Source organism: Streptomyces alanosinicus, assembly GCF_014650595.1.
In the GTDB taxonomy this organism is placed as follows: Bacteria; Actinomycetota; Actinomycetes; order Streptomycetales; family Streptomycetaceae; genus Streptomyces; species Streptomyces alanosinicus.
This window is the reverse complement of record NZ_BMVG01000015.1, coordinates 1-56901: the sequence shown is the minus strand read 5'-3', so window position 1 is coordinate 56901 and position 56901 is coordinate 1. Positions and strand designations below refer to the sequence as shown.

Annotated in this window: 51 protein-coding genes and 1 pseudogene (1 of these 52 only partly in view); 18 read left to right on the top strand and 34 right to left on the bottom strand. The window is 72.5% G+C overall.

What is annotated here, in order from left to right; all coding sequences use genetic code 11:
• On the top strand, positions 1–407 hold the 3' portion of the coding sequence (locus IE277_RS26865) for an ATP-binding protein (protein ID WP_189956278.1). 46 nt of this gene lie to the left of the window's left edge; 407 of the gene's 453 nt are visible here — the last part of the coding sequence; its start codon lies beyond the left edge, outside the window; its stop codon occupies positions 405–407.
• A 24-nt stretch (positions 408–431) separates the two neighbouring features.
• Here IE277_RS26865 and IE277_RS26860 read toward each other — a convergent pair whose 3' ends face one another.
• A complete protein-coding gene (locus IE277_RS26860; RefSeq protein WP_189956277.1) occupies positions 432–1277 on the bottom strand; it encodes an RNA polymerase sigma factor SigF in 846 nt (281 codons plus the stop codon).
• A gap of 210 nt (positions 1278–1487) precedes the next feature.
• Between IE277_RS26860 and IE277_RS26855 the strand changes: the two genes are divergently transcribed.
• Positions 1488–1970, top strand: a complete 483-nt coding sequence (locus IE277_RS26855) for a VOC family protein (protein WP_189956276.1) — start codon at positions 1488–1490, stop codon at positions 1968–1970.
• 13 nt (positions 1971–1983) lie between these two features.
• On the opposite strand, the gene IE277_RS49625 is transcribed toward IE277_RS26855, so the two are convergent.
• The 4 genes from IE277_RS49625 to IE277_RS26835 are packed head-to-tail and all read right to left on the bottom strand — an operon-like array spanning position 1984 to position 5715.
• Complete coding sequence (locus IE277_RS49625) at positions 1984–2208, bottom strand: hypothetical protein (protein WP_373310882.1); 225 nt, start codon at positions 2206–2208, stop codon at positions 1984–1986.
• A 55-nt stretch (positions 2209–2263) separates the two neighbouring features.
• The gene (locus tag IE277_RS26845; protein WP_189956275.1) at positions 2264–3154 is read right to left on the bottom strand and encodes a geranyl diphosphate 2-C-methyltransferase; all 891 of its coding nucleotides are present in this window, start codon (positions 3152–3154) and stop codon (positions 2264–2266) included.
• A 54-nt stretch (positions 3155–3208) separates the two neighbouring features.
• Complete coding sequence (locus IE277_RS26840; RefSeq protein WP_189956274.1) at positions 3209–4255, bottom strand: family 2 encapsulin nanocompartment cargo protein terpene cyclase; 1047 nt, start codon at positions 4253–4255, stop codon at positions 3209–3211.
• Between the two features lie 17 nt (positions 4256–4272).
• On the bottom strand, positions 4273–5715 hold the full coding sequence (locus tag IE277_RS26835; RefSeq protein ID WP_189956273.1) for a family 2B encapsulin nanocompartment shell protein: 1443 nt from the start codon (positions 5713–5715) through the stop codon (positions 4273–4275).
• Positions 5716–6017: 302 nt separating this feature from the next.
• Here IE277_RS26835 and IE277_RS26830 point away from each other — a divergent pair, with 302 nt between their 5' ends.
• Together IE277_RS26830 and IE277_RS26825 are read left to right on the top strand one after the other, a co-directional pair.
• On the top strand, positions 6018–6812 hold the full coding sequence (locus tag IE277_RS26830; RefSeq protein WP_189956272.1) for a VOC family protein: 795 nt from the start codon (positions 6018–6020) through the stop codon (positions 6810–6812).
• Between the two features lie 45 nt (positions 6813–6857).
• Complete coding sequence (locus IE277_RS26825) at positions 6858–7553, top strand: ribonuclease H family protein (RefSeq protein ID WP_189956271.1); 696 nt, start codon at positions 6858–6860, stop codon at positions 7551–7553.
• Positions 7554–7573: 20 nt separating this feature from the next.
• Here IE277_RS26825 and melC2 read toward each other — a convergent pair whose 3' ends face one another.
• Positions 7574–8395 (bottom strand): tyrosinase MelC2, encoded by an 822-nt coding sequence (gene melC2, locus IE277_RS26820; protein ID WP_189956270.1) that lies wholly within the window; start codon positions 8393–8395, stop codon positions 7574–7576.
• Positions 8396–8431: 36 nt separating this feature from the next.
• Positions 8432–8818: an apotyrosinase chaperone MelC1 gene (melC1, locus tag IE277_RS26815; RefSeq protein ID WP_189956269.1), complete on the bottom strand. Its 387-nt coding sequence runs from the start codon at positions 8816–8818 to the stop codon at positions 8432–8434.
• A 447-nt stretch (positions 8819–9265) separates the two neighbouring features.
• On the opposite strand from melC1, the gene IE277_RS26810 reads away from it, so the two are divergent.
• Positions 9266–10750 (top strand): MFS transporter, encoded by a 1485-nt coding sequence (locus tag IE277_RS26810; RefSeq protein ID WP_189956268.1) that lies wholly within the window; start codon positions 9266–9268, stop codon positions 10748–10750.
• Complete coding sequence (locus tag IE277_RS26805; RefSeq protein WP_189956267.1) at positions 10747–11334, top strand: TetR/AcrR family transcriptional regulator; 588 nt, start codon at positions 10747–10749, stop codon at positions 11332–11334. The genes IE277_RS26810 and IE277_RS26805 overlap by 4 nt, the downstream gene beginning before the upstream one ends.
• Positions 11335–11359: 25 nt before the next feature.
• Here the strand turns inward: IE277_RS26805 and IE277_RS26800 are convergent, their stop codons facing one another.
• A complete protein-coding gene (locus tag IE277_RS26800; protein ID WP_229881979.1) occupies positions 11360–13093 on the bottom strand; it encodes a cholesterol oxidase substrate-binding domain-containing protein in 1734 nt (577 codons plus the stop codon).
• 135 nt (positions 13094–13228) lie between these two features.
• Between IE277_RS26800 and IE277_RS26795 the strand changes: the two genes are divergently transcribed.
• Both IE277_RS26795 and IE277_RS26790 read left to right on the top strand, forming a co-directional pair.
• Positions 13229–14212, top strand: a complete 984-nt coding sequence (locus IE277_RS26795; protein WP_189956266.1) for an aldo/keto reductase — start codon at positions 13229–13231, stop codon at positions 14210–14212.
• Between the two features lie 46 nt (positions 14213–14258).
• On the top strand, positions 14259–14753 hold the full coding sequence (locus tag IE277_RS26790; protein WP_189956265.1) for a DUF6328 family protein: 495 nt from the start codon (positions 14259–14261) through the stop codon (positions 14751–14753).
• Positions 14754–14784: 31 nt separating this feature from the next.
• On the opposite strand, the gene IE277_RS26785 is transcribed toward IE277_RS26790, so the two are convergent.
• From IE277_RS26785 to IE277_RS26750, 8 genes are all read right to left on the bottom strand, one after another.
• On the bottom strand, positions 14785–15210 hold the full coding sequence (locus IE277_RS26785; RefSeq protein WP_189956264.1) for an SsgA family sporulation/cell division regulator: 426 nt from the start codon (positions 15208–15210) through the stop codon (positions 14785–14787).
• A gap of 60 nt (positions 15211–15270) precedes the next feature.
• Complete coding sequence (locus IE277_RS26780) at positions 15271–16311, bottom strand: hypothetical protein (RefSeq protein ID WP_189956263.1); 1041 nt, start codon at positions 16309–16311, stop codon at positions 15271–15273.
• Positions 16312–16411: 100 nt separating this feature from the next.
• A complete protein-coding gene (locus IE277_RS26775; RefSeq protein WP_189956262.1) occupies positions 16412–17989 on the bottom strand; it encodes a serine/threonine protein kinase in 1578 nt (525 codons plus the stop codon).
• Positions 17990–18188: 199 nt separating this feature from the next.
• Positions 18189–19154, bottom strand: a complete 966-nt coding sequence (locus IE277_RS26770) for a pyridoxal-phosphate dependent enzyme (RefSeq protein ID WP_189956261.1) — start codon at positions 19152–19154, stop codon at positions 18189–18191.
• 123 nt (positions 19155–19277) lie between these two features.
• Positions 19278–20297 (bottom strand): polyprenyl synthetase family protein, encoded by a 1020-nt coding sequence (locus IE277_RS26765; protein ID WP_189956260.1) that lies wholly within the window; start codon positions 20295–20297, stop codon positions 19278–19280.
• Positions 20294–21334 (bottom strand): tetratricopeptide repeat protein, encoded by a 1041-nt coding sequence (locus tag IE277_RS26760; protein WP_189956259.1) that lies wholly within the window; start codon positions 21332–21334, stop codon positions 20294–20296. Before IE277_RS26760 ends, IE277_RS26765 begins: the two co-directional genes overlap by 4 nt.
• Positions 21335–21516: 182 nt before the next feature.
• A complete protein-coding gene (locus IE277_RS26755) occupies positions 21517–22194 on the bottom strand; it encodes an AIM24 family protein (RefSeq protein WP_189956258.1) in 678 nt (225 codons plus the stop codon).
• Positions 22195–22250: 56 nt separating this feature from the next.
• Complete coding sequence (locus IE277_RS26750) at positions 22251–23648, bottom strand: CAP domain-containing protein (RefSeq protein ID WP_229881978.1); 1398 nt, start codon at positions 23646–23648, stop codon at positions 22251–22253.
• Positions 23649–23976: 328 nt separating this feature from the next.
• Here IE277_RS26750 and IE277_RS26745 point away from each other — a divergent pair, with 328 nt between their 5' ends.
• Complete coding sequence (locus IE277_RS26745; protein WP_189956256.1) at positions 23977–25761, top strand: M4 family metallopeptidase; 1785 nt, start codon at positions 23977–23979, stop codon at positions 25759–25761.
• Positions 25762–25916: 155 nt separating this feature from the next.
• Entirely contained in the window at positions 25917–27179 is a 1263-nt protein-coding gene (locus IE277_RS26740) for an SGNH/GDSL hydrolase family protein (RefSeq protein ID WP_229881977.1), read from the top strand.
• A gap of 34 nt (positions 27180–27213) precedes the next feature.
• Here IE277_RS26740 and IE277_RS26735 read toward each other — a convergent pair whose 3' ends face one another.
• From IE277_RS26735 to IE277_RS26725, 3 genes are read right to left on the bottom strand one after another with little or no spacing between them, the layout of a single operon-like run.
• A complete protein-coding gene (locus IE277_RS26735) occupies positions 27214–27573 on the bottom strand; it encodes a UBP-type zinc finger domain-containing protein (protein WP_189956255.1) in 360 nt (119 codons plus the stop codon).
• Entirely contained in the window at positions 27570–29030 is a 1461-nt protein-coding gene (locus IE277_RS26730) for an ATP-binding protein (RefSeq protein WP_189956254.1), read from the bottom strand. The genes IE277_RS26735 and IE277_RS26730 overlap by 4 nt, the downstream gene beginning before the upstream one ends.
• Positions 29031–29046: 16 nt before the next feature.
• The gene (locus IE277_RS26725; RefSeq protein WP_189956253.1) at positions 29047–30723 is read right to left on the bottom strand and encodes an NAD(P)/FAD-dependent oxidoreductase; all 1677 of its coding nucleotides are present in this window, start codon (positions 30721–30723) and stop codon (positions 29047–29049) included.
• A gap of 215 nt (positions 30724–30938) precedes the next feature.
• On the opposite strand from IE277_RS26725, the gene IE277_RS26720 reads away from it, so the two are divergent.
• Positions 30939–31805 (top strand): universal stress protein, encoded by an 867-nt coding sequence (locus IE277_RS26720; RefSeq protein ID WP_189956252.1) that lies wholly within the window; start codon positions 30939–30941, stop codon positions 31803–31805.
• Between the two features lies 1 nt (position 31806).
• On the opposite strand, the gene IE277_RS26715 is transcribed toward IE277_RS26720, so the two are convergent.
• The 3 genes from IE277_RS26715 to IE277_RS26705 all read right to left on the bottom strand — a co-directional run bounded on the left by IE277_RS26715 (position 31807) and on the right by IE277_RS26705 (position 34545).
• Positions 31807–33042 (bottom strand): DUF4032 domain-containing protein, encoded by a 1236-nt coding sequence (locus tag IE277_RS26715; protein ID WP_189956251.1) that lies wholly within the window; start codon positions 33040–33042, stop codon positions 31807–31809.
• Between the two features lie 43 nt (positions 33043–33085).
• Positions 33086–33832, bottom strand: coding sequence for an MBL fold metallo-hydrolase (locus IE277_RS26710; protein ID WP_189956250.1), 747 nt, complete (start codon positions 33830–33832; stop codon positions 33086–33088).
• An 83-nt stretch (positions 33833–33915) separates the two neighbouring features.
• A complete protein-coding gene (locus tag IE277_RS26705) occupies positions 33916–34545 on the bottom strand; it encodes an alpha-ketoglutarate-dependent dioxygenase AlkB (protein WP_189956249.1) in 630 nt (209 codons plus the stop codon).
• A 121-nt stretch (positions 34546–34666) separates the two neighbouring features.
• Here IE277_RS26705 and IE277_RS26700 point away from each other — a divergent pair, with 121 nt between their 5' ends.
• A complete protein-coding gene (locus IE277_RS26700) occupies positions 34667–35290 on the top strand; it encodes a TetR/AcrR family transcriptional regulator (RefSeq protein ID WP_229881976.1) in 624 nt (207 codons plus the stop codon).
• A 93-nt stretch (positions 35291–35383) separates the two neighbouring features.
• Positions 35384–37057 (top strand): FAD-binding dehydrogenase, encoded by a 1674-nt coding sequence (locus IE277_RS26695; RefSeq protein WP_189956247.1) that lies wholly within the window; start codon positions 35384–35386, stop codon positions 37055–37057.
• Positions 37058–37060: 3 nt separating this feature from the next.
• Here IE277_RS26695 and IE277_RS26690 read toward each other — a convergent pair whose 3' ends face one another.
• Positions 37061–37408, bottom strand: coding sequence for a DUF488 domain-containing protein (locus IE277_RS26690; RefSeq protein WP_189956246.1), 348 nt, complete (start codon positions 37406–37408; stop codon positions 37061–37063).
• Between the two features lie 171 nt (positions 37409–37579).
• On the opposite strand from IE277_RS26690, the gene IE277_RS26685 reads away from it, so the two are divergent.
• Together IE277_RS26685 and IE277_RS26680 are read left to right on the top strand one after the other, a co-directional pair.
• The gene (locus tag IE277_RS26685) at positions 37580–39016 is read left to right on the top strand and encodes a M1 family metallopeptidase (RefSeq protein WP_189956245.1); all 1437 of its coding nucleotides are present in this window, start codon (positions 37580–37582) and stop codon (positions 39014–39016) included.
• A gap of 394 nt (positions 39017–39410) precedes the next feature.
• Positions 39411–39638: pseudogene (locus IE277_RS26680) on the top strand (ATP-binding protein); the annotation flags it as partial.
• A gap of 32 nt (positions 39639–39670) precedes the next feature.
• Here IE277_RS26680 and IE277_RS26675 read toward each other — a convergent pair.
• The gene (locus IE277_RS26675; protein ID WP_189956244.1) at positions 39671–39922 is read right to left on the bottom strand and encodes a WhiB family transcriptional regulator; all 252 of its coding nucleotides are present in this window, start codon (positions 39920–39922) and stop codon (positions 39671–39673) included.
• Between the two features lie 371 nt (positions 39923–40293).
• The gene (locus tag IE277_RS26670) at positions 40294–41181 is read right to left on the bottom strand and encodes a LysR family transcriptional regulator ArgP (RefSeq protein ID WP_189956243.1); all 888 of its coding nucleotides are present in this window, start codon (positions 41179–41181) and stop codon (positions 40294–40296) included.
• A 66-nt stretch (positions 41182–41247) separates the two neighbouring features.
• Between IE277_RS26670 and IE277_RS26665 the strand changes: the two genes are divergently transcribed.
• Both IE277_RS26665 and IE277_RS26660 read left to right on the top strand, forming a co-directional pair.
• Positions 41248–41865: a LysE/ArgO family amino acid transporter gene (locus tag IE277_RS26665; RefSeq protein WP_189956242.1), complete on the top strand. Its 618-nt coding sequence runs from the start codon at positions 41248–41250 to the stop codon at positions 41863–41865.
• A gap of 82 nt (positions 41866–41947) precedes the next feature.
• Positions 41948–43243, top strand: coding sequence for an MFS transporter (locus tag IE277_RS26660; protein ID WP_189956241.1), 1296 nt, complete (start codon positions 41948–41950; stop codon positions 43241–43243).
• Between the two features lies 1 nt (position 43244).
• Here IE277_RS26660 and IE277_RS26655 read toward each other — a convergent pair whose 3' ends face one another.
• Positions 43245–43703: a cyclic nucleotide-binding domain-containing protein gene (locus IE277_RS26655; protein ID WP_189956240.1), complete on the bottom strand. Its 459-nt coding sequence runs from the start codon at positions 43701–43703 to the stop codon at positions 43245–43247.
• 571 nt (positions 43704–44274) lie between these two features.
• Here IE277_RS26655 and IE277_RS26650 point away from each other — a divergent pair.
• Complete coding sequence (locus IE277_RS26650; protein WP_189956239.1) at positions 44275–45123, top strand: SigB/SigF/SigG family RNA polymerase sigma factor; 849 nt, start codon at positions 44275–44277, stop codon at positions 45121–45123.
• A gap of 19 nt (positions 45124–45142) precedes the next feature.
• Here IE277_RS26650 and IE277_RS26645 read toward each other — a convergent pair whose 3' ends face one another.
• The 8 genes from IE277_RS26645 to IE277_RS26610 form a co-directional block, all read right to left on the bottom strand.
• Positions 45143–47365, bottom strand: a complete 2223-nt coding sequence (locus IE277_RS26645; protein ID WP_189956368.1) for an FUSC family protein — start codon at positions 47363–47365, stop codon at positions 45143–45145.
• A 119-nt stretch (positions 47366–47484) separates the two neighbouring features.
• Positions 47485–48861 (bottom strand): NAD(P)/FAD-dependent oxidoreductase, encoded by a 1377-nt coding sequence (locus IE277_RS26640; RefSeq protein ID WP_189956238.1) that lies wholly within the window; start codon positions 48859–48861, stop codon positions 47485–47487.
• Positions 48862–49115: 254 nt separating this feature from the next.
• Complete coding sequence (locus tag IE277_RS26635; protein WP_189956237.1) at positions 49116–49550, bottom strand: ATP-binding protein; 435 nt, start codon at positions 49548–49550, stop codon at positions 49116–49118.
• A gap of 189 nt (positions 49551–49739) precedes the next feature.
• Positions 49740–51638, bottom strand: coding sequence for an AMP-dependent synthetase/ligase (locus tag IE277_RS26630; protein ID WP_189956236.1), 1899 nt, complete (start codon positions 51636–51638; stop codon positions 49740–49742).
• A gap of 135 nt (positions 51639–51773) precedes the next feature.
• Positions 51774–52862, bottom strand: a complete 1089-nt coding sequence (locus tag IE277_RS26625) for a glutamate--cysteine ligase 2 (protein ID WP_189956367.1) — start codon at positions 52860–52862, stop codon at positions 51774–51776.
• 91 nt (positions 52863–52953) lie between these two features.
• Complete coding sequence (gene glgB / locus IE277_RS26620) at positions 52954–55170, bottom strand: 1,4-alpha-glucan branching enzyme (RefSeq protein ID WP_189956235.1); 2217 nt, start codon at positions 55168–55170, stop codon at positions 52954–52956.
• A gap of 4 nt (positions 55171–55174) precedes the next feature.
• Entirely contained in the window at positions 55175–56539 is a 1365-nt protein-coding gene (locus IE277_RS26615; RefSeq protein WP_189956234.1) for a maltokinase N-terminal cap-like domain-containing protein, read from the bottom strand.
• Between the two features lie 28 nt (positions 56540–56567).
• Positions 56568–56901 (bottom strand): alpha-glucosidase C-terminal domain-containing protein (locus tag IE277_RS26610; protein ID WP_189956233.1); only part of this gene is annotated, 334 nt, incomplete at its 5' end.

Here is a 56901-nt window from a genome sequence, read left to right as displayed (position 1 = left end):
TACCCGTGGAACCGCTGCGACGCGCGGCGCACTACACCGGCGAACCCGGATGCATCGCCGAGGCGCGCGACTTCGCCTCCCGTTTCCTCCAGCAGTTGCGTACCGAGTGGTGCGCCGCCGTCGACCGGCGCGCCGACGGCGAGCTGCTCCTGGTCGTGAGCGAACTCGTCACCAACGCCGAACAGCACAGCGACGGCCCGTACATCCTGGAACTGGAAGGGACGGACAGCGCCGTCACGGTGTGCGTCTACGACAGCAGCTCCGCACTGCCCCGGCGCTACCCCAAGGACCCCGTCCGCGTCGGACGCCACGGTCTGGAGATCGTGCACGCCCTGGCCTCGGAGGTCATCGTCGAGCGGGTGCCCGTGGGCAAGCGGGTGCGCGTCCGCCTGGCACTGGACGGCTGAGCCAGGGGCCGGGGCGGGGCCGCCTCAGCCGCAGCCCAGTTCGCCGAGCATGCCCCGGCGCAGCCGGGAGATGATCCGCTTGATCAGCCGGGACACATGCATCTGGGAGCAGCCGAGCTGTTCCCCGATCTCGGCCTGGGTGGCCTCCTCGACGAACCGCAGATGGATGATCCGCCGGTCCCGCTCGCTCAGTTCCGCCATCAGCGGGGCGAGCGCGTGGACATCCTCGACGAGCCGCAGCCCCTCCTCCTCCACGCCGATGAAGTCCGCGAGCACGGACTCACCGTCCCCCGGCCCGTCCCCGCTGAGCGCGGCGTCCAGGGAGGCGGAGTGGTACCCGTTGGAGGCGAGCTGGCCGTCGACCACCTCGTGCTCGGAGATGTTCATCAGCGTCGCCAGCTCGGCCACCGTCGGGTCCCGGTCCAGCCGGCTGGACAGCTCCTCGCGCGCCTTGGCCAGCTCCACCCGCAGCTCCTGGAGCCGGCGCGGCACATGCACCGCCCATGTGCTGTCCCGGAAGAACCTCTTGATCTCACCGACGATGTAGGGCAGTGCGAAGGTGGTGAACTCCACCTCGCGGGCCGGCTCGAACCGGTCGATGGCCTTGATCAGGCCGATCATGCCGGTCTGGACGATGTCCTCCATGTCGTCCCCGCGGCCCCGGAACCGCCCGGCGGCGAACCGCACCAGCGACATGTTCATCTCGATGAGGGTGTTGCGCGCGTACTGGTACGCGTGAGTGCCCTCCTCCAGCTCGGTCAGCCGGCGGAAGAACTGACGGGACAGCTCCCGTGCGTCACGGGGGGCGACAGACGCCGGGTCCGTGATCTCCGCGACCTCTGCCTGCGACCGGATCCCGGCGGTTTTCATTGCCTCTCCCACGAACGTCACGGTCGTACGTCTGCTTCGGTGGCGACTACCCCAGGTCGGGCCGGGCATGCACACGCCGCCGAGGCCTGTCCGGAAACGAACCGTGTCCCGCACCTTCATCCGTACGGATGATCCGGCGGCCCGGCCGATGAGTTCCGGCGCCGGGACCGGTCGACACTGACGACCGCGTTCCCCGCCCAGGAGGTACTCATGACCACCGACGGATTCCTCACGTGTCTGTGGTTCGACGGCCAGGCCGAGGAGGCCGCCGCGTTCTACGTCTCGGTCTTCCAGAACTCCGGCATCGGCCGTGTCAGCCGCTACACCGACGCCGGACCCGGTGAGACCGGCTCCGTGCTGACCGTCGAGTTCACCGCCAACGGGCAGAAGTTCATCGCGCTCAACGGCGGCCCCCAGTTCACGTTCAACGAGGCCATCTCCTTCCAGATCCTCTGCGCGGACCAGCAGGAGATCGACCACTACTGGACCAAGCTCACCGAGAACGGCGGCGAGGGCGGCCCCTGCGGCTGGCTCAAGGACCGGTACGGCGTCTCCTGGCAGGTCGTCTACGACCGGCTGCCCGAGATGATCCACGACCCCGACCAGGAGCGGACCGCCCGCGCCTTCAAGGCCATGATGGGCATGGGCAAGCTGGACGTGGCCGCCCTGGAGAAGGCGTACGCGGGGGAGTAGTACGGCAGCTGGATCAGCGCCATCGACAGCGCCCAGCCCCACCCCCGTGCCCACTGCGCGTCATCCGCGCCGACGGCCGCGTGGTGGCGTTCTCGGTCCCGGAGGACGCGAGCCGCCGTACCGGCAGGGCGGCCCACCGGGGGAACCGGCGGGCGATCAGGCGCTGGACCAGCGGGGCGTCGAGGTCGACATCGTCCGCGTGCATCTTCTGCGGCTTGCGGCCGTCATGGGCACTCATCGCGGCCCATCCCAGCTCCTCGGCACCCTCGCTGTCGAGCGGGTTCTCCCCGGACTCAGATCCGGTCGGCCGCGATCAGCAGATACTGGAAGCTGCCGTTGCGGTAGGCGTCGAGAAACGCGTCTTCGATGCCCGTGACCAGGTGGTCGGCCTGCTTGCGCAGCTCCCAGTACGGGATCGTCGCCTCGGTCAGGTCCTCCACATGGACCGGCACCAGCCGGTTCTTGGCCATCGCCCGGAAGTACTCCGACCTCGGGTGGATATCGCAGATGTAGTGCGCGTTGATCAGGGACACCTCACGCGAGGCCCGGCCGTAGGTGTCGTTGTAGCAGCCGGTGATCGTCACATAGCGGCCGCCCCGGCGCAGCAGCCGGGCGTGCTCGGCGAAGAGCAGCTCCAGCTCGACGTACATCGTCGACTCGTTGTTCCACGAGGCCGCGTACGCACCCGACTCGAAACCGGTGTCCAGCATGTTCCGGTGGTGGTAGCGGACCTTGTCGTCGACTTCGCGCTTGCGGGCCATGTCGTTGGCGAAGTCGGCCTGCTTGGCGGAGATGGTGACCCCGTCGGCGTGGCAGCCGTAGCGCAGATTCGCCACGACGCTGCCGCCGCCCCGGCCGCAGCCTGCGTCGAAGACCCGGTCGGTGGGCGTGAGCGCGCCGAGGCGGCCGGCGAGCAGCTCGGCCTGGGCGTGCTCCAGCCGGTGCAGTTCGGTGGTGATCCGCGCCTTGCGCAGATCGGGGTCGGGCTCGTCGAGCACCGTCCAGTCGGGGTCGCCGATGCCGTAGTGGTGGTGGTACAGATCGTCGAGCTTTCCGAGTTCGAGGTTGACCGGGTTCTCCTCGGCGTTCCAGTAGTCCGCGACGCGGTTCTGGTACGTGGACTGGGTCGGCACCGGAGCTGACGTGGTGGTCTTGGTCTTCCGGGCGACAGGGGCGGTGGTCAACAGTTGCTCCTCGAAGTGTTGCTGATGGTGTTTCAGTTGAGCTGTGGGTCTCCGCTACCAGTAGTCGGGCAGGTGGTAGCGGTGGCTGTTGGTGGCGTGCCACTCGTGGTTGCCCGCGACCCAGGCGGCGAGCCCCTCGGCGTAGCGCGCGATCACCGGCGAGGTGGCCGCCAGAGCGGCGGACTCCTCCTCGAAGGCCTCCATGATCCGGTTGTGGATCTCCACGGACTTCAGATAGGCGGCCTTCAGCCCGCGCCGCTCGTTGGCCGCGATCACCTGGGGCAGATTGAGATGGTCCGGGTCGCTCGCCAGCTCCTTGGTGAACGAGTACAGGTCGTTCACGAGCGTGGTCGCGTTGGAGGCGAGGGCGGTGATCCGCTGGATCTCCGGGCGGGCGTAGACCGGCTCGGGCAGTTCATAGCCGTCCACCGCGTCGACGAGCGACAGACAGGGGCGGAAGTTGTTGAACTGCCGCATCACCAGGTACTCCCAGATCCGCGGCGTGTACTTGGTCTCCATCCAGGCGGCCTCGCCGAGGTAGCCCATGTGCAGCCGGGCCATGTCGTGCACGAACCGGGCGGTCTGGCTGGGCGTGGCGAAGCTCGCGTAGTCCGCGAGGGCGAAGTGGTACGAGCGCAGCGGACCGTCGGCCTGGATGCCCTCGCGCCACTCGGCCTCCAGCTCCGGGATGCCGTGGTAGGGATCGAGCGCCGACTGCGCGATGATCAGCGGGCCGCCGAGGCCGCGGCGCGATCCGCCCCGCCCTTCGTCCTCCTCGCAGTAGCAGGAGTCCACGATGTTCTCGGCGAGCAGGAACTTACCGGCGGCGGTGAGCCGGTCCAGGTCGAGGCCGCCCGGATGCTGGAGTACGACGGCCCGGCCGAACTGGAAGCCGGAGAAGTCCCCGTTCCATGCCTCGGGGAACAGGTCCAGCTCGCGGGCCCAGGCCTCCAGGCGGCGGTCGATCTCGGCCGCCTTCTCCGGGTCGGCCGGAACGGCCGGCCGATGGTGGATTCCGGGGATGACACCGGTGCGCCGCGCCGGGCGCAGGCTCTGGGCGATGTTCGGCGGGCCGGGCAGGGTGTACGTGGATGTGCTCATCGGTGTGCTCCAGACCGTCAGTCGGCGGTCCGGCCGAGCTGGACGTTCTCCAGGACCCCCGCCGCGTCGGGGACCAGGATGGCCATCGAGTAGTAGGCGGTGACCAGGTAGTTGATGACGGCCTGCTCGTTGATGCCCATGAAGCGGACGTTCAGACCCGGCTGGAACTCCTCCGGGATACCGGTCTGATAGAGGCCGATGACCCCCTGGTCCGCCTCACCGGTGCGCAGCGCGATGATGCTGCTGGTGTGGTCGTCATTGATCGGGATCTTGCTGCACGGATAGATCGGGACCCCGCGCCAGGCCGGGATCTCGTGCCCGTCCACGTTCGCGGAGCCGGGTACCAGCCCGCGCCGGTTGCACTGCCGGAAGAAGGCCGCGATCGCCTTGGGGTGGGCCAGGAACACCTTGGTCTTGCGGCGCATGGACAGCAGCTCGTCCATGTCGTCCGGGGTCGGCGGGCCGGTGAGGGAGCTGATCCGCTGCCCGTAGTCGATGTTGTGCAGCAGACCGAACTCCCGGTTGTTGACCAGTTCCCATTCCTGGCGCTCGCGGATCTCCTCGACCGTGAGGCGCAGCTGCTGCTGGGTCTGGTCCATCGGGTTGTTGTAGAGGTCGGCGACCCTGGAGTGCACCCGCAGCACGGTCTGGGTGAGGGACAACTCGTATTCGCGCGGGGCGAGTTCATAGTCGACGAAGCCGCCGGCCAGGGTCTCCTCGCCGACATGGCCGGCCTGCACCGGGACCTCGGCCTCGCCCTTGCGGTTCATCGGCATCCGCTGCCGCTCGACATAGGCCTGGAGATGGGCGCCCAGCGACGGCACCCGGTCCATGACCTCCTCGACGACGGCCCAGGGCAGCGCCAGTACCACGGCCGCCGTCTCCGCCCGGACCGAGGTGAGCCACAGAGGATCCGACTGGCCGACCGCCTCGTCGCCCATCTGGTCGCCGTCGGTGACGACCCCGATGATCTCCTCCTCGCCGTACTTGCCGGCCGCGTAGCGGGTGAACCGGCCGTGCACCACGAGATAGGCCTCGGTCACCGGCTGTCCGGCCTCGAACAGCACCTGCCCGGCGCGCACTTCACGGGACTGGAACCGGCCGGCGATCTCGGTCAGCACGTCCAGGTCGTCGTAGCCGCGCAGGATCGGCAGTTCGGTGAGGGTCTGCGGGATGACCCTGATGTCGTCCGCGCCGTTCTGCTCGAAGCTCACCCGGCCCCGCCCGGTACGCAGCGTCAGGCGCCGGTTGACCCGGTAGGTGCCGCCCTTGACGTCCACCCACGGCAGTGTCTTCAGCAGCCACCGGGAGGTGATGGCCTGCATCTGCGGTTCGGACTTGGTGGTCGTGGCGAGCTGGCGTGCCGCCCGGGTGCTCAGACTGGTCAGCTGGCGGTCGGCGGTCGGATCGGGTTCGGGCTCGTCGACGGCGGAACCGATGACGCTGTCCGGTGTGGACACATTCCCTCCAGCGGAGAGGTGAACAGGCGGGATCTGAAAAGTGGGTGGTGCGCGAGGTGACGGTGCGCAGGGACAAGCCAAACAGCCGTGGTGATCTAGGGATACGGCGCAAAGGGGGCGGTTGCGTGATGTGGTTGCGTAAACCAGCGTTTCGAGGTGGAAAGGGGCGCGTTACGTGATCATGCGCCGGTCGCCCTCGTTCGCCGCGCGGGCCGGCGGCGGGATGACTAGCGTGAGCTTCGGGACATAGCGCCCGAGGTGGGGATCAACCGCACGGGACACACATCAGGAGGGCCGCGAGCATGGCCGTGCAACCCGAGGGAACACCCTGTTGGGCCGATGCGATGTTCAGCGACGTCGAGGGAGCCAAGCGCTTCTACAGCGACGTCCTCGGCTGGACCTTCGGCGAGTCGTCGTCGGAGTACGGCAACTACACGCAGGCCTATGCGGACGGCAAGGCGGTGGCCGCCGTCGTCCCGCCCATGCCCGGCCAGGAGGGCCAGTCGCAGTGGTGCCTGTACTTCGCCTCGCCGGACGCCGCCGCCACCGTGGGCAGGATCCGGGAGAACGGGGGCGAGGTGCTGATGGAGCCGATGCAGGTCGGTGACTTCGGCACGATGTGCCTGGCCCGGGAGCCCAGCGGGGCCGTCTTCGGCGTATGGCAGGCCGGCACCCACGAGGGCTTCGAGGCGGTCGCGACCCCGGGGGCCTACTGCTGGGCGGAGGTCTTCACCCGGGAGCCCGAGAAGGCCGACACCTTCCTCAGCGCCGTCTTCCCGTACCGGATGAAGCAGATCGAGGACCAGGCCGTCGACTTCCGGATGTTCGACATCGGTGAGAAAACCGTCCTCGGCCGGATGCGGATGACGGACGACTTCCCGCCCGAGGTGCCGTCGTACATCAATGTCTATTTCACCGTCGACGACTGCGACGAGGCCGTGGCGCGCGCCACCAAGCTCGGCGGCGTCCTCCGCTTCGGGCCGATGAGCAGCCCCTTCGGCAGGTTCGCGGCGCTGAGCGACCCGCAGGGCGCGAACTTCTCGGTGATCGACATCACCACCACGGAGGGCGAGATGCCGGCGACCAAGGACGTCTGACCTGCTCCCCGGGCCGGGCCCCACGGCCGGCCCCGTGTCCATGGCATGATCGTGCACATGCGTGAACGTGTGGTGGCCGCGTGCGACGGGGCTTCGAAGGGAAACCCCGGACCGGCCGGATGGGCGTGGGTGGTCTCCGACGACGAGCGGACCGCCGCCCGCTGGGAGGCGGGCCCGCTCGGCCGGGCCACGAACAACGTCGCCGAACTGACCGCCCTGGAGCGGCTGCTCACGGCCGTCGCGCCGGATGTGCCGCTGGAGGTCCGCATGGACTCCCAGTACGCGATGAAGGCCGTCACCACCTGGCTGCCGGGCTGGAAGCGCAACGGCTGGAAGACGTCGGCCGGCAAGCCGGTCGCCAACCAGGACCTGGTCGTGCGCATCGACGAGCTGCTCGACGGCCGGTCCGTGGAGTTCCGCTACGTCCCGGCCCACCAGGTCGACGGCGACCCGCTGAACGACTTCGCCGACCGCGCCGCCAGCCAGGCCGCCTCCGTCCAGGAGCCGGCCGGCAGTGACCTCGGCTCCCCGGAGCCGCCGCCCTCGCCCGACACCCCGAAGGCGGCCGCCCCGCGCAAGAAGGCGCCCCGCCGCACCGGCGGCGGAGCGTCCTCCCGCACCATCAAGGCGAAGTTCCCCGGCCGCTGTCTGTGCGGCCGCTCCTACGCGGCCGGCGAGTCCATCGCCAAGAACGCGCAGGGCTGGGGCCACCCGGAGTGCCGCACGGCCGCCGAGGCCTGATCAGCCGGCCTGGGGCGCCCTCAGCTGTCGTAGGTGTAGAACTTCGTGTGATCCAGCAGATCCGCCGGACGCACGTCGTTCCACGGCTTCATCGTCTCGTTCAGGTCGATGACGTCCGGAGTGTCCCCGTCCGGCACGTACGGCGCGTCCGGGTGCCGCTGCTGCCACTGCGCCCACAGCTTGTCGACGAAGGCGTGGTGCAGCCAGAACACCGGGTCGTTGGGGGAGGCCCCGGTGGCCATCTGCCCGCCGACCCAGACATGGACACGGTTGTGCAGATTGACCCCGCGCCATCCCTCCAGGTGGTTGCGGAAGCCGTCCGAGGCGCTGTTGTACGGCGCCATGTCGTACGTCGGTATGGACAGCACCGACTCCACCTCCGCGCGCGTGGGCAGCTCGCGCACGGCCGTGCCGAGCGAGCGGCGCAGGAACGTACGGCCGTCGACCCGGATGCTGATCGGCCAGTCGCCGGCCGCGGCGGCGAACGGGCCGTCCATCACCCTGCCGTCCGTGCTGCGCCCGGTGCCGCCGAGGAAGTCCGGCGCCCAGAGCGCGGCACGTGTCGTGCGGTCGGTGCTCCAGTCCCAGTACGGCAGTGCGACCGAGGGATCCACCGACTGCAGCGCCTGCTCGAAGTCGAGCAGGAACCTGCGGTGCCAGGGCAGGAAGGACGGGGAGCGGTGGCCTGTCCGCTCCCCGGTGTCGGTGTCCGACATGATGAACTCGTTGTGCGCGCGGACGAACGCGTCGTAGCGTCCGTCGCGCTTCAGCTGCACGACGGCGCCCACGAAGCGCTTCTTCTCGTCGGCGGTCAGGACGGCCTGGTTCTTGCGTACGGTCATGGTGTGCGACGCTCCGGAAAGTCCTTGCGGGGGCGGTCAGTTGGCGGGGAAGGGCAGCAGCCGGGCGCCCTGCAGCTCGTCCACGGCGGCACGGGCGGCGGCGCGCGGGGTGGCCACCGGGTCGTAGTGGCTGACGACGCTGATCCAGCTGCCGTCGGCGTTGCGCATCACATGCAGCCGGACGCCGTCTATCAACACCTCGATTCCGCCGCCGTGTTCATGGTGGTGGCCGCCGCCGCTCATCGGACGGCCCTGTATCCGGCGGCCCCGGTAGACCTCGTCGAAGGTCTCGGGGGGCTGCGGCATCGGCCCCGGGTGGTGGCCGGCGGCCGAGGCCGTGGGTGCCGCGAGGGTGGTGACGGCGGCCGTCGCGGCGAGTGCGGCCGTCGCGGTGAGCGCGCGGCGCCGGGTGATGTCGGGCATACGGGTCCTCCTGGAGAGTGATCCGGTGGTGACGACGCATGCCTATCGGGGGTTCGGGGACCGGGAGAAATCACCGGGAACCGGTTCGCTCTGATCCGGACAATGAGGTACATGTCGTACAGGGTTGAACCAAGATGATCTTGTTGCGGGGGCGGTGGGATCGGTGCCGGAACGGGTAATTCCTTGCCCCGCCGGCCGCGATCGCGGTGTTCCTTCTCGGTGGCCGCCCGTCCGAGTGGCCCGGCTCACCACGCCAAACTGACGCGATCGGGAGGTCCGGCCACCCTGTTGCCGTGCGGAGCCGCTCGACCGCTTCGGGTGACCGTCACGCCTGAGCGGCTCCGCCCATGACCGTGCCCGGCTCGACCGGATGATTGGTGAATAGGCATTCACTCGGTAAGGTGAATTGTCATTCACCCTGCACCCGTGTCGTCCACAGGAGCGCCGATGGACCAGCCCGCCCCGATATCCCGGCCGCCGGCCGGAGTGCTCCGGATGCGCGACCGGCTCACCATCCCGGTGCTGGCGTCGGGCGGCATCCTCATGGCGGTCATGCAGACCGTCGTCGTCCCGCTGCTGCCGGACCTGCCCCGGCTCACCGGCGCGTCCGCCGCGACCGTCTCCTGGACGGTCACCGCCACCCTGCTGTCCGGCGCCGTCCTCACCCCGGTGCTCGGCCGGGCCGGCGACATGTACGGCAAGCGCCGGGTGCTCATCGCCGCGCTCTCGCTGATGACGATCGGCTCGGTGATGTGCGCCCTGACCTCGGACATCGGCGTGCTCATCGCGGCCCGCGCGCTCCAGGGCGCCGCCGCCTCCGTCGTCCCGCTGTCGATCAGCATCCTGCGCGACGAACTCCCGCCGGAGCGGCGCGGCTCGGCCGTGGCGCTGATGAGTTCCACCGTCGGCATCGGCGCGGCCCTCGGCCTGCCGCTCGCCGCGCTCGTCGTCCAGTACGCCGACTGGCACACCATGTTCTGGATGACCGGTGCCCTCGGCGCGGCGGGTGTCGTGGCGACCTGGTGGGCGGTCAAGGAGTCGCCGGTGCGCGAGCCCGGCCGCTTCGACGTGCTCGGTGCCCTCGGGCTCACCGCCGGACTGGTCTGCCTGCTGCTGGGCGTGTCCCAGGGCGGCACCTGGGGCTGGGGCAGCGCCCCGGTCCTCGGCCTGTTCCTGGCGGCCGCCGGAGTCCTCGCCCTGTGGTGGTGGCAGCAACTGCGCACCGGGCGGCCGCTGGTCGACCTGCGGCTGGTGTCCCGGCCCCGGGTGGGCCTGTCGCATGTGGCCGCCCTGCTCACCGGGTTCGCCTTCTACGCCAACTCGCTGGTCACCGCCCAGCTCGTGCAGGCGCCGAAGGCCACCGGCTACGGCCTGGGCCTGTCGATCGTCGCCACCGGCCTGTGCCTGCTGCCCGGCGGTGTGACCATGCTGCTGCTCTCGCCGGTGTCGGCCCGTATCTCGGCCGCGCGCGGGCCGCGGATCACCCTCGCGCTGGGCGCCGCCGTCATCGCCTGCGGCTACGCGGTCCGCATCGCCGACAGCCGTGACCTGTGGATGATCATCCTGGGGGCCACCGTCGTGTCGACGGGGACCACGCTCGCCTACTCGGCGCTGCCGACCCTCATCCTGCGGGCGGTCCCGGCCGCGCAGACCGCCTCCGCCAACGGCGTCAACGTCCTCATGCGCACCATCGGCCAGGCCACCTCCAGCGCCGCCGTCGCCGCCGTCCTCGTGCACCACAGCAGCCCGGTCGGCGGCGTCCCGATCGCCACCCTGCACGGCTATCAGCTGGCCTTCGCGATGGCGGGCGCCGTCGCCCTCGCGGCCTGCGCGGCCGCCCTGACCATCCCGGGCGACGCTCCCGCGGACGGCACCACCCGTGCCGGGGACGCCGCCGAGGCCGCCCGCGACGAGGCGCTGGAGGGAGCATGACGCCCCGGTCCGTGACGAGCACCCCCGTACGCCGGGACGCCGAGGCGACGAAGGCCGCCATCCTCCAGGCCGCCCGCCGGCTCCTGGCCCGGCACGCGCACGCCGACATCACGCTCAAGGCGGTCGCCGAGCTGGCCGGGGTCAGCCCGCCGCTGATCGTGAAGTACTTCGGCAACAAGGACGCCCTGTTCGCCCGCGTCATGTCCTTCGACACCGACGCGGACGCCCTGCTGGACGCGCCGCTCGCCGGTCTCGGCCGGCACATGACCCGGCACGTCGTCGCCAGCCAGCGCGAGCGCGGTGTCGACCCGCTGCTGCGGATCGTCTTCGCCCCGATGCACGGCGACCACGGCGACATCCTGCGCGCCAACTTCCGCGCCCAGGTGACCGATCGCCTCGCCGCCCGGCTGACCGGCCCCGACGCGGGCCTGCGCGCCGAACTCGCCGTCGCCGCACTCGTCGGCCTCGGCGTGATGTACGGCATCGCGCGCGGGCCCTGCCTGCGCGCGAGCGACCTCGACACCATCGCCGACCGCTACGGTCCCCTCGTACAGGCCCAGTTGACCCCCGCCCCCGGAACCTGAGCGCGGCCCGCCGGTCCCGATCCGGTCAGCGCAGGAGGCGGTCGAGGAAGGCGTTGCCGAACACCCGGTGCGGGTCCAGGCGGTCCAGGGTCGCGACCGCCTGCCGCCACACCTGCGGCCCGAAGGTCCCGGGCACCGTCGTGCCGAGCACCTCCTCGTCGGCCCAGGCGGCGCCGGCCGTGTAGCCCCAGCCCTTGGACCACTCCACGCGGGCGAGGGCGGGTCCGCCGTCGTAGCGGTCCAGCAGGAACCGCTCCAGCTCGCGCAGGAAGGCACCGGCGTACGGCGTGCCGGGCAAGGTCAGCACGTCCAGCCACACCGCCGTGTCCCACTCGGGACGGTCCGCGCTCGGCCGCAGCGCGGACAGCAGCGGCGCCCGCGCGCCGGGCGCACCGGCGCCGGCCGGGTCGTCCAGACCGCTGACCCGGATCTCCACCGAGCCGTTGACCGGGAAGCGGCCCCGTGCCGCGTACGCGGCCAGCCGCTCCCGGTAGAACCGGGTGAACTCGTGCACCACCCGCTGCACTCCGGCGCGCGTGGTGAGCACCGCGTATCCGCTCGCGGTCACCCGCAGGGTGGTCGGCCGGACGTACAGCAGTGTGTTCTTCGACGGCCCCCACAGATCGCCGGAGCCCGTGGCCGCGAGCCCCAGCGAGGCCACGGCCAGCTGCGCGGCGCCGAGTTCCGGCGCCAGGTACCAGGCCGCGTCCGCCACCAGCCGCCCCACCAGATCGGCCACGGGCCGCGGGACGTTGTCGGAGAAGGGATAGTTGTACGGCGTGGTGACCCGCCGTGCGCCGGCCGGCCGGACCGGCGCGACGCTCCACTCCTTCAGCCAGGGGTACTCGGTGAAGGCGAACCAGATCGCCTCGACCCGGCCCGAGCGGCGTACAAAGCTCTCCAGTGAGCGGCCGCCGGAGCCGGGCGCAGCGAACAGTTCACGGGCCGGGATGTCGGTGCGGCTCACGCAGCGCAGCGCGGTGTCGGGGCCGGCCCGCAGCACCACCTCGGTGACGAAGGCCCGGCCGAGATGAGTGAGCAGCGCGGCGCAGTCCGCCTCCGCGCGGTGGAACGTCCGCAGCACATACGCCCCGCTGCCCGCGTCCCACACCACCGCCGTCAGCTCCAGGACACGGTTGCTCAGCGAGCCGTAGGTGCTTCCCGGCGGCGGGCGTTCGCCGTCGGCCGGTACCGCGGTGCCGTGCGCGCCGATCGCCAGGGCGCCGCCCAGGGTCAGGTCGCCGGGCGCGGGCGTCGCGGTCAGACCCAGCCCGTGCCCCGCCAGGAACGTGAGCAGGGCCTCCAGGGTGACTCCGGCGCCGGCGCGGACCGTCGCGTCCGGCTCCAGCGCCAGTCCGGTCAGATGCGGGGCGGTGTCCACCAGCAGGACGGGGCTGTCCGCCCGCGTGCCCTCGGTGACGGTCAGCGGGGACCAGCCGTGCGAGCGGCCCCGCGCGCGGACCCGCCAGCCGTGCCGCCACGCCCAGTCGACCACGGCGAGCACCTGCTCCGGCCCGGTCGGCGCACAGGCCCACAGCCCCTGTGCGGTGATCTCACCCGCCCAGTTGCGGTACGCCGAGCGGTAGAGCGCCACTTGCGCCGGGAACCCCGGCAGTTCGGCTGCGGCGACGGCCGGATCGGCCGCGATCAGTACCGGTACCGCGGCCAGCGCGGCGGCGGAGCGCAGCAGGCCCCGCCGGCTGAGTGGACCCGAACTTCCGCTCTCCGAAAGGGAGTTGTCCGTCGAACGATCGATCACGCGGCCACGCTAGAGGCCGCGGTGCACCCCCCGGTGTCGCAGGGACCCGATTCACCCGTGTGGGTGAAAGCGCACAGTCGGCCCGGCGGAGCGGTTCGTTCCACCCGCTGCGGTCCCGGGTGACAGACTGGCGTCATGGACGAACGCGTATTCCGCAGGTCGGGTCAGTGGGCATCGGTGATCGGTCTCGGCACATGGCAGCTGGGCGCCGACTGGGGAGACGTGGACGACAAGGAGGCCCTGGCCGTCCTGGAGACGGCGGCCGAGGCGGGGGTCACCTTCTTCGACACGGCGGACGTGTACGGCGACGGACGCAGCGAGGAGACCATCGCCTCCTTCCTGCGCGGCCGGCCCGACCTGCACGTACTGGTGGCGACCAAGATGGGCCGGCGGTCCGAGCAGCTCCCCGGGAACTACGTGCTGGACAACTTCCGTGCCTGGAACGACCGTTCACGCCGTAACCTCGGCATCGACCGGGTCGACCTGGTCCAGCTGCACTGCCCGCCCACACCCGTCTACTCCTCCGACGCGGTCTTCGACGCCCTGGACACCCTGGTCGAGGAGGAGCGCATCGCGGCCTACGGCGTCAGCGTGGAGACCTGCGCCCAGGCGCTGACCGCGATCGCCCGGCCGAACGTGGCGAGCGTCCAGATCATCCTCAACCCGTTCCGGATGAAGCCCCTGTACGAGGTGCTGCCCGCCGCCCGCGCGGCCGGCGTCGGCATCATCGCGCGCGTGCCGCTCGCCTCCGGCCTGCTGTCCGGCAGGTACACGAAGGACACGGTGTTCGCGGCCGACGACCACCGCACCTTCAACCGGCACGGTGAGGCCTTCGACCAGGGCGAGACCTTCTCCGGCGTCGACTACGCGACCGGTGTCGAGGCCGCCGCCGAGTTCGCCGCGCTCGCCCCCGAGGGGTACACCCCGGCCCAGCTGGCGCTGCGCTGGATCGTCGAGCAGGACGGCGTGACCACGGTGATCCCCGGCGCCCGCAACCCGGAGCAGGCCCGCGCGAACGCGGCCGCCGCCAAGCTGCCGCCGCTGCCCGAGGCGACGTTCACCGCGATCCGTGAGCTGTACGAGCGGCGGATCAGGGCCGAGGTCGAACCCCGCTGGTAGACACCGCGCCGTTTGAACGAACGGCGCGACGGTTACACGCAATCGCATGACGGAGGAAGGACGGCGCAGGGGGCGCGACGAGAGCGAGGAGGAGCGGGCCGACCGGATGTGGGTGGAACTCATCCAGGAGGTCCGGGTGGCCCAGACGGGCGTACAGATCCTCTTCGGCTTCCTGCTGACCGTCGTCTTCCAGCAGAAGTACGCCCGGCTCGACCCCGCCGACCAGGCCATCTACATCGCGACCGTGGTCCTCGGCGCCTGCGCGACCGGGGCCCTGATCGGACCGGTGTTCCTGCACCGTCTGGTGTCCGGCCGCCGGGTGAAGCCGCAGGCGGTGCGGCTGGCGTCCCGGATGACGTTCGTCGGCCTGCTGCTGCTCCTGCTGACGATGGCGTCGTGCCTGCTGCTGATCCTGCGGGTGGCCACGCACGACGGCTACGTGCCGTATCTCGTCGCGGCCGTCGTCGTCTGGTACCTCATCTGCTGGTACGGCCTCCCGCTGTGGGCCCGCCGCCGACACCCGGCCCCGCCGGACGACTAGGGCGTGTTGCGAAAGTCGGTGCCGTGGCTGCTCAGCCCGCGGCGAGGATCTCCGCCAGCAGCTTGTCGAGGGGGAGGTGTTCCCGGCCCGGCGGGACGAGCCGGTGGGTCTCCCGCAGGAACGCGGCGACGGCGGGCGCCCACGCGTACACCACCGCGTGGTGCCGGCTGCCGTCCGGCCGGAGGGCGCCGAGGAACTCCATGCGCAGCTCGTGCCAGGCTGCGGTCGCCACCGGCCGCAGCCGCACGTCCCCGGCGCCGACCGGCCGCAGCAGTCCGTCGGCGAGCATCTCCCGGTCCAGTCGCCAGCAGGCCAGCACCCGGCCGTCGTGGCCGAAGACGGCGGTGACGGCGAACGGGTCGCCGGCGTCGTAGCCGAGATGGGCGAACACCGGACACCGGCCGGTGCCGTGCGCACGCAGTTCCACCACCAGGGTCTGGTGCACGGACGAGTTCACGCGGCGGCCTCCGGCGACGATCGGCTCACGACCGTTCCGTACCCGTGCCGCGTGGTTCGCTCACCCCCGCGGCGCATTCCCTCCGGCTCCGCGCAGCGCGGCGAGGCAGCCGCCGATGGCCTGCTGGAGTTCCTCCAGCTGCTGGACCATGTCGTCCTCGTAGAAGTCCTGGGCGTCGTCGAAGGTGAGCTCCTCGAACGCCTTGGTCGCCTTCTGCAGGCTGCTGTAGAACTTCGTCCGCCGCTCCTGGACGCGGAGTTCGGGGTCGGCCTCGACCACCTCGGCGACGAGCGACTTCATGGCGGTGTAGGCCTCGCCGGCCCACTCGCCGGTGTCCTCGCCGTCCTCCAGCTCGTCGATCAGCGACAGATGCCGCTCGGCCTCCTCGCGGAGCTCGGACGGGGCGTCGACGGTCTGCCCGGCCGGGGTCCTGATCTGCCCGGACTCGGCGATCTGCCGTACGTAGCCGATCCGGTCGGCGGCCCGGCTCTCGCTGGCGACGGCCTTCTTCAGATCGTCGGTGCGTACGACGTCCCGTGCCAGCTCCGCCTGCAGCTCGACGTCCTCGCGCACCCGGTCGAGCAGGGCGGCGCGGGCCGCGCGGGCGGTGGAGGGGTCGGCGAGGATCGCGGCGCGCAGCGCGGTGGGGTTCTCGGCGACCTCCAGCGCCTTGGTGGGGCGGATGCCTTCGGCCTCGGCGGCCTCGGTGATCGCGGTGCCGCGCTCGGAGGCCGCGCTGTTGCGGGAGACGTAGTAGCCGTGCCACGCGTCCGTGTCCGGCAGTTCGACCTCCTGCCCGGGTTCGAGGGCCTCGAAGTGCGGCACGAGCCCGTCGTCGGCGGCCCGGTCCCACGCCTTGTAGTAGCGCATGACCCGCTCCGGGGAGCAGTCGGCCAGCTGGGCGAACTCCTTCGCGGACACCTTCGGCGTCTCACCGGCGGCCTGCCCGCCGGGCCGCACACTGCGGGCGACCAGCAGTGCGAAGGCCCAGCTGCCGGTGCGCGCGTAGCCGCCGAACGCACGGGCGTCGCGCGCCACCAGATCGGACAGCGGCGGCGTGGCCGGGGCGGACGTCTCGGACGGGTCGATGACCAGGGTCACGGATGACTCTCCTGCGAGGCTGTTCAGAAGCTGTTCACGGGGTCCGCGCCCGGAAGCGGGGGCAAGCGGGGGCGGACCGTCAGAGCCTATCGGCCCCCGGTCAGTCCCCTGGTGCCCGGAACGTCCGCAGAACCGTCGTCAGCGCCTGCCGGTTCGCGGCCTCGTCCCAGACCGCGGCCGGGGTGGTGAAGCGCAGTGAGAAGGCGTCGCCGCCGCCCAGCAGGAAGCCGCGCCCGAGGGTGTGCACCCGCGCGTCCCCCGTGCCGGACAGCCACTCCAGGTCGGCGGCCCGGTGGCCCTGGTAGGTGGTGGCCCGGATATCGCCGACGCGCCGGTAGCCCGCAAGCCGCGCCAGCTCCGGTTCGACGTCGTTCCGCCAGACGGCGACCGGGTCCGGGCCCACCCGCTCGCTGTGGGTGACGGCGAGGGTGGGCGAGGCGCCGCCGGGACCGAAGGTGATGCGGTAGGCGCCCGGGGCGCGGGCGGTGCGCAGCCGACGCCAGCCGTCGGGAAGGGCGACGGAGAAGCCCTCCGGGGCGGTGTAGCGGTGGTAGCCGGCCGGCAGGGCGGGCGGCGCCGGGGCGGACGCGGACGGCGGGGGGCTCGCGGAGGGCGTCGTCGCGGTGCCGCCGGCGGGCCGGCCGGGGCCCGGCGAGGCGGTGGCGTGGTCCGGCGTCCGCGCGGCGCCGGTGCCCGGCAGCTGGTGGGTCGCGGCCAGGACGGCGAGGGCGACCGTGACCACGGCCAGCGCGGTACCGGCCGCCAGGACTCGTCTGCTCCGCTCCCGGCCGGCGCGCCCCACCGCCCGGTACGCGCCCCGCAGCCGGGGCACGGGGGCGGGCTCCCGGTCGGCGTCGGTGTCCTCGTCCAGCGTCCGGACCAGCGCCTCGCGGACCACCGGCCGGGTCAGCCGCTCCCGCGAGTTCTTGCGCAGCAGCCCCTGCACGACCTGGGTGAGCGCACCCGCGCGCAGCGGGGTGCGCAGCGGCAGCCGGTCCACCGCCCTCAGGGTCGCGTCGGGCCGGCCGCGGTCCCGGAACGGCGGCCTGCCCTCCACCATCGTGTACAGCAGCGCGCCCAGCGCCCACAGATCGGCGGCCGGCCCGACCCGCTCGTCGCGTGCCTGCTCCGGTGAGGCGTACGACGGGGCCGTCAGCCGTGGCACCAGGGTGGCGCCGGCCAGCCCGTACCCGGTGACCACCACCGGGCCGCTGTCCCGCACGAAGACCTGGCCGGGGCTCAGCTCACCATGGGTGATGCCCTCGTCGTGCGCGGCCTGGAGCACATCGAGCAGTTGCACGCCGATCCGGGCCGCCCGCACGGAGTTGAACGCGCCCTCGCGGTCCAGGAGTTCGACGAGCGGTGTGCCGTCGATCCACTCGGTGACCGTCCACAGGGCGCCGGCCTCCACCACCGCGTCGACGACCGCGGCCACCTGGCCGGGACACAGCAGCCGCATCGTCTCCGACGTCCGTATGACGCGGGTCGCGGTCCGCCGGGCGATGTCGTCCCCGGAGGGGTCCGGCAGGGCGGTCTGGGCCACCAGCCGGGGCTGCTCCGCCGTCACGTCCTCGGCGTACCACCACAGGCGGTTCGTCTCGCGGGCGAAGACCTCCAGGAGCCGGTAGCGTCCGGCGACCAACTCGTGTGCGGAGACGTGCGCCTTGACCATGGTCATCCCTCGCTGAGAACCCCTGTTGTGTGTCTCACAGGGGTACGCGGCGCACGCGGGGGTGCGTTCAAAGAATCCGTGACTCGGGCGCCGTTCCTGCCTTTCATTCAATTCTTCGAAAGGGCTTGCGAGTTAGGGATGGTCTCACTCGGCAACCATTCGACCTGCGGGTAACCGAGGGTAAATTCCCGGCTGCGGCCAGGTCTCACAGCAGTCCGAACCGCTGCGTCCACTCCTTGAGTTCACGCGGTGCCGTATTGCCGCCGCACACCACGAGTCCGAGCCGCGCGCCGGCGCCGACCCGTGCCGCCACCTGCCGGGCCGCCGGCAGCAGAGCGCCCGCGGCCGGCTCGGCCCAGACCTTGGCGTGCTCGGCGAGGTCCAGACAGCCCTGTACCGCGTCCCGGTCCGGGACCACCAGCACCTCTTCGACCAGCGCGGATGCGAGGGCGTACGTCAGCTGGGAGACGGCGGGCGCGCTGAGCGTGGTGACCACGGACGACAGTGGCACCGGCACCGGTCCGCCCGCCTTCAGCGCGGCGGACATGGCCTCGGCGCCCTCGGTCTCCACGCCCCACACGCGCACCCCGGGGTGCCGGGCGGCGAGGGCCGAGGCGATCCCGGCGATCAGCCCGCCGCCACCGATGCTGACGACGACGTCCGTCAGCTCCGCCTCCCGGGTGTCCTCGGCCAGCTCCAGCCCGACCGTGCCCTGCCCGGCGATCACCAGCGGGTCGTCGAACGGGTGGACCAGGGTGAGACCCTCGTCCCGCAACCGCGTCACCAGCCGGAACGCGCTGTCCATGCCGTCGGTCAGCCGCACCGACGCCCCCGCCTCCTCGACGAGCGCGAGGGAACGCGCGGGCGCCGTACGGGGCATGACCACGGTCGCCTTCACCTCCAGCGCCGCCGCCATCACCGCGAGGGCGATCCCGTGATTGCCGCCGCTGACCGCGACCACGCCCGCCGCGCGCTCGGCCTCGCCGAGCGACAGCAGCTTGGCCGTCGCCCCGCGCGCCTTGAACGAGCCGGTGCGCTGGAGCAGTTCGAGCTTGGCGGTGACCGGGACACCCAGCAGTGCGGTCAGGCCGGGGCTCGCCACGGTCGGTGTCCGCACCACATGTCCGGCGATCCGCTCCGCCGCCGCTTCGATCTCCTTGATGCCGATCAAGGTGCTTCACCCCTTCGGCGCGGGGGTGAGAGCCGCGCCGATCGCACCCTGACCCGCGCGGTCCGCCGAGGTCAACAAGGTTCACCGGGTGGCGTCACCACGCGCTCACCGGGCGGCCCGCGATCACAGCCGGCGGTCCACCAGGTGATCCAGCAGCCGGAACAGGTCCCCGGCGGCCCCGGCGGCCAGCGGCGCCCGCGCGAGCAGCGTCCGGGCGGCGGCCGTGTGTGCCCGTGCCTCGGCCAGCGCCGCCGTACGGCCGCCCGCCGCCTCGATCAGCGCGGCGGCCTCCTCGGCCCGCCCCGGCGCGTCCAGCAGCTCGGGCAGCCCATGCGCCGCGGGGGAGGCGAGCGCGGCCAGCACGGGGTACGTCTTCTTGCGCTCCCGCAGATCGCCGCCCACGGGCTTGCCGGTGACCGCCGGGTCGCCCCACAGCCCCAGGACGTCGTCGACCAGCTGAAAGGCCACGCCGAGATGCCGTCCGGCCCGGTCCAGCGTGCCGGCCGTGGTCTCGTCCGCCCCGCCGAGCACGGCGCCCAGCGCGGCGGCACAGCCCAGCAGCGCGCCCGTCTTGCCCTCCGCCATCGCCCGGTACTCCTCGGGCGTCACCCGCTGCGGGCCGGTGCACGGACGGGTCGCGAACACCAGGTCGTCGGCCTGCCCGCGCACCAGATCGGCGAGCGCCGCCGACAGCAGCCGTACGGCACCGGCGCCCTGCGGCCCGGTGGCGAGGGTCTCCACCGCGAGCGCGAACAGGGCGTCGCCGGCGAGCACCGCCGGGCCCGTGCCGTACGCCTTCCACACGGTGGGGCGACGGCGCCGGGTCGGGTCGCCGTCCATGATGTCGTCGTGCAGCAGCGAGAAGGCATGGACCAGCTCCACCGCCACCGCCGCCGGGATTCCGGCCCGCCCGTCGGCACCCGCCGCCTCGGCGCCGAGCACCGCCAGCGCCTGCCGTACGCCCTTGCCGCCCGGAGCGGCGACGGGCGCCCCGCCGACCTCGCACCAGCCGAAGGAGTACCCGGCCATCTCGGCCACCCACGGATGCAGCCGGCCCACCGCGTCCCGCAGCGCCGGCCGGACCAGCTCGCGGCAGCGGGCGAGGACCTCGGGCGCCGACGGCGGGGCCTCGACCGCGGTCATCGGGCGATCTCCGCGCCGAGGCCGAACTCCTCCTGGGCCCGCGCCACCATCTGACGGGCGTGCTTGAGCCCGCTGCGCTCCAACGTCCTTGCCAGATCCGCGAGTTCGGCCGCCGTCTCGGCGCGGTCGCGGCCCAGCCGCGCCAGCGACTTGGCGAGGCCCAGCCGGGCCAGCGCCTCGCCGCGCGGCTCGCTCATCGCGCGGAACTCCGCCAGCGCGACGTCGTACATCTGGCGCGCTTCGCTGTACCGCCCAGCCCGGTACAGGACGTTGCCGCGCATCTTGTGGTTGTAGGCGAGCGCGCTGGAGAGGGTCATCGCCCGGCAGCCCGCCTCCGCCCGGGACAGCAGCTCCAGCGCGCCCTCGGTGTCCTTGTCGCGCACCGAGAGGATGTCGGCGAGTCCGCGCAGCGCCCAGGCGTGCCCGCGCCGGTCCTCCGCGCGCTCGGCTATCTCCGCCGCCTCCTCGAACAGCGCGTACGCCCGGTCGAAGTCGCCGGTGTTGCGGTGCATCTGCGCGATGCCCTCCAGCGCCCATACGGTGTGCCGGGCCTCACCGCGCTTGCGGGCCTCGGCCAGCAGCTGTTCGTGCAGCCGGCCGACCGCCGCGTAGTCGCCCTGGATCCGGCCGGTCTCCGCGAGCCCGGCCAGTGAGTAGCCGCGGACAACGATGTCCCCGCCGCGCTCGCCGAGTTCGGCCGCGAGCCCGAGCAGCCGCCAGGCCAGCGGGAAGGCCCCGCGCTGCCGGGCGAGGGTGCCACCGCTCCACAGCGCCCACGCCATCGCCGCGGTGTCGTCGGCCGCACGGGCGGCGCGGTAGCTGGCCTTCCAGGCCCGGTCCGCGTCGCCCACGTGGCCGAGCCGCCGGTGTGCCTCGGCGACGGCGAGCCCGCAGCGGGCCGCCTCGGCGGGACGCCCGGACCGCTCGGCCTCGCGCAGCTTCTCGGTGCCCTCCGCCAGTACGTCGACCAGCGAGGAGTTCACGGACAGGGTGGTCAGGGAGCCCTGGTACTCCGGGGCGAAAGCCTTGCCGTACATGCGCGCCTTTCTATACACGCTGTGTATACGTCGCTTGTATGCATCGCGTGTATACATGACGTGTATAGGGTGTGAGAAATACGCCCCGGCCGAAGGGACCGGGGCGTGTCGGTCTGTTACCGATCAAGACGCGGGCACGGCGACGGGGGTTGCCCGGGAGTTTTCGGTCCCCGTGTGAAGGTTCAGTGTTGCTGGGCCTTCTGCTGGGTCAGCTCGCTGGGCCGCACCACGACGAAGCCCTCGCCCTCCAGCATCAGCTGGATGGCCTCGCCGGAACCGCCGCGCAGCATCGAGCCGAAGGACTGGGAGCGGTGCAGCGAGGTCTGCAGATGCGCGGTCCAGCCGACCACCGCGTCGGTGTCGACGTACACCGGCGCCTGCGGGGAGACCGGGATGACCAGCGGAGTGCCGTCGCAGACCAGGGCGAGCCGGCCCTGTCCGCTGAACACGCTGTTGAACAGGCCGCCACCGGCGATGCCGGATCCCTTCACCGTCCTGATCTCGTACGCCAGCGAGGCGTCGAAACACAGGACGTTGCGGCCGTTGACCGTGAACTGTTCGCCGGGCTCCACCTCGACGATGAAACAGTTGTGGGCCTCGTGCGCGAACCAGGCCTCGCCCTGACCGCGCACCGCCATGAGGGGCAGTCCCTCACCGGTGACCGCGCGCTTGAGCATGCCGCCGACGCCCTGCCCCTTGCGCTCGAACTGGAGACTGCCCCGGTAGGCGATCATCGCGCCCTGGCGGGCGTGCATCTCGCCGCGCACGGTGTACCTGATGCACTTGGCGTTCTCGACGGACATGCCCGGCTCCATGGCCGGCTGCACCACGTGCGCACTGGAAAAGAGATCACCCTTCATACGGGGCATGGTGTCCCGGACGATGTCGTTCCGCCAAGATCACGCAGTGTGCCCGATCAGCCACCGAACAGCTGGGTCCAGTACGTGCCCGCCCGGCCGCCGCCCGTGAAGCCGACGCCGATGTGGCCGAAGCCGGGCCCCAGGATGTTGGCGCGGTGGCCGGGGCTGTTCATCCAGCCGTCCACGACCTCGGCGGGGGAGCGCTGGCCGCAGGCGATGTTCTCGCCGATGGTGCGCAGCCGGGAGCCCGCGGCGGCGGCCCGGTCCCAGGGGTGGGAGCCGTCGGGTGAGGTGTGGTCGTAGAAGTCGCGGGCCACCATGTCCGCACAGTGCGCCTGCGCGGCGCGGGTGAGCAGCGGGTCCGTCGCCAGCGGCGGCAGTCCGGCCCGGCCGCGCTCGGCGTTGGTGAGCGCGACCACCTCGGCGGCCGTGCCCGCCAGCGCGTGCGGGGTGAACGGGGCGGCCCACAGCGCGGTCCAGTACCGGTCACCGGCGTCGGCGTGGGCCAGGGCGGCGTGCCGGAAGGCCGGGTCGAGCAGGGTGCGCCGGGACCGCTCCGCGCCCAGGCAGTACTCCACGAACTCGGCAGGGGAGCGCGGGCCGGACACGAGGTGCTCGCCCACCGTGATGTACGGGTACCCGGCCGCGGTGACGCGCTGGTGCACCGAGACGCCGTCGCGCCCCTCGACGCCGAGCCGCCCGGCGTCCGCCATGGCCCACGCGTGGGAGAGCGCGGCGGACTCCAGCCGCGGATCGAGGCCGAGCGCCGTCGAACCGGCCTGTGCGCGGGCCGAGTTGACCAGGCGCAGGAACTCCGCCGCGGAGGCCTCGGCCGCCGCCGTGCCGGGCCGGCCGGACGACGGGCGCGCGCCGGTGGCGGGAGCCGGAGCGGCGGCCGGGGTGGCAGTCCGAGCGGGGACCGGGGCGGCGGGTGCAGCGGCGGCCGTGGACGTCCGCCGGTCGCCGTCGTCCGTGACCTCCACCCCGAAGTCCCGGGCGAGCCCGGCCAGTCCGTCCGCGTATCCCTGCCCGATCGCCCGCAGCTTCCAGCCGGCGCCCGGCCGCAGATACAGCTCGGCCAGCAGCAGCACGGTCTCCGGGCCGGGGCGCGGTGGTGCGAACCGGGCGAGCGGACGGCCGGCGCCGTCCGTGACCTCCAGCCGGGGAGCGGGCAGCCGCCGCAGCGGCGTCCCGGGCTCGGCCGCGCTCACCGCGACCGTGACCCGGCAGGCGCCCGCGCGCAGCCGGGCCGGTTCGACGGCCAGGCCGCCGTCACCGCGCAGCCGGAGACCGGGCGCCCGGGGCTGGTTGTAGAACACGAAGTCGGCGTCGGAGCCGACCCTGCCGTCCGCGCCCCCGACCAGCCCGGACACATCGAAGGGTCCGCTCACCCGCAGCAGCACCACACCGGCGGGCAGCGGCACATTGCCCCCGGCGACCAGCTCGGTCGTCACACAGAGGGCAACGTCCGCACCGCGGCCGGAGGTTCCCCGGCCCGACGGCGATGCGATATCGGTCACATTCCAGCCGTGGAACCCGGGGCAATGAGTCAACGTCTCCACAGCCGACACACAGTTGGTCAGTAAGTGATCACCCTGTGGTGCACATTCGTAAAGGATTGCCATAGAAGGTCGCGAAATCGATCATTCCGCCTTTACGTGCACATGACGGATCCGTAAGGGTTGCGCCACGGGGCCCGACCAGCCCCCGTGACGCGGAACAGCGTCACGTCTCAAGGCGGTTGGTGATCCCCGCTGCCTTCGAACGAAGGAACCCTGATCCTTGCGTAGACCCCACATACGCAGTGTCGCTGTCGCGATCGCGGTGACGACTGCTGCCACGGGCCTGGCCGGCACGGCTTTCGCGGGTTCTGACACCGGGGTGGCGCGGGCTTCGGCCTCCGCCACCACGAACGCCACCGCGGTGGTGGAGGCGGCGCGCACCGCGGCCTTCGCCCACGCCTCGGCGGCCGGTGTCTCCCAGGGCGACGAACTGCACGCCCAGGATGTGATGCTCGACCCCGAGGGCGCCCGGCACGTCCGGTTCGTCCGTACGCACGACGGTATGCCCGTGCTCGGCGGTGACCTCGTCGTCCACCTCGACCACCAGCTGGGCTACGCCGGTGTGACCCGCGCCGCCGGCCACACCGTCCAGCCGTCCGCCACGCAGGCCAAGCTGACCGCGGAGCAGGCCGCCGCCAAGGCCGCCCAGGCCGCCAAGGGCGACGCCGGCAGCGCCCAGCTCGTCGTCGACGCGCGCGGCGGCTCCGCGGCCCTGGCCTACCAGGTGACGGTGACCGACCAGCAGGGCACCAACACCGTCGTCGTCGACGCCGTCACCGGCAAGGTGCGCAGCAACACCCCCGACAGCGACGAGTTCCTGTCGCCGAAGCTGCTCGCCGACCTGCGCAAGCAGGGCGACACGCTGGACCCGGCCACCGGCGCCGCCGCCCCCGAGGCCGGCCTGCTCGGTTCCGGTGTCTCCGGCGCCACGGCGGGCTTCCCGTCCGCGGCGAAGGGCACCGGCAAGACCCTCTTCGTGGGCAACGTCGGCCTGACCACCACGCAGACCTCGGCCGGCCACTACCAGCTCAAGGACCCGAGCCGGTACGGCACCGAGACCCGCGACGCCAAGGGCAAGACCACCGAGAAGTTCACCGCTGGTGCGGCGTTCACCAACACGACCAACGTGTGGGGCAACAACACCACCGGCAACCGCGCCAGCGCCGCGGCGGACGCCCAGTACGGCATCACGAAGACCCTGGACTTCTACAAGTCCACCTTCGGGCGCAAGGGCATAGCCAACAACAGCAAGGCAGCCCAGGGCATGGTCCACTGGGGCAACAAGGTCGCCAACGCCTTCTGGGACCCGACCTGCAACTGCATGCTGTACGGCGACGGCGACGGGCAGACGTTCAAGAAGCCGCTGGTCGTCCTCGACGTCACCGGCCACGAGCTGACGCACGGCGTGGTCGACGCGACCGCCAAGCTGGAGCCGACCCACGTCGACTCCGACGGCAACCAGTACGGTGAGCCCGGCGCGCTGAACGAGTCGCTCGCGGACATCTTCGGCTCCAACGTCGAGTTCTACGCGAACAACCCGAAGGACACGCCGGACTACCTGATCGGCGAGAAGCTGGGCCTCGCCCAGAAGTTCCTGCGCCGCCTCGACCACCCGTCGCTCGACAAGCTCGAGGGCACGATCGACTACTGGTCGAAGGACACGTACTTCACCGAGGTGCACGCCGGTTCGGGTGTCTCCTCGCACGCCTACTACCTCCTCGCGGAGGGCAGCGGCAAGAAGACGATCAACGGGGTCGCCTACGACTCGCCGACCTACGACCACTCCACGGTCAAGGGCATCGGCCGCGCCAAGGCCACCGCGATCTTCTACCGTGCGCTCACCCGGTACATGGTCTCCACGACCGACTTCCACGACGCGCGCGTCGCGACGCTGAAGGCGGCCAAGGACCTCTACGGAGCGAACAGCACCGAGTACAAGACGGTGGACAAGGCGTGGGCCGCGGTCAACGTCACCGCCGCCAACACCCCGGCGCCCCGTCACTGACCGGCCGCCGCACCACCGGATGCCCCGCCTCGTGCGGGGCATCCGCGTATTCCCCGGCCGGCTGGCCGGCAGGGCCCACCCGAGGTGCGTCGGCGGGCGGTCGGCGGGAACATGACCTCCGTGGAGTACGCAGGAACGTCCCGGACGGTCCGGGGATGACCCGGCGGACCCGGCGCGCTCCGCGGCCGCGGCCGGTGACCGGCCGGATGGCACGCGGCTGCCAGGCCGCCGCCCTGGTCGCGGCCGTGGGCTGCCAGCCCGCGCCCGCCCGCGCGGCGCCCCCGCCCCCGTCCGTCGTACGGGCCTCCGGGGTCGTCACCTGGGCGGCGAGCGCCGACGGCATGGGCGAGGACGGCGCAGGCCAGGGCTACCGGATGATCGTGCACACCAGCGTCGGCGGCACCGGTCTGCGGGTCCGCGTCACCAACGCCTTCGGTGACCACCCGCTCACCCTGGACAGCGGCTACGCCGGCCTGCGCGGCCACGGTGCCGCACTGCGCCCTGGCAGTAACCGGCGGCTCACCTTCGGCGGCGCCCGCACGGTCACCGTGCCCGCCGGCGCCGCCGCCTGGAGCGACCCGCTGCCCGGCAGCTGGCCGGCCGGCACCGACCTGGCCGTCAGCCTCTACCTCCCCGGCGCGGCCGGCCCGGCGACCGGACACTGGATGGCGCTGCAGACGTCGTACACCGGACAGGGCGACCACACCGCCGAGGAGAGCGCCCGCAACTGGGGCCGGACGACCGGCTCCTGGTGGTACCTCGACGCGGTGTCCGTACGGCCCTCCCGCGCGGCCACCGGGGCCGTGGTCGTGCTCGGCGACTCCCTCACCGACGGACGGCAGTCCACCCCCGACCTGAACCGGCGCTGGCCCGACTACCTCGCCCGGCGCCTGAATCCGGCCCGCACGCACGCCATGGACGTCAGGGGCGTCGCCGACGAAGGCGTCTCCGGCAACATGGTCCTCACGGACGGCGCCGCGCCGAGCGCCCTGGACCGGCTGGACCGGGACGTGCTCTCGCAGCCCGGGGTGCGCACCGTGTTCCTCTTCGAGGGGGTGAACGACCTCAAGGCGCACACCGGGGTCACCGCGGCCGAACTGATCGCCGGGTACCGGGAGATCGCACGGCGGGTGCACGGCGCCGGGAAGTGCGTGGTGGCCGCGACGGTCGGTCCCTTCAAGGGCTGGCCGGAATGGGATCCGGCCGCCGAGTCGGTGCGCCGGGACGTCAACCGGCTGCTGCGCACCAGCCGGGACTTCGACGCCGTCATCGACTTCGACCGCGTCCTGCGCAGCCCCGACGACCCCGAGCGCCTGCGGCCGGCCTTCGACGGCGGAGACCATCTGCACCCCGACGACCGGGGGATGCGGGCCCTGGCCGACGCCGTCGACCTGGCGCGGCTGAACTGCGCGCGGTGAGCCCGGACCGGACCGGTCCGCCGCCCCGCCCGGCTCAGCGCAGCGTGTCGGCCCAGTCCGCCGGGACCCGGCCCGCCGGGCCCGGTACCGGCTGGTCGGCGGGGTGGCTGACCGGCGGGGCGAGCTCGGGGCCGGATACATACAACTCGTCGGTGGCGTAGTTCCAGAACCACTCCTCGCCCGGCTCGAAGCTCCGGATCACCGGGTGCCCCGTGGCACGGTAGTGCGCGGTGGCGTGCTGGGCGGGGGAGTCGTCGCAGCAGCCGACGTGCCCGCACTGCGCGCACCGGCGCAGGTGGAACCACCAGCCGCCGGCCTCCTCGCACTCCACGCAGCCGGTGCCGCTCGGCGCGACGCCCGGGTCGATCGCCTCGGTTCCGTCGGTGGCGCTCATGGGGTGTCCTCCGCGTCCTCGTCGGGTGTCTCGGGGGTCAGGGGCAGCAGCACCTGGAAGCGGGTGTCGCCGGGCACCGACTCCACCCGCAGGGTGCCGTGGTGCTTGTTGACGACGATCCGCCAGGAGATGTCCAGGCCGAGCCCGGTGCCCTCGCCGACCGGTTTCGTGGTGAAGAACGGGTCGAAGATACGGTCCTTGATCTCGGGCGGGACACCGGGTCCGGTGTCCCGGAACTCCACCAGCAGCCGCTCGTGGTCGAGCCCGGTCCGCACGCTCAGCGTGCCCGTGCCGCCCGCGCCGTTGATCGCGGACACCGCGTTGTCGATCAGGTTGGTCCACACCTGGTTCAGCTCCGCCGGATAGGCCGGCACCGGCGGGAGCGTGCGGTCGTACTCCTTCACGACCTCGATCCCGGTGCCGATCTTCCCGGACAGCATCAGCAGGGTGCTGTCGAGGAGTTCATGCACGTCCACCACCCGGTAGGGCGCCCGGTCCAGCTGTGAGTACTGCTTGGCCGCGTCGACCAGATGCGAGATACGGGTGGTGGAGTCCTCGATCTCGGTCATCAACAGCTCGGTCTCGATGGTGTAGTTGAGCCAGCCGATCGCTCCGGCCAGGATCTCCTCGTCCACGGCCGCCGCGACCTGCTCCAGCCAGTCGACGTCGAGCCCGGCCTGCACGAAGGCCGGCGCCAGCTGCCAGGCGTGGTCGATCTCGTGGTCCTCCAGCCAGTCGGCGAGCAGGTCCTCCCGGTCGGCGGTCTCCAGCGGACTGAGCACCGGGGCCTTGGCGACCCGTTCGGCGGTGCGCTCCTGGATCTCGATCAGACCCGCCAACTGGTCGCGGGAGAAGGGCCCTTCGGCGATGACGGCCAGCTTGTGCCGCATCTTCGCGACCCGTTCGCGCAGCGTGGCCGTGGCCCGTACGGCCGCCGCGGCGGGGTTGTTCAGCTCGTGCGTCAGCCCCGCCGACAGCGAGCCCAGCGCCAGCAGCCGCTCCCGCTGCCCGATCGCCGCCTGGGTGTTCTTCGCACCGAAGAACAGGCCCTCCAGCAGATGCACGGCCATCGGGAACCACTCGCTCATGACGTCCGCGAAGATGTCCGCCGGCAGTACGAAGAACCGCGTCGGCTCCGTCACCCGCATCGAGTTGTTGTAGACCTGCCGCACCCGGTCGCCGAGGTAGGCCTGCATCGCGCCCGCGTACACCCCGCTCTGCGAGGTGCGGGTGACCTCCACATCGTCACCGGCGACCCGGCGGGAGAGCACGACCGTGCCCTCGATCATCGCGAAGAAGCAGGTGGCGGGGTCCCCCTCGGTGTACACCGGGCCGGGCTGGAACAGCTCCACCCGGCCCTCGCTGCACAGCCGCCCGAGCTGCTCGGCACTCAGCTTCTCGAAGAGGAACAGCGAGCCGATCTCCTTGGGACTGCACGGCATGATCCGACCGCTCATGACTGCTCCAGACCGTTCATGACTGCTCCAGATACCGATGGACGAGCATCACGGCCATGGCCCCCTCGCCGACGGCGGACGCGACACGCTTGGCGGACTCGGCCCGTGCGTCACCCGCCACGAACACACCGGGAACGCTGGTCTCCAGGTGGTACGGCGGCCGGTCCAGCTCCCAGCCGGCCGGCGGCCGCCCGTCGGCGGTCAGATCGGGCCCGGCGAGGATGAACCCGCGCTCGTCGCGCAGCACCGCCTCGCCCAGCCAGTCGGTCAGCGGGGCGGCACCGATGAACACGAACACCCACTGGGCGTCGACGCGTTCGCTCTCCCCGGTCACCGTGTGCCGCAGCGTCAGCTGCTCCAGCCGGTCCCCGCCGTGCGCCGCGTCCACCACCGTGTGCGGGCGCACCGAGATGTTCGGCGCCTCGTTGATCTGCTGGATCAGGTAGTACGACATCGACGCCGACAGATCCGGGCCCCGCACCAGCAGCGTCACCGACTTCGCGCCCCGGGACAGGTACATCGCCGCCTGGCCCGCCGAGTTGGCGCCGCCGACGATGTAGATGTCCTGCCCCTGGCAGGCCGACGCCTCGGTCAGCGCCGAGCCGTAGAACACCCCGCAGCCGGTCAGATCGGTGCAGCCGGCGGCCTCCAGCTGCCGGTACTGCACCCCGGTCGCGAGGATCACGCTGTGCGCGGCGATGGCCGAGCCGTCCGCGAACCGTACGACCCGGGCGGCGCCGTTGACCTCCAGCCCCGTCACCTCACGGGTGGTCAGGATCTCGGCGCCGAACTTGGCGGCCTGCCGGCGCGCCCGGTTGGTGAGCTGGGCGCCGGAGACCCCGTCGGGGAAGCCCAGGTAGTTCTCGATCCGCGAGCTCTGCCCGGCCTGCCCGCCGGTCGCCGACCGTTCGACGAGCACGGTCCTGAGGCCCTCCGAGGCGCCGTACACGGCCGCGCCGAGCCCGGCCGGACCGCCGCCGATCACGATGAGGTCGTAGAAGTCCGCCGTCGGGGTCGTCGCGAGTCCCACCCGCGCGGCCAGCTCGGGCGCCTCCGGCTCGACCAGCGTGCCGCCGTCCGGGGTGATCACCAGCGGCAGCCGCTGCCCGTCCTGTCCGGCGGCCGCCAGCAGCCGCTGCCCCTCCGGCTCCTCCACCGAGTACCAGCGGTACGGCACCTGGTTGCGGGCCAGGAACTCGCGCACGTCCGAGGACCGCGCCGACCAGCGGTGCCCGACGACCTTCGTGCTGGCCACGGCCCGGTGGGCGCTGGTCCGCCAGGCCTCCAGCAGGTCGTCCAGGACCGGATAGAGCTTCTCCTCCGGCGGATCCCAGGGCTTGAGCAGATAGTGGTCCAGATCGACCACGTTGATCGCGTCGATCGCGGCGTTGGTGTCCGCGTACGCGGTGAGCAGCACCCGCCGCGCCCCCGGATAGACGTCCAGCGCCTGTTCCAGGAACTCGATGCCGTTCATCTGCGGCATCCGGTAGTCGGCCAGGATCACCGCGACCAGGTCGCCGCGCAGCTTCAGCTCGCGCAGGGCGTCGAGGGCGGACTCCCCGGACTCCGCGCGCACGATCCGGTACGACTCGCCGTAGCGCCGCCGCAGATCGCGGGCGACGGCACGGGAGACCCCCGGGTCGTCGTCCACGGTCAGGATGACGGTCCGCGCTGCCTCGGCAGCCTGTGCCATACGTCTCCCACCCCGAGCGTCCGGTTCCACGGGGCGGTGTCGTGCAGACCACCGCACCGGTTCGCAGCCATCGTATGTTCGATCGCCCGGGTTCGCTCCGGATGGCGCCGAACCATGATCCGACGCCTGGGGCTGCGCGCTCGTGGCGCGACCGCGAGATGATCGTTCCCGTGGGACGCGCCGCGACAGCGACGCGACGATGAGGAGGCGCACGCATGACACGCCCGATCACGGCAGGGGTGGACGGTACCGAGGAGAGCCTGGCCGCGCTGGACTGGGCCGGCCGGGAGGCCGTGCGGCGCGGGCTGCCGCTGCGTGTGCTGCACGCCTGGCGCTACACCGAGTCCCTCGCCATCGCCGACCGGAGCACCCAGCACGGCTGGGTGTCCGAGGGCGTGGCGCAGGCCGTGCGCGCCGTCGCCGGGCGGCATCCGGAGCTGGCGGTGGGCGTCGACGTGGTCGAGGGCGAGCCCGTGCACACGCTGGCCCGCGCGGCGGCCCAGGCGGAGATGCTGGTCCTCGGCTCACGCGGGTACGGGCCGGTCATCGGGTTCCTGCTGGGCTCGGTCGGCCAGCAGGTGATCGCCGGGGCGGGCCGGCCGGTGGTCCTGGTGCGGGCCGGGGACCGGGCGGCGGCGGAGGCCGCCGGACGGGACGTCGTCGTCGGTCAGCACGGCGACCCCGAGGACAGCGCGGCCACCCTGCGGTTCGCCTTCGAGACGGCGGCGGCCCGCGGCGCCACGGTACGGGCCGTACGGGCGTGGACCCTGCCGCCCGTCTTCGCCTACAGCCCCGGCTCGCTCAGGCTGCTGGACGACGCGGGCGGTCCCGAGCAGTTCGAGCGGCAGGCGCTGGCCGAGGCGCTGCGGCCGTGGCGTGAGCGGTTCCCCGAGGTGCCCGTGGCCGAGCACATCGAGATGGGCAGCGCGGGCCAGGTACTGCTGTCGCTGGCCGGCCGGGCCCAGCTGACGGTCGTCGGACGCCGGGCCCACCGCGGTGCCGTGGGCTCGCGGATCGGCTCCGTCGCGCACGGCGTGCTGCACCACGCGGACTGCCCGGTCGCCGTGGTCCCGCACGACTGAGTCACTCGGGGCCGGCCTGCTCCAGGGCGGCGCGTGCCCGGGGCAGGACGTGTTCGGTGTAGTCCTTGACGGCGGTGTCGAGACCGATGTCGTGCTGGGCGCGTTCGGACAGGTACCAGCGGTGTTCGAGGAGCTGGTGGTAGATCTCGGCCGGATCCATCGAGCCGCGCAGCTCGGGCGGTACGGCCCGCACGGTCGGCCGGAACACGTCCCGCACCCAGCGGTGGGCGAGGACCTCGGGACGGGCGGCGAGGGGATCGCCGGGCGTGTGGTCGTCCTGCGTGGCCATCCAGCTCTCCAGGTCGCCGAGCAGCCGCCGCGCCTGGTTCTGCTCGGTGTCCAGGCCGGTCAGCCGCAGCAGCTGGCGCTGGTGATGGCCGGCGTCGACGACCTTCGGCACGAAGGTGACCGTGTCGCCGGTGGAGGAGTGCTCGATCTGCATCTCGGCGACGTCGAAGCCGAGTTCGTTCAGGCGGCGGATCCGGCGCTCGATGTAGTGGTACTCGCCCGCCGGGTACACCGAGGTGCGGGTCAGCTCCTGCCACAGCCCCTGGTACCGGGTGCAGATCCCGTGCCCGAACTCCACCGGGTCGACGGAGGGGTGCAGCGCGCCGGAGGCCTCCAGGTCCAGCAGCTCGCCGCTGATGTTCACCCGGGCCAGATCAAGGTCGTACTCCCGCTGCCCGGGGCTCAGCCTCGGGTGCAGTTCCCCGGTCTCGGCGTCGACCAGATACGCGGCGTAGGCGCCCGCGTCCCGCCGGAAGAGGGTGTTGGACAACGAGCAGTCACCCCAGGCGAACCCGGCGAGATGCAGCCGGACCAGCAGCACGGCGAGGGCGTCCATCAGCCGGTGCATGGTGGCCGGGCGCATGGTCGTCTCGAACATCGAGCGGTACGGCATCGAGCCGCGCAGATGCCGGGTGACCAGCACCGGCTCCAGCGGGGCGCCGGCGCCGTCGGTGCGGCCGGTGACCACCGCGAGCGGGTCGACGGCGGGGATGCCGAGCCGGTCGAGGTCGCGCAGCAGCCCGTACTCGCGCAGCGCGGGCCGCTCGGCCAGCTCCTTGACGGCGATCACCTCGTCACCGGCGCGCGTGTACCGCACGACGTGCCGCGAGATGCCCCGCGGAAGCGGCACGAGGTATTCCGCGGGCCACTCCGCCAGCGGCAGGTCCCAGGGCAGGGCGAGCAGAAGTGCCGGGTGCTCGGGGTTCGTGGCGCTGATCTGCAAGGCCATGACCCGAACCCTAAGGCCCCGCCCGGGGGTTCGACGACAGAGCCTAGGAGGCTCGCTCCCGGGCCTGCTCGGCCGCCGCGCGCACCGGTCCCTGGTGGACCGGACCGTGTCCGGGCAGCAGGGTGTCGCCGTCGAGCGCGCCGATCACCGTCAGCGAGTCCACGACCCGGGCGCGCTCGTGGTGGAAGAAGTCGGGCAGGATCTGCGGGCCCTTGACCCGCGAGGTCGCGTGCCCGCTGACCAGGGCGTCGCCGGAGATCACGATGCCCGCCCCGGGGAGGTGGTAGACGCAGTGTCCGTCGGTGTGGCCCGGGGTGTGCACGGGCACCGGGCGGCCGGGCAGGTCCAGCGGGCCCTCGCCCGGGAACGGCTCGGGCGCGGTGACGGGGTTGTGGTCGGTGCCGCCGACCTTGAGTACGTGCCGCGCCCATGACACGACACCGGGCCGCCAGGCGTTGCGCACCACGTCGCCGAGGGTGCACTGCTGCAGGAACTCCCGCCGCGCGTGCGGCACTTCGGCCGGGTGCAGATAGACCGGGGTGCCGTGGGCGGCGCGCAGATACTCGGCCGAACCCAGATGGTCGTTGTGCGCGTGGGTGATCAGTACGGCGGCGACCGCCTCCGGGGAACTGCCCACCGCGGCCAGGGACTCCAGGACACCCTCGCGGTCCCCGGGGTAGCCGGTGTCCACGAGGGTGACGGCGTCGCCGTCCTTGAGGATCACCCAGTTGACGTGGTGGCCGTGCACCAGATAGGTGCCGTCGGCGACTTGGTGTACCTCTGCGCGCATGATCTCCCCGAGCGCTGTGCGGCTGGCCGTCGGGGACAGCCAACCAGATCCGCGCGCCGCGCGCACCAGGGGTAGCCGAGGCGTCAGCGCACGCCGTGCGGCCGGAACTGGACGCTGATGCGGGGGCCCGCGGCCCGCGTGGTCTTCGGGACGCAGTGTTCCCAGGTGCGCTGGCAGGAGCCGCCCATCACGATCAGGTCGCCGTGCCCGAGCGGCCGCCGCAGGGTCGTACCGCCTTTGCCGGCCGGGCGCAGCAGCAGGTCCCGGGGCGCGCCGACGGAGAGGATCGCGACCATCGTGTCCTCGCGGGCGCCGCGTCCGGTCCGGTCCCCGTGCCAGGCCACGCTGTCCCGGCCGTCACGGTAGAAGCACAGTCCGGCGGTGGTGAACGGCTCGCCCAGCTCCTCGGCGTAGTGCCGGGACAGGGCCGCGCGCGCCTCGTCCAGCACCGGGTGGGGGAGCGGGTCCCGCGCCCCGTAGAAGGCCAGCAGGCGCGGTACGGCCACCACGTTGTCGTACATCGTGCGGCGCTCGGCGTGCCAGGGCACGTCCGCCGCCAGCCGCTCGAACAGGGCATCGGCCCCGCTCAGCCAGCCCGGCAGCACATCGATCCAGGCGCCGGCGCCCAGCCCGGTCCGGCGCAGACCGTCGAGGGAGCCGAGCCGCACCTCGTCGGTCTGGTCGAACAGGGAGCCCTGCAGGTGCGTGGACATGGCTCCAGAGTACCCATAATCGAAAATGTGTTCCATCGCGTTCCGTCGACTCCGCTCGACCGCGCGGGGCTTTCGATACATCGCTGTATCGGATACGTTCATGTATCCAAAAGGAGGTGCGGTGACGGAGGACACCCCCAGGCGCGTCACCCGACGCCGGGCCGCCACCCGGGCCAAGTTGCTTCAGGCCGCGTTCGAGGTGTTCGCGGCCAGGGGCTTCGGGCGCGTGTCCATCGAGGAGGTCTGCGAAGCGGCGGGCTTCAGCCGCGGCGCGTTCTACTCGAACTTCGCCACGCTGGACGAGCTGTTCTTCGCGCTGTACCAGGAGCGCGCCGACCTCATCGCCGCCCAGGTGGCCGAGGCCCTCGCCCAGGACGGCCCCGGACTCGACGTGTCGGCCGCCGTGGCCCGGGTCACCGACGTACTGCTGCTCGACGTGGACTGGCTGCTGGTCAAGACCGACTTCCTGGTGCACGCCGCGCGCGACCCGGAGGTCGCCCGGGCCCTCCTCGACCACCGCGCCCGGCTTCGCGAGGCCATCGCCGACCGGCTGCTCAGGGCGCGCGGCCACACCGGACTGCCCGCCGTGCTCGGCGATGCGCAGGGCGCCGCGCACGCCGTGGTCGCCGCGTACGACGGCGTCACCGTCCAGCTCCTGCTGGACAGGGACGTCGAGGCCGCCCGGGCCTGGCTGGGCCGGCTGCTCACCGCCCTGCTCACGGACGGCAGCCGGGTCCCCGCATGAGCCCGCACAAGCCCGAATGAGCCTGTTCGACATCGCAGGATCCCGTATACCGCGGGGCCCCGTATGAGGACCGTCAGGAAGGACACAGTCACGATGGACGCGGACGTCATCGTCGTCGGAGCGGGCCTCGCCGGCCTGGTCGCGGCGCACGAAGCCACCAGCCGGGGCCGCCGGGTGGCCCTGGTCGACCAGGAGAACGCGGCCAACCTCGGCGGGCAGGCGTTCTGGTCCTTCGGCGGGCTCTTCCTCGTCGGCTCCCCGGAACAGCGCCGCCTCGGCATCAAGGACTCCTTCGACCTCGCCTGGAACGACTGGCAGGGCAGCGCCCGGTTCGACCGGCTCGCGGACGAGGACTCCTGGGCGGTGCGCTGGGCCCGCGCCTACGTCGAGTTCGCGGCCGGCGAGAAGCGGTCCTGGCTGCGCGGCCACGGCATCGAGCTGTTGCCGACCGTCGGCTGGGCCGAGCGCGGCGACCTCAGGGCCGGCGGGCACGGCAACTCCGTACCCCGCTTCCACATCGCCTGGGGCACCGGCACCGGCGTGGTCGAGCCCTTCGTCCGCCACGCCCGCCAGGCCGCCCGGGACGGACTGCTCACCTTCCACCACCGCCACCGGGTCGACGAGCTGGTCATCGAGGACGGCGCGGCACGCGGCGTGCGCGGCGCCGTGCTCGCCGAGGACAACGTGGCGCGCGGTGTCGCCTCCAACCGCGATCGCGTCGGCGACTTCGAACTCACCGCCCAGGCCGTCGTCGTCACCACCGGCGGCATCGGAGCCGACCACGACATCGTCCGCCGCTACTGGCCCGAACGGCTCGGCACCCCGCCGGCCGAGATGGTCACCGGCGTCCCGGCCTACGTCGACGGCCGGATGCTCGACATCAGCGCCGAGGCCGGCGTCCGCCTGGTCAACCGCGACCGCATGTGGCACTACACCGAGGGCCTGCAGAACTGGGACCCGATCTGGCCCGGCCACGGCATCCGCATCCTGCCCGGCCCGTCCTCCGTCTGGCTGGACGCCCTCGGCCGCCGCCTCCCCGACCCCTGTCTGCCGGGATACGACACCCTGGGCACCCTCAAGTACCTGCGCACCACCGAGGACATCGCCGGATACGACCACTCCTGGTTCATCCTCACCCGGAAGATCATCGAGAAGGAGTTCGCGCTCTCCGGCTCCGAGCAGAACCCGGACATCACCGCCAAGGACCGGGGAGCCGTGCTGCGTGACCGGCTGCTCGGCTCGGGGGCGCCCGCACCGGTGCAGGCCTTCGTCGACAAGGGCGCGGACTTCGTGACCGCGGGCAGCCTGGAGCAGCTGGTCGGGAAGATGAACGCGCTGACCGGCAAGACGCTGCTGGACGCGGCCGAGGTACGCCGCCAGATCGAGGCCCGCGACCTGCAGATGTCCAACCCCTACAGCAAGGACTCCCAGGTCCAGGGCATTCACAACGCCCGCCGCTACATCGGCGACCGGCTCGGCCGGGTCGCCTCCCCGCACCGCATCCTCGACCCGGCCGCGGGCCCCCTCATCGGCGTGCGGCTGCGTGTGCTGACCCGCAAGACCCTGGGCGGCATCCAGACCGACCTGGACTCCCGCGCCCTGGGCGCCGACGGCACGCCGATCGACGGGCTGTACGCGGCGGGCGAGGTGGCCGGCTTCGGCGGCGGCGGGGTGCACGGCTACAACGCGCTGGAGGGCACCTTCCTCGGCGGCTGTCTGTTCTCGGGGCGGGCCGCGGGCCGGCACGCCGCCCGGCACACGGGCTGACAGTCAGCCCGTCAGCAGCTCCAGCAGTACCTGCGCGTGGCTCTGCTCCGGCGTCTTCGACGCGGTCAGCAGGGTCACGCGCTGTCCGCGGGCCGTCCCGCGCAGGCCGTCGAGCAGCTCGGCGGCCTCGGGGGCGGCCAGCTCCGCCTCGTAACGACCGCGGAACTCCTCGTACGAGCCGCCGCCGTGGTACCACTCGCGCAGCTCGGTGGAGGGTGTGAGCGCCTTGGGCCATTCGTCGATGCGCGCCGCCTCCTTGGCGATGCCGCGCGGCCACAGCCGGTCGACCAGGACGCGCAGTCCGTCCTCGGGCTCGGGCGGTTCGTAGATCCGGCGCACACGCACGCTCACGGTCGTCACTCCAGCTCGGGACGGCGGACGGTGCGGTGAGCGTACTGCGCCGCCGCTCGCGCGCGTGCGGGCGACGCGAGGAGACTTGACCTGAATGGGAGGGAGTCCGGCGCACCGGCCCGCCTAGTCTGTGCGCCAGCCGATCATCCGCCACCGCCCGTAGGAGTGCCCGTGACGCCGCCTCGCAGACAGCCCGCCCGGAGCCGGATACCCGGTCTGCGCCGCGGGGCGGTCCTCGCCACCGTCCCCGTCGCCGTGGCGGCACTCATCGGGGCCGCCGCGCCCACGGCGACGGGCGTCACCGGCACGGAGGGAGCGGCAGGCGCGGGCGATCCGTACTTCCCGCTCAGCGGCAACGGCGGCTACCACGTCCGGCACTACGGTCTGACCCTCGGCTACGACACCTCCTCCCGGCACCTCGACGGCACGGCCGTCCTCACCGCCCGTGCCACGCAGAGCCTCAGCCGCTTCGACCTCGACCTGTCGGGCCTGAAGGTCACCGGCGTCACCGTCGACGGCACCCCCGCCGCGTTCCGCCGCGCCGGCCAGGAGCTCGTCGTCACCCCGCGCCACACCCTGCGCTCGGGCGGGGACTTCCGCGTCACCGTCCGCTACAACGGCACCCCGAAGCCGGTCACCGACCCCGACGGCAGCACGGACGGCTGGACCCCCACCGACGACGGCGCCTTCGTGGCGAGCGAGCCGCAGGGCGCCATGACCTGGTTCCCGGCGAACTCCCACCCCACGGACAAGTCGTCGTACGACATCACGATCACCGTCCCCCAGGGGCGCACGGCCGTCGCGAACGGGGTCCTGCTCGGACAGCGCACCGCACACGGCCGCACGACCTTCCGCTGGCGTGAGGCACAGCCGATGGCCGCCTATCTGGCCACCGCCACCGTCGGAAAGTTCCAGGTCCAGCAGTTCACCACCCGTGACGGCATCCGCGTGTACAACGCCGTCGACGCACGTGAGGCGCAAGCGGCCGCGCCGGTGCTGAAGCAGCTGCCGTCCGTCCTGGCCTGGGAGAGCAAGCTGTTCGGGCCGTACCCGTTCCGCTCCGCCGGGTCGATCGTCGACCACGCCCCGGGCGTCGGCTACGCCCTGGAGACCCAGACCCGGCCGGTCTACGACTCCGCGCCCGACCTCAGCACCCTCGTCCACGAGAACGCCCACCAATGGTTCGGCGACTCCGTCTCGCTGACCGCCTGGAAGGACATCTGGCTCAACGAGGGCTTCGCCACCTACGCCGAATGGCTGTACGCCGAACAGCACGGCGGCGACAGCGCCCAGAAGGCCTTCGACGCCCTCTACGCCCGCCCGGCGAGCGACCCGCTGTGGGCCTACCCGCCGGGAGATCCGGGCAACGGCAAGAACATCTTCGGTACGCCCGTCTACGCCCGCGGCGCCATGACCCTGCACGAGCTGCGCGGGGCCGTCGGGGACCGTGACTTCTTCCGGATCCTGCGCGCCTGGGCGGCCGCACACCGCGGCGGCCACGGCACGACGGCGCAGTTCGAGCGGCTGGCCGAGCAGATCTCGGGCAAACGGCTGGACGGGCTGTTCCACACCTGGCTGTTCGCGAAGGGCAAGCCGAAGAACGCCTGAACTCTCACCAGTCCCACACAACTGTCGGCCAGGGCCGACAACATGATCCATCGCAGAACAGCCGTCCCCCACCCCCGAGGCGGTCGAGGCCGCGCGCCCACCCCCGAGGCGGTTGAGGCCACGCGGGCCCCGACGCCCTGCCCGCACATGCTCGGTGACCTGCGCTCACCGCTCGGCGTCTACACCCTCTCCGACGCCGGCGGCCTGCTCCCGGACCCGGCAGCAGACTGCCGTACCATCGCTCCGCCCGATTCCGCTCGCCCGGCACCTCGCCGGGCGGCAGTTCCTGCATATGGGCCCTGGCGACGCTGACGCAGCCGTGGGTGGGGCCGCCGTGGTCGACGTGCAGCCGGACTCCGCCGCCGCGCTTCGGCCCGAGCGGCCGGGTCCAGTCGACATCGGGACGGGCACCGCGCCGGAGGACCTGCCGCATGTCTTCGACCGGTTCTGGCGCGCCGAGAAGTCCCGCAGCCGCCGCACCGGCGGCAGCGGTCCGGGCCTGCCGATCGTGCGCCGTCTTCTCGCCGCGCACGGCGGCACGGCCGAGGCGGCGAGCGAGCCCGGCGCGGGCGCGGTCTTCACCCTGCGGCTGCCCGCCGCCGAGTCACCCGGCGAACCCTGACGCACCCTGAGGCCCGCGGGCGGCTGCCCGGATCAGACGGAGCGCGGCCCGGAACGGGCGCGGCGGCGCAGCGCACGGCGTTCCAGCTCGGTCGTCGCGCCCCAGATACCCATGTTCTGGCCCGTCTCCAACGCCCAGTCCAGGCACGGCTGCCGGACGGGGCAGTGCCCGCACACCGCCTTGGCCCGCTCGGTCTGCACCTGGGCGGGCCCGGTGGTGCCGACGGGGAAGAAGAGGTCGGGGTCTTCGTGACGGCAGGCGGCGTGGTCGCGCCAGTTGTCCATCGAAGTCTCCTGGAGGGATCGAAGTCGTCCGTGTCGTCGTGCCGGCCGGATGTGTGGTCCGGATACGGGTGACCGGGCGGCGTGGGGTGAAACGGCGCATGCGGCAGGGGATCGCGCGAGGACCGCGATCCGGCCATGGGCGCGCGCCCGGCCCACGGCGAGCCGTCCGCGCTCAACAGGCCGGGAAACGGGGGCGGGACGGTCCACCGGGCCGCGGACACCCCTGCCCGACCGGGCACCGGTGACGCGGAGCCGGAGAACGGGAGGGGAGCAGGAGGGGAGCGGGTCGCCGTCCGCCGCGTCACCGTTCGGCCACCGTACTCCGCACGGCACTCGGCAAGGAGCGAAACGGATAAATCGTGACGGCCGCGTCAGTGGCGCAGTGCCTCGGCCGCCGTCGCGGTCACCGCGTCCGCCAGGGCCGCCAGCGCGGGGGAGTCGAGCTTCCACTGCTGCCAGTACAGCGTGACGTCCATCCATGCCTCGGGAGCGAGGAGCACCAGCCGGCCCTCCGCGAGCAGCGGGTCCGCCTGCACCTGCGGCACCATGCCCCAGCCGAGCCCCGCGGCGACCGCGTCCAGGAACCCCTCCGAGGTCGGTACCTGATGCCGGAACGGGCCGGCCGAGCCGCACCCCAGCCGGCGTACGAAGGCGTCCTGGAAGTCGTCCTTGCGGTCGAAGGCCACGACGGGCGCCCGGGGCAGGGCCTCGGCCAGCGGGCGCCCGCCAAGCCGGGCCTTCGCGAACTCCGGTGCGGCGACCGGCAGATAGCGCATCCGGCCCAGCGGCCGTGCGGTGCAGCCCGGCACCGGCTCGGCCGCGGAGGTCACGGCCGCCATCACCAGCCCCTCGCGCAGCAGGGCGGCCGTATGGTCCTCGTCCTCGCGGTGCAGTTCGTAGCAGAGCCCCGCCACCCGGGTCAGCGCCGGCAGGAACCAGGTCGCCAGGGAGTCCGCGTTCACCGCCACCGACACCCGCGTCGGCTCCCCGGCCCCGCTCAGCCCCAGCTCGCCCCAGGCGTCCCGCTCCAGCCGCGCGAGCTGGCGGGCGTAGCGCACCAGCACCGCGCCGGACTCCGTGGCCCGCACCGGTTTGGTGCGCTGCAGCAGCACCCGGCCGGTGCGCTGTTCGAGCGCCTTGACCCGCTGGCTGACGGCCGAGGGCGTCACATGCAGGGCGGCCGCGGCGGCGTCGAAGGTGCCCTCGTCCACCACGGCGAGCAGCGTCCGCACCTGGTCCAGGGGAAGCTCGGTCATCACAAGCGCTAAGGATACGTAAGAATCTTTAGCTGGACTTGCATGAACGCCGTCCCTAGCGTCGACGGCATGAACCACGCCCTGACCGCCGCGGTCGCCGGATTCGGCACCGGCCTCTCCCTGATCGTCGCCATCGGCGCCCAGAACGCCTTCGTCCTGCGGCAGGGGGTGCGCCGGGACGCGGTCCTCGCCGTGGTGGGCATCTGCGCCCTGTCCGACGCGGTGCTGATCGCCCTCGGCGTCGGCGGGGTCGGGGCGGTCGTGGTGGCGTGGCCGGGCGCGGTCCGGGCGGTCGGGATCGTCGGGGGCGTCTTTCTGCTCTGCTACGGGGCCCTCGCCGCCCGCCGGGTGCTCAGGCCGGGTGCCACCGGGCTGAGCACCGAGGGGGAGGCCGCCGGCACCCGGCGCCGGGCGGTGCTCACCTGTCTGGCGCTGACCTGGCTCAACCCGCATGTCTACCTGGACACCGTGTTCCTGCTCGGGTCCCTCGCCGCCGACCGGGGCGCGCTGCGCTGGACCTTCGGACTCGGCGCCGCGCTCGCGAGCCTGTGCTGGTTCGCGGCGCTCGGGTTCGGCGCCCGGCTGCTCGGCCGCTTCCTGGCCCGGCCGGCGGCCTGGCGGATCCTCGACGGCCTGGTCGCCGTCACCATGCTGGCGCTGGGGGCGATGCTCATGTCCGGATCCTGAGCACATCTTTCGGCATGTACATGGGGCGGTGAGATAGTCAGGCTCGCGAAGAGAAAAGATGTAACGAGCAACCAGGACACCCGTGGACACGAGCGAGAGCAGCACCACCGAACCCGGCTCCTCGACAGCGCCGGCGCCGCCGCGGAGCGGCTGGCGCGGCTGGGCGATGGACACCCGGCCGCTGCGCATCCCCGCCTACCGGCGCCTGTGGACCTCGACCATCGTCACCGCCGTCGGCAGTCAGCTCACCGCCGTCGCCGTGCCGAAGCAGATCTACGACATCACGCACTCCTCGGCCTGGGTCGGCTACGCGAGCCTGGCGGGCCTCGTGCCCATGGTGGCGTTCGCCCTGTGGGGCGGGGCGGTCGCCGACACCGTGGACCGTCGCAAGCTGCTGCTGGTCACCAACTGCGGCATCGCCGTGACCTCGCTGCTGTTCTGGGCGCAGGCCGCCGGCGGACTGGACTCGGTCGCCGTCCTCATCGTCCTGCTGGCGTTGCAGCAGGCGTTCTTCGGCCTCAACGCCCCGGCCCGCAACGCCTCCGTCGCCCGGCTGGTGCCGGCCGCGGAGCTGCCCGCCGCGGGCGCGCTGGGCTCCACGGTGATGCAGACCGGCCTGGTGGCGGGCCCGCTGCTCGCCGGTACGCTGATCCCGGTCATCGGGCTGCCCGAGCTGTATCTCATCGACGCCCTGGCCCTGTGTGTGACGGTGTGGGCCGTCTTCCGGCTGCCCGCGTTGCCGCCGCTCGGCGAGGCCCCGGCCCGCCGGGCCGGGGTGCGCGAGATAGCCGCCGGGTTCCGGTACATCTCCCGGCACAAGGTGCTGCTGCTGTCCTTCCTCGCCGACGTCGTCGCCATGGTCCTCGGTATGCCCCGCGCCCTGTTCCCGCAGCTGGCCGCCCAGACCTATCACTCCTACGGCGAAGGGCTCGCGCTCGGTGTGCTGTTCGCCGGCATCCCGGTGGGCGCGGTGCTCGGCGGCCTGTTCTCGGGGGCGTTCTCGCGGGCCCGCCGGCACGGCTGGATGGTCATCGGCGCGGTCGTCGCCTGGGGCGTGGCCATCGCCGGCTTCGGGATGAGCGGCAGTCTGTGGGTGGCCCTGGCCTTCCTCGCCGCTGCCGGGATCGCCGACATGGTCTCCATGGTGTTCCGTGGCGCGATCCTGTTGTCGGCGGCGACCGACGAGATGCGCGGCCGGATGCAGGGGGTGTTCACCGTGGTCGTCGCGGGCGGCCCGCGCCTGGCCGACGTGCTGCACGGCACGGCCGGCTCGGCGTTCGGCCCACGGGCCACCGTGGCGGGGGGCGGCGCGCTGGTCGTCGTGGTGATGCTGGGTCTGGCGGCCGCCGTCCCGGCACTGCGCCGCTACCGGATCTGAGTCATATCAGACCGGTGCGCCGCCGGATCGCGTACTGGTCCATCAGCTTGCCCCGGGTCGTCTCCAGACGGTTGGCGAGGATCTCGGCCACCGTCCGCACCAGCGAGAGCCCGAGCAGCGGATCCTCCACGCTGAGCGCGAGCACGGAGGGCCCGTCGAACTGGTAGGCCCGTACGTTGCTGAAGGCCACCGCGCCGAAGTCCCACACGTACGGCGGGAACAGCCAGGACCAGCCGAGCAGGTCGCCCGCGCCGAGCGAGGCCACCGTCACCCGCTGCCGCGAGGTGACCTCCTGGTCCAGGTGGACCGCGCCCGAACGGATCACCCAGAACCGGTCGGCGGTGCCGCCCGCCTCGAAGATGCGCGTGTCCTCCGGGAACGAGACCTCCTCGGCCAGCTCCATCAGGCGCTCGCGCTGCGCCTGGGGCAGGGCGGTCAGGAGTTTGATCGCTTTGGTCATGGCGCGGGGCTCCTCACCGGCGGCGGTTCGGGTGCTTTCCTCTCAGCCCATTTCAGCCGCTGCGGCCCCTGCGGGCACCTCGAAGGACACGGCTCTCCTCGCCGGGTCCCCGGTCCGTGGCCGCGCACGGGCAGCAAAGAGCCCTGGCTGGACGGGGGAGGCCAGCCAGGGCCGTATGCGGTGGCGCGCCGGAGGGAGGAAGGACGGTTCCGGTCACCTCGGACACCCCGTATGCATGAACGATAAACCATCTAGGGGGCGTCCGGGCAACCCAAAAAAGGGTCACGTGACCTGTTTCACGCCGGCGCCATGACCGACGCGGTGCCGCGCGGGTGCCGTGCCGGAGCCGTCCGGGACGTTCCGCCCTCACGGTGTTTGCTCCCCCGGGCACGGGGCAGGCGGATTCTCGTGCTTCGCACCGGAGGCGCGCGCCCAGTGGGCAGACCGCCGGGATCCCCGCTTCTGGCGGACCGGGCGACTGACCCGCGGCGCACCTGACCAGATCGTTCGGGCAGGCTCCGGAACCCCGTTCCGGCGTGTGCCCGAAAACCACGTTCAGGAGCGATTCCGCATGCTGACCGACCTGACGACAAGCCGTCCCGGCACACCCGCCACCGGCGCCGACACCGCACCCGCGCGCACGGCCCACGAGGATGCCCCCGACACCGCGGAACTGTTCGCCCGGCTGGCCGGCCTGGACGACGGCCCCGAACGCGAGGCCGTACGCTCCCGGATCGTCGCCGCCTGGCTGCCCATGGCCCATCGGATCGCGGGCCGCTTCCGCGACCGGGGCGAGTCCGTCGAGGACCTGCGGCAGGTCGCCGCGCTCGGACTCGTGAAGGCCGTCGACCGGTTCGACCCCGCTCGCGGGGCCTTCGAGAGCTATGCCGTGCCGACCGTCACCGGTGAGGTCAAGCGGCACTTCCGCGACCGGATGTGGGCCCTGAGGGTGCCACGCCGCATCCAGGACCTGCGCAACCGGGTGCGCGTGGCCCGCCGCGAACTCGCCGAACACCCTGGCGGCAACGAGCCCACCGTCGCCGCCGTGGCCGCCCACACCGGCCTCACCGAGGAGGAGGTCGGCGCCGGCACGGCGGCGCTGGAGAGCTTCAGCACCCTGTCCCTGGACGCCGAACTGCCCCTCGGGGACGACAGCTACAGCCTCGCCGAGACGCTCGGCGGCACGGACGCCTCGTTCGACGTCGTGGTCGACCGCGAGGCCGCCAAGCAAGGGCTGCGCCGGCTGTCCGAGCGCGAACGGGCCATCCTCTACATGCGGTTCTTCGAGGACATGACGCAGAGCCGCATCGCCGACCTGCTGGGCATCTCCCAGATGCATGTCTCCCGGCTGATCAGCCGCAGCTGCGCCCGCGTCCGAGACGAGGCGCTGGGCCGACGCGGCGCCGCCGGCCCGGCATGAGCGCGCGGCCGACGGAACGTCACTTCTTCGGCCGGTCCGCCCCGGTGGTGATGCCCAGCGGCCGGGCCAGACCTGACACCGCCTCGTCCAGGCGTTGCAGATGGCGCAGCACCCGGTCGGTGACCCGGCCGTAGCGCGGGGTGCGCAGGGTGCCCGGCTCCAGCATCGAGGCGATGCTCGGGCCGCGCTCGATCTCCGCTGCGGCCCGCGGATCGGCGACATGCGCGGCGATCGCCTCGATGTTGTGCACGATCCGCGCGCACGCCCCGCTCAGCCGGGGATCCGCCGCGATCGACGGGTGGGTCGGCAGCAGTTCGGCCGTGGCCGCGAGGGACCGCGCGTGATACGCGCAGGTCTCCAGCAGCGCCACCACGTACCGGGCGGTGTCCCGGCGGGCGCGCAGCGGGGCGATCGGATGGGTCAGCGGCTCGGTGGCCGCCCGCAGATCGGCCAGCGCCTGGTCCAGATCGCGGGCCCGCTCCACCAGATCCTCGCCCGCCCCGCCGCTCAGCTGGTCCACGGCGGCCCGCGTGACATCGGCGAGCCGGTTCAGCACCTCGACGAGGAGTTCATTGGTACGGCGGTCGGTGTGGATCGGCAGCACCACCGCCGCCGCGATCACCCCGCAGGCCGCGCCGAGCGCCGTCTCCTCCACCCGCAGCACCAGCACCGACAGGCTGTAGGTGTTCAGCAGCGTGTACAGCAGGCCCAGCATCGCCGTGACGAAGAACGACATCAGCGTGTACGACAGCGGCGCCGTGTAGAACATCGCGAAGATGAAGACCAGCACCAGCGTGAACGCCGTCCATGTGTGCTGCCCGACGAGCCCGGCGAGCCCGATGCCGGCCACCACACCGAGCACCGTGCCCAGCAGCCGCCTGTAGCCCTTCACCAGGATCTCGCCGGTGGAGGCGGTGTTGATGAACACGATCCAGCAGGTCAGCACGGCCCAGTACCAGCGCTGACTGGACAGCAGCTCGCCGCCCGCGATGGCCAGCGCGGAGCCGACGGCCACCTGGACCGCGGCCCGTGTCGTGGGCCGGCGCAGACCGGTCGGCTCCGGCTCCTCGGCCTCGCTCTCCTCGCCCGCCTCGATCGCGGCGTCCTCGGCGTCCAGTTCCTCGCGCGAGCGGGTCGTCGCCGGACTGTCGTCCGTCTCGTCCTGCGGCCCGTCCAGCGCCAGCCGCAGCCCCAGGGCGGCACGGGCGGCCTCGCCGAGCCCACGGAAGACGTCCTGCACGGGCGGCGCGGCCTTGGGCAGGTTCTCCTCCTCGCGGTAGCCGAGCAGCCGGTTCCGTACCTGGGCGAGCGCCGTGCCCCGGGCCTCGCCGACCGGCCGCAGCATCAGCACCCGCAGCGCCTGCAGATCCCGGGCGAGCGCTTCGGTGGCCTCGTCCCGCACCGGCAGCTCACCGCCCAGGGGCAGCGGGGCGCCCGGCAGATGCAGGGTGAGGGTGTCGGTCCGCTGGGCGCTGCGCGCGGTGAGCAGCAGCAGGCCGAGCCGCTCGGAGGCGATCTCGGCGTCGGCGATCCGGCGCTGGAGCAGCCGGGCCGTCGTCTCGTCGGAGGTGCCGTCCTCCAGCCGCCCCTGGATCATCAGCGCCGTCTCGTGCAGCCGCGCGGTGGCGGTGCGCAGATCCTCCAGGAGCTTCTCCACGTCGTCGGGACCGGCGTCCAGCAACTCGGCCTGGACGGCGATCAGCTGGGCGAGCCGGGCGCGGAACGCCCGGCGCAGCCGGTCCAGGGTGCCGGCCGGGGTCTCGGGCAGCAGCACGAAGCGCGCGGCGGCACTGCACACGAACGCCCCGCAGATGACGCCGTACAGCGCGGGCAGCGTGGCGGTGGTCGCGTGGACGAACAGGGAGAGGAAGTAGATCTGGAAGCCGATCAGGCCGAGCGCCGTGCCCCGGTCGCCGAACCGCCGGCCGTAGACCGCGCCGAAGATGAGGACGACGAAGAACACGTCCCCGCCGACGACCTGTTCGTTCAGCAGCGCGCCCAGTGACACCGAGGCCAGCGCCACCAGCAGGCCGAGTGCGAGCGTCACGGCCTGCTGGGAGCGCTGCTTCTCGCGGATGGCGAAGGTCGACACCATCGCCGCCATGGCGCCGGCGACCAACTGGGACACCGGCACCCGCAGGGCGGCCAGGACGGCGAGGGTGAGCGCGATCGCGGTGACCGTGCGCAGCCCCGCGGTGAGCCTGAGCAGCCCGGGATCGGACGCCGCGAGCCGGTCCCACATCCGTACCCGTCCCGACCGCCCCGCTGTGCCCACGCCGCCGCGCTCTCTCCCGTGCCAGAAATCGATCTCCGATCCAGCATCGCACGACGGCCCGGATCACCTGCTCCCGGCCGGGCGGCTCACGGGCTTCCCGCGGACGTCCCCTCCACCCGGGCCCGCACCTGTTCCGGCGTCAGATACGCGTCGGTGAACTCGAAGTCCTTCAGCCGGGCGGGCTTGCGGGCCTGGAAGCCGGTGCGTACGAAATCGTCGCCCGCGACCGCGTTCAGCAGCCAGTTGGTCATCACCCGGGTCTTGGCGACGTTGGTGCGCAGCGCCGACCAGTGGTAACCGCGGGCCACCGCCTGGGCCGGCACCCCGCGCAGCTCGATGCCGAGCGGTTTGGACACCGCGTCCTTGCCGCCGAGGTCGACCACGAGACCCAGATCGTGGTGGACGTACGGCTGCAGGGGCTGACCCCGCAGGGTCGCGATGACGTTGTCGGCGACCTTCTTGCCCTGGCGCATGGCGTGCTGCGCGGTGGGCGGGCAGACCGCGCCCTCCTCGCCCTTGGCCAGGTCCGGTACGGCAGCCGAGTCGCCGAGCGAGAACACCCCGTCGTGGCCCGGCAGGGTCATCTCCGGGGTGACCGTCAGCCGGCCGCGCACCGTCTCCGCGCCGAGCGTGCCGATCAGCGGGCTCGCGACGACACCGGCCGTCCAGATCAGCGTGTGCGTCGGCACCACCCGGCCGTCGGTGAAGGTCACCTCCTCGGCGGCGGCCTTCTCGATCGACACACCCAGAGACACCTCGATGCCGCGCCGGCCCAGGATCTCCTGTGCGCTGCGGCCGAGTTTGTCGCCCAGCTCCGGCATGAGCCGGGGCGCGATGTCGATCAGATGCCACCTGATCAGACCGGGGTCCAGGCGCGGGTAGCGGGTGACGGCCGCGTGCGTCAGCCGCTGCAGACAGGCGGCGGTCTCGGTGCCGGCGTATCCGCCGCCGACCACCACGAACTGCAACCGCGCCGCGCGTTCGGCCGGGTCGTCGCTGGCGTCGGCGAGATCGAGCTGGCTGATGACGTGGTCGCGGATGTACGCGGCCTCGGCGAGGGTCTTCATCCCGAAGGCGTGCTCGGTCAGCCCCGGGATGTCGAAGGTGCGGGTCACGCTGCCGGGGGCCAGCACCAGATAGTCGTAGGGCTCGTTGACGATCTTCTCGGTGATGGTGCGGACGACACACACCTTCGCCTTGAGGTCCACCCCGATCGCCCCGCCGGGCAGGATCCGGGTGCGGTACTTCTTGCTCCGGCGCAGGCTCAGGGCGATCGACTGCGGTGTGAGCACACCGGAGGCGACCTGGGGCAGCAGGGGGAGATAGAGCTGGTAGGAGTACGGCGTCACCAGGGTGACGTCGGCCTCGGCGGGAGCGAGCTTCCGCTCCAGTCGGCGGACGCACCCGACTCCGGCGAAGCCTGCGCCAACCACCAGGATCCTGGGTCGTGTCACGGTGTTCATCCCTTTCTGCGGCTCCAGGCGGTCCGACTCGACGCCGCTCGCCTGCCCCGGACCGACGCACACCACCTTCGATCCCACCCTGCCCCGGGCCGTCCCGCCAGCCGGGCGCGGCACGCAGACGAACGCGTGGGCACCAGCATGCCCCCACACGGGCCGCGGTAACCGGCTGTCGCACAGATACGCGTCGTACGTGTACGCGGCACGCGTGTGCCGGGTACCCGGGGGCGGCCGCCGTTCCGCACGGGCTCATGGCCTCACCAGGGCAGGAACGCGTGGATGTCCTTGCCGTCCTCGTGGACGACGACGCTGACCTGCGTGCACAGCGTGCGGACCAGGTGCCAGCCGATGCCGCCGACGCCCGTGCGCGGGACGAAGGGCCGCGGTTCCGGCCGGGCCGTACTCGTGTCGCACATCGTCACGTGTACGCCGTCGAAGGTGCGGCGCATCCGCAGACCGAACGGACCGGGCGCGTACTGGACCACGTTGGCGGCCAGCTCCGTCACGACCAGCAGGATGTCGTCCCAGTACTCGTGCGCGGCCGGCGGCGACCGCGTCGCGAGCGCGCCCAGGAACTCCTCCGCGGCGAGCCGGGCCTCCGTGACACTGTGCAGCTCACCGGCGAAGGAGAAAGTGCGCTCGTAGTCGTCCTGCGCGGGCGGTGTCCCGTCCTGACGTGGCTTCCTCGGCATCTCGAATTCCCCGGTTCCGGCCGGCCGGCGGCTTCGGGGAGCCTCCTGCCGGGCCGGTGGTCGCACTGAACTCTCTCTGCGTCTGCGGGTTCCCCGCAGCAGGGCGGCCTATGCGGCCTGTCCGTCCCCCCGGATCGCGGTCCGTCCCTCCGGATCCCGGTCCGTCCGCCTGGCTCCCGGTGACGGACGTCAGCGGAACACGTCGTCCGGGTCGTCCCGGTCCGCCGGCTCCGCGGGGCCCCGCCCGGCCCGGGACCGCGCCTGGTACATCGCGTCGATCTCGGCGGCGTGGTGCCGCACGATCGCGTCCCGGCGCAGCTTCAGCGACGGGGTGAGGAGCCCGTTGCCCGCGGCGAACGGCTCCGGCAGGACCCGGTAGACCCGGATGGACTCGGCACGGGAGACGGCGCTGTTCGCGGAGGCCACGGCCCGTGCGATCTCCTCGCGCAGCGCGTTCTCCTCACGGGTCTCCCGGGCCGGGCTGTCGCCCTGGAGCGCGAGCGCGGCCCGCCAGTGCGCGAGGAACTCCGGGTCCAGGGTGATCAGGGCGCCGACACAGGGCCGGTCGTCGCCGAGCACCACCGCCTGGTGGACGAGCGGATGCATCCGCAGCCGCTGCTCCAGCGGGGCCGGGGCGACGCTCGTGCCGCCGCTGGTGACGATGATGTCCTTCTTGCGCCCGGTGATCGTCAGATAGCCCTCGGAGTCCACCTGACCGATGTCCCCGGTGGCCAGCCAGCCGCCGCGCAGCACGGCGCGGCTCGCGCTCTCGTCGCCGGTATAGCCCTGGAACACCGACGGGCCGTGCACCAGGATCTCCCCGTCGTCGGCCACCTGGACCACGGTACCCGGCAGCGGCCGGCCCACGGTGCCCGACTTCTCCCGGCCGAGCGGCTGCATGGTGATCCCGCCGCAGGACTCGGTGAGGCCGTAGCCGTCGTTGATGACCACCCCGATGCCCTCGTAGAACAGGGTCAGTTCACGGCTGAGCGAGGAGCCGCCGGAGGTGCCGCGCAGCACCCGCCCGCCGAGCGCCGCGCGCAGCCGGCGGTACACCGTCCGCTCGTACAGGGCGTGCTGCAGCCGCAGATCGAACCCGGGGCCCGGCCCGCTGCCCAGCCGGCGGCGCTCCTCGGCCGCGGCGAAGTCGCGCGCGGTCTGCGCGGCCCGCTCGAACAGGGCACCCCGGCCCGCCTGCTGCGCGGTCCGCAGGAACTTCTTGTAGAGCCTCTCGAACACCGACGGCACGCCGTAGAGATACGTCGGCCGGAACGTGCGCAGCGCCGACGCCAGCGTCGCCTCGGTCGGCTCCGGCTCGTGCGCCATCAGGGCGCCGCCGCGCACACACATCAGCATGATCATGATGCCGTACACATGGGAGAACGGCAGGAAGGCCAGCACGGACGGCTGTTCGCCGGGCGGGGCCGCGGCGTGCGCCCAGCCGGCCAGCAGCGTGTCGCAGGGGTAGGCGAGGCCGCGGTGGCTCAGCGCGCAGCCCTGGGGACGCCCGGAGGTGCCGGAGGTGTAGACGATGGCCGCCGTGGCGTCCGGCAGCACGAGCCGGCGCAGCGACTCCACGGTGGTGTACGGCACGACCGTGCCCTGCCGGGCGAGTTCGGGCAGCGCGCCCGCGTCCAGCTGCCAGACGTGGCGCAGCCGCGGCAGCGCGGCGCACACCGTGCCGACGGTCATGACGGCCTGCTCGTCCTCGACCACCACTGCCACACAGTCCGCGTCCCGCAGGATCCACTCGGCCTGCTCGCGCGAGGAGGCCGGATGGATGGGCACGACCTCCGCGCCCACGCACCACAGCGCGAGGCTGAGCACGGTCCACTCATGGCGGGTGCGGGACATCAGGGCCACCCGCCGGCCGGGCGAGATCCCGGCGGCGACCAGCCCCTTGGCCAGGTCGACCACCTCGTCCCGCAGCTCCAGGGCCGTCATCTGTCGCCAGACCGTGGCGGCGGGATCCGTGCGGTGCGCGAGCACCGGCCGGGTGGGGTCGCGCTCGGCGGTGTCGAAGACGCTGTCGGCGAGGCCGCCGGTGAGCGGCGGGGCAATGGTGGGAGCGAGGGCGACGTCGCGCATGCGCTGCTCCAGGGTGTACGGAGGGTCACACCGCCGACCGGCTCTGTGTCGGCGGTGCTCGAATGTAGCCGAGGTGAGCGCGTTCGGTGCGGGGAACGGCGAAGTCGTGATCGGCTGATGACGTGGGCGTGTCCCTCAGCCCTGCGTATGCCGTACGCACTCGGTGACGACGTCCCGCAGGCTGCCGCCCCGCTCCAGCAGCCGGCGCTGCTGACGTGCGCCGTTGCCGCGCCGCAGCAGCTCCGTGACGCCCTGTTCCGCGCGCTCGGCGTCGCCGCAGGCGGTGAGGGCGTCCCCGGTGTGCTCCAGCAGCGAGCGCAGCACCCGCGGCGCGGGCCGGGGCCGCATGGTCACCGGGTCGAGCAGATCCTGCTCCAGCCCGGACCGGGCGGCCTGCCAGGCGCCCAGCCGCAGCACGCTGACACTGTGGTCCGGCGCCGGCCGGCCGGCCCGCCAGTCGCGTGCCGCCGTCTCCACCAGGGCGCGGGTCAGGGTGGCGACGAGCACGGCGGTCTGCGCGCACAGGCACACATCCGCCACCCGGATCTCCACGGTCGGACAGTGGCTGGACAGCCGGGCGTCGAAGTAGGCCATGGCCTCGTCCAGGATGACACCGGTGGCCACCATGTCCCGCACCCTGCGGTGATACCGCTCGGGGGAGACGAACGGCTCGGTCGGGCCGGCCGACGGCCAGCGCTCCCACACCCGGGTGCGGTAGCTGGCGTAGCCGGTGTCACCGCCCTGCCAGAACGGAGAGTTGGCGCTGATCGCGACGAGCACCGGCAGCCAGGGGCGCAGCCGGTCCAGCACCGCGACACCCTCGTCGTCGGACTCCACCGCGACATGGACATGGCATCCGCAGACGAGCTGGTCCCGGGTGCCGACCCCGTACCGGCCGGCCAGCCACGCGTAGCGGTCGTTCACGGTCAGCGCGGGGTCGACCGGGAGCGGGGAGGTGGCCACCGCCGCGACCGCGCAGCCGAACTGTCCGGCGTGCCGGGCCGCCTCCTTGCGGCAGCGCACGATCTCCTCGCCCAGCTCCGTCATGTCCGCCTGCGGATGCGTGGCGAACTCCAGCATCTGCCCGAACAGCTCCTTGTCGAACACGTCCTGCCCGGGATCGTCGAGGGCGACATGGGCGAGGACGGCAGCCGCCAGCGCCCTCGGGTCGCCGCTGTCCGGGTCGACCAGAAGGAGTTCCTCCTCCACTCCGACGGTGCGCACCTGGTGCCACCCTTCCGTGTCCATGCCACGACCGGGCAGTCCTGGCCGGTACGACCCGACCGCCCCTGGACGGGCCGCCGACACCTGTGGTTCAGCGCTCCGGCGCCAGCCAGAGCGTGGCGAGCGGCGGGAGCGTGAGCCCCAGGACATTCTCCTCGCGTTTCAGCGGCCCCGCGCTGCCGACCCCGCTGCCGCCGTAGCGGACGTCGTCGGTGTTCAGCTCCTCCCGCCAGAGGGGGAACCCGTCCGGGACCCACAACCGGTAGTCGTGCCGGACGACCGGGGAGAAGTTCGACACCGCGAGCAGCGGGGCGCCGTCGGCGGCGAAGCGCAGGAACGCGAAGACGTTGTCGTCGGCCGCGTCGCACAGCACCCACCGGAAGCCGCCCGGATCGGTGTCCCGCTGCCACAGCGCCGGCGTCGCCCGGTACCGGACGTTCAGATCCCGTACGAGATCCCGCACGCCCCGGTGATCGCCGGCCGAGTGGTAGTCGTCGTCGAGCAGCCACCACTCGGGGCCGTGCGCCTCCGACCACTCGGCGCCCTGGGCGAACTCCTGCCCCATGAACAACAGCTGTTTGCCCGGATGGGCCCACATGAAGCCGAGGTAGGCGCGGTGGTTGGCGCGCCGTTGCCACCAGTCGCCGGGCATCTTGGACACCAGCGCCTGCTTGCCGTGGACGACCTCGTCGTGGGAGATGGGCAGGACGTAGTTCTCGCTGTAGGCGTACACCATCGAGAAGGTCATCTCGTGGTGGTGGTATGTGCGGTGCACGGGCTCGTGCTGGATGTACTGCAGGGAGTCGTGCATCCAGCCCATGTTCCACTTCAGGCCGAAACCGAGCCCGCCGCTGTCCGTCGGCCGGGTGACACCGTCCCAGGCGGTGGACTCCTCGGCGATGGTCACCACGCCGGGGCAGCGCCGGTAGACGGTGGCGTTCATCTCCTGGAGAAAGGCCACCGCGTCCAGGTCCTCCCGCCCGCCGAAGACGTTCGGCTGCCACTGGCCGGAGTCCCGTGAGTAGTCGAGGTAGAGCATCGAGGCGACGGCGTCCACGCGCAGTCCGTCGATATGGAACTCCTGGCACCAGTACACGGCGTTGGCGACGAGGAAGTTGCGCACCTCGGTGCGGCCGAAGTCGAACTCGTACGTCCCCCAGTCCGGGTGCTCGGCCCGCCGCCAGTCCCCGGGTTCGTACAGCGGCTCCCCGTCGAACCGGGCCAGCGCCCAGTCGTCCTTCGGGAAGTGCGCCGGCACCCAGTCCATGATGACCCCGATGCCGGCCCGGTGCAGCGCGTCCACCAGGTACTTGAAGTCGTCCGGGGAACCGAGGCGGGGCGTCGGCGCGTAGTACGAGGTGACCTGGTAGCCCCAGGAGCCGCTGAAGGGATGCCCGGCGACCGGCATCAGCTCGACATGCGTGAAGCCCATCTCCCTGACGTAGGCGGGCAGTTCGTCCGCCAGCTGCCGGTACGTCAGCCCGGGCCGCCAGGACGGCAGATGCACCTCGTACACCGACAACGGTGCCTGGTGCACGGGTGTGTCGCCCCGGTGGGCCATCCACTCCCCGTCGTCCCACTCGTACCGGGACACCGTGACGACCGACGCCGTGTCGGGCGGCATCTCCGTGCACCGGGCCATCGGGTCGGCCTTGAGGAACCGATGGCCGTGCCGTGAGGTGATCTCGAACTTGTACCGGGCGCCCTCGCCGATCCCGGGCAGGAACAGCTCCCACACCCCGGACGCGCCCAGCGAACGCATCGGGTACTGCGTGCCGTCCCAGTACGTGAAGTCCCCGGCCACCCGCACCCCCTGGGCGCCCGGCGCCCACACCGTGAAGCGGGTGCCGGTCACGCCCTGGTGCGTCATCGGCTCGGCGCCGAGCGCCTGCCACAGCTGCTCGTGCCGGCCCTCGCGGATCAGATGCAGGTCCAGCTCACCGAGAGCGGGCAGGAAGCGGTACGGATCGTGTACCTCCTGCGCCACGTCGTCGTACGCCACCAGCAGCGTGTACGAGGGGATCTCCGGGAACGGCAGGACGGCGGCGAAGAGACCGTCGCCCTCCGACACCAGCGGGTGGCGCGCCTCGTCGACCACCACGCTCACCGCCCGTGCGTGCGGGCGCAGCGCCCGGAACAGGATGCCGCCCGGGACGGGATGGGCGCCCAGCAGGGCGTGTGGATCGTGGTGGGCGCCGCCGAGCAGCCGGCCGCGGCCGTCCGGGTCGAGGGGGGCCGCCGGGGCCGGCACCGGGCCGGCGGTCTCGGGCAGCGCGGTGTCGCGCCGGGAGGTGTCGCGCAGGGCCATGACCTCAGCCTCCCCACACGGCGAGCCGCTTGATCGCCGCCATCGGTACCGGCAGCCAGTCCGGCCGGTGTCTTGCCTCGTACAGCACCTCGTAGACCGCCCTGTCCGTCTCGTGCGCGCGCAGCAGCGCGTGCTTCTTGCGGGGATCCCAGCCGGCGCGGGCCGCGTAGCCCGCGCAGAACGCCTCCCGGCAGCGGCGCGCCCACTCGGGTCGCCAGGGGCGGCGCTGCCGGGCCGCGTAGTCGAAGGAGCGCAGCATCCCCGCCACGTCCCGCACCGGGGAGTGCGGGGCCTGCCGCTCGGCGAGCGGCCGGGACGGCTCGCCCTCGAAGTCGATGACGAACCAGTCGCGGCCCGCCCGCAGCACCTGGCCGAGGTGCAGATCGCCGTGGATGCGCTGCGCGGGCGGCCCGGTGTCACAGGTGGCGAGCGCCCCGAACGCGGCCCGCAGCCCCGGCACGAACGGCCGCAGGCCCGGTACGGCGTGCGCGGCCGCGTCCAGCCGTGCGCACATCGCCTGCGCCGTACGGCCGTTCTCGCCCGGTCCGGCCGGGCCGAACGCCTCGGCCAGCGCCAGATGCACCTCGGCCATGGCCTGGCCCAGCTCATGGGCCTCGGTGGTGAAGTCGTCGCCCGCGGCGAGCGCGCGCAGCGCCAGCGTCCAGCCGTCGGTCGCGTCCGGCAGGAACGGCTGGAGCACCCCCAGCGTGGCCGGCTGCGGCGCACTCGTACCGAACCAGGCCACCGGCGCGGGCACCCGGGTGCAGCCCTGCGCGGACAAGGCGGCCGTCACCTCCAGGTCCGGGTTGACGCCCGGCTGGATACGGCGGAAGACCTTCAGGATGTACGCGTCGCCGTACACGATCGAGGAGTTGGACTGCTCGGCGTCCAGCAGCCGCGGCGGCAGCCCGCCGGGGACGGGGACACCCGGGTCGGCCTCGAACCGCAGCGGCCCCGCCGTGCCGGGCTGCCGCAGCCGCTCCAGCAGCAGATGGGCCGAGCGTGGGTCGTGCAGCGCGTCGTACACCGCGAGCCCGGCGAACGGGCCCTGCTCGGCCCGCCCGATGAAGGCCCGCTCCAGCCGCGGGGCGTGCTGCTCGCGCAGCCCGAGCAGCAGCTGGTAGCAGTCGCCCGGCAGGGGGGTGCCGCCCGGCGTGGGCAGGGGCGCGTGCGAGGCGTGCACCAGCAGATGCAGACACCCCGGGAACAGCTCGGTCATGGACAGCAGCGACAGATCGGTGACCGGCCGGTCCTTGCCCGCGAACCAGCGTTGCCTCGGCAGCCACCCGCGCAGCAGCCCGGCCAGCGAGGCAACAGGTCCGTCGAAGGCGGCCACGGCTCTGGGCCGAACGGTGATGGTCTTCGGCATGACGCGTCCTTTCCTCGGCGCCGGCGTCTCAGTGACGGGGGCCGATGCGGGATGCGACTCGGGTGAGCCGGAACCAGTAGAAGCCGTGGCCCTGCAGGGTCAGCAGGTACGGCAGCTCACCGATGGCGGGGAAGCGCACTCCGCCGATCAGCTCGACCGGGTGCCGTCCGGCGTAGGTCCGCAGATCGAGTTCGGTCGGCTGGGCGAAGCGGGAGAAGTTGTTGACGCACAGCACCAGGTCGTCGCCGTACTCGCGCAGGAAGGCGAGCACCGCCGGGTTGGACGAGGTCAGTTCCGTGAACGAGCCGAGTCCGAAGGCGGGGTTCTGTTTGCGGATCTCGATCATGCGGCGGGTCCAGTGC

Coding starts and splice junctions, on each gene's coding strand:
- IE277_RS26860 (WP_189956277.1), bottom strand. CDS start 1,277: ATGAAAACCGCCGGGATCCGGTCGCAGGCAGAGGTCGCGGAGATCACG.
- IE277_RS26855 (WP_189956276.1), top strand. CDS start 1,488: ATGACCACCGACGGATTCCTCACGTGTCTGTGGTTCGACGGCCAGGCC.
- IE277_RS49625 (WP_373310882.1), bottom strand. CDS start 2,208: ATGAGTGCCCATGACGGCCGCAAGCCGCAGAAGATGCACGCGGACGAT.
- IE277_RS26840 (WP_189956274.1), bottom strand. CDS start 4,255: ATGAGCACATCCACGTACACCCTGCCCGGCCCGCCGAACATCGCCCAG.
- IE277_RS26830 (WP_189956272.1), top strand. CDS start 6,018: ATGGCCGTGCAACCCGAGGGAACACCCTGTTGGGCCGATGCGATGTTC.
- IE277_RS26825 (WP_189956271.1), top strand. CDS start 6,858: ATGATCGTGCACATGCGTGAACGTGTGGTGGCCGCGTGCGACGGGGCT.
- melC2 (WP_189956270.1), bottom strand. CDS start 8,395: ATGACCGTACGCAAGAACCAGGCCGTCCTGACCGCCGACGAGAAGAAG.
- melC1 (WP_189956269.1), bottom strand. CDS start 8,818: ATGCCCGACATCACCCGGCGCCGCGCGCTCACCGCGACGGCCGCACTC.
- IE277_RS26810 (WP_189956268.1), top strand. CDS start 9,266: ATGGACCAGCCCGCCCCGATATCCCGGCCGCCGGCCGGAGTGCTCCGG.
- IE277_RS26805 (WP_189956267.1), top strand. CDS start 10,747: ATGACGCCCCGGTCCGTGACGAGCACCCCCGTACGCCGGGACGCCGAG.
- IE277_RS26795 (WP_189956266.1), top strand. CDS start 13,229: ATGGACGAACGCGTATTCCGCAGGTCGGGTCAGTGGGCATCGGTGATC.
- IE277_RS26790 (WP_189956265.1), top strand. CDS start 14,259: ATGACGGAGGAAGGACGGCGCAGGGGGCGCGACGAGAGCGAGGAGGAG.
- IE277_RS26775 (WP_189956262.1), bottom strand. CDS start 17,989: ATGACCATGGTCAAGGCGCACGTCTCCGCACACGAGTTGGTCGCCGGA.
- IE277_RS26765 (WP_189956260.1), bottom strand. CDS start 20,297: ATGACCGCGGTCGAGGCCCCGCCGTCGGCGCCCGAGGTCCTCGCCCGC.
- IE277_RS26760 (WP_189956259.1), bottom strand. CDS start 21,334: ATGTACGGCAAGGCTTTCGCCCCGGAGTACCAGGGCTCCCTGACCACC.
- IE277_RS26755 (WP_189956258.1), bottom strand. CDS start 22,194: ATGAAGGGTGATCTCTTTTCCAGTGCGCACGTGGTGCAGCCGGCCATG.
- IE277_RS26740 (WP_229881977.1), top strand. CDS start 25,917: ATGACCCGGCGGACCCGGCGCGCTCCGCGGCCGCGGCCGGTGACCGGC.
- IE277_RS26735 (WP_189956255.1), bottom strand. CDS start 27,573: ATGAGCGCCACCGACGGAACCGAGGCGATCGACCCGGGCGTCGCGCCG.
- IE277_RS26730 (WP_189956254.1), bottom strand. CDS start 29,030: ATGAGCGGTCGGATCATGCCGTGCAGTCCCAAGGAGATCGGCTCGCTG.
- IE277_RS26725 (WP_189956253.1), bottom strand. CDS start 30,723: ATGGCACAGGCTGCCGAGGCAGCGCGGACCGTCATCCTGACCGTGGAC.
- IE277_RS26720 (WP_189956252.1), top strand. CDS start 30,939: ATGACACGCCCGATCACGGCAGGGGTGGACGGTACCGAGGAGAGCCTG.
- IE277_RS26715 (WP_189956251.1), bottom strand. CDS start 33,042: ATGGCCTTGCAGATCAGCGCCACGAACCCCGAGCACCCGGCACTTCTG.
- IE277_RS26710 (WP_189956250.1), bottom strand. CDS start 33,832: ATGCGCGCAGAGGTACACCAAGTCGCCGACGGCACCTATCTGGTGCAC.
- IE277_RS26705 (WP_189956249.1), bottom strand. CDS start 34,545: ATGTCCACGCACCTGCAGGGCTCCCTGTTCGACCAGACCGACGAGGTG.
- IE277_RS26695 (WP_189956247.1), top strand. CDS start 35,384: ATGGACGCGGACGTCATCGTCGTCGGAGCGGGCCTCGCCGGCCTGGTC.
- IE277_RS26675 (WP_189956244.1), bottom strand. CDS start 39,922: ATGGACAACTGGCGCGACCACGCCGCCTGCCGTCACGAAGACCCCGAC.
- IE277_RS26665 (WP_189956242.1), top strand. CDS start 41,248: ATGAACCACGCCCTGACCGCCGCGGTCGCCGGATTCGGCACCGGCCTC.
- IE277_RS26655 (WP_189956240.1), bottom strand. CDS start 43,703: ATGACCAAAGCGATCAAACTCCTGACCGCCCTGCCCCAGGCGCAGCGC.
- IE277_RS26650 (WP_189956239.1), top strand. CDS start 44,275: ATGCTGACCGACCTGACGACAAGCCGTCCCGGCACACCCGCCACCGGC.
- IE277_RS26645 (WP_189956368.1), bottom strand. CDS start 47,365: ATGTGGGACCGGCTCGCGGCGTCCGATCCCGGGCTGCTCAGGCTCACC.
- IE277_RS26640 (WP_189956238.1), bottom strand. CDS start 48,861: ATGAACACCGTGACACGACCCAGGATCCTGGTGGTTGGCGCAGGCTTC.
- IE277_RS26635 (WP_189956237.1), bottom strand. CDS start 49,550: ATGCCGAGGAAGCCACGTCAGGACGGGACACCGCCCGCGCAGGACGAC.
- IE277_RS26630 (WP_189956236.1), bottom strand. CDS start 51,638: ATGCGCGACGTCGCCCTCGCTCCCACCATTGCCCCGCCGCTCACCGGC.
- glgB (WP_189956235.1), bottom strand. CDS start 55,170: ATGGCCCTGCGCGACACCTCCCGGCGCGACACCGCGCTGCCCGAGACC.
- IE277_RS26615 (WP_189956234.1), bottom strand. CDS start 56,539: ATGCCGAAGACCATCACCGTTCGGCCCAGAGCCGTGGCCGCCTTCGAC.